Genomic DNA, 57,671 nt, shown 5'->3' on the forward strand with positions numbered 1-57,671 from the left:
CGTTCCACAATACTTCTGCGATGTCAGCCATCCCCATCGGGGCTCCAGGATGTCCTGAGTTGGCTTTTTGTACGGCGTCCATGCTGAGTGCGCGGATGGCGTTCGCTAAGTCTCGGCGCGAAGGCATAAGGTGTCTCCTTGTATTTTTTTATTGCTGAGTGCGCGGCGATAATTGCCGCTTTTTATTCAGGTATTTAAAACGAACAAAGGACGAGTGGCTGACGCCACTCGTCCTTTAGCGTGCCTAGTATAAGCTAGGTAAAACCAAAGCTAACTTATGCAGCTGCAGCGTCAACCAATTCGCGAATTTCGCGAGCTGATTCCGCTGGAGATGGCGCACCGTAGATTGCCGCACCCACTACGATAATGCTTGCACCGGCTTCAACTACTTGTTGCACAGTGGCTTGTTTGATACCGCCGGCAACAGAGATACGTACACCCAGACCCAAACCAGCAATTTCATTTAAATCACTGAAAGGGGTGTGACCTGCCGCTTGCGCGTCCAGACCGGTGTGAATACCCATGATTTGCGCGCCCAGAGCAACGGATTCTCTAGCGCAAGCAGCTTTGTCAGCTACATTGATCAAGTCGATTTGAGTTTCAGCAGCGTGTTTTTTCGCTGCTTTGATAACGCCGGCAATAGTTGCCATACCAGATACACCCAGTACGGTACAGATGTCAGCGCCTGCGGCATAGAAAGCGCCTGCTTCGTACTCGCCGGCATCCATGGTTTTCAGATCAACCAACAACAATTTGTCTGGAAAACGTTGTCTCAGTTCTTTAACCAGGTTAATACCGTTGTATTTGATGCAAGGGGTACCGATTTCAAAAATATCAACATAAGGCGCTACTTGATCTGCCAATGCTACGGTTTGGTCGAAATCCAGTGAGTCTAACGCCATTTGAATTAATGGTCTTGCCATGGGATGTGCTCCGATTGTTACAGTTATAGTTATAAGAACCGCTCATCAGCGTGTTAGCAACCTGCCAAAAGGGCAAATAGTGCACTGTCGTTGATGAGCAATAAAAAAGCTGGCAGCAACTCTAAATCAGAATTGGGCACCCTGTCAATTGAAAGCCTGCCATTTACTTACTAATTTTCGTATTTTATCGATTTTTTATCCTTCATTACCCAAACCTGCCCAGGGTTTGAATAAGCCATCGATAGACACGCCATACATATCTAAAATTCGTCCCACGCCTTCATCCACCATTGCTTTGACGGAGTCTGATTTATTGTAAAACGCCGGCATGGGCGGGAAAATAATACCACCCATCTCGGTCACTGCAGCCATATTTCGAATATGCGCCAAATTCAACGGCGTTTCCCGTGGCACCAACACTGTCTTACGCCGTTCCTTTAATGCCACATCCGCCGAGCGAGAAATCAAGTTATCGCCGAAACCATGAGCAATTGCCGCTAAAGTTTTCATCGAGCATGGCGCCACAACCACGCCTTCCGTTTTAAAGGAACCACTGGCTATACAGGAGGCAATATCGTTGATACCGTGAGTGACGTCCGCTAATTGATACAGCGCTGCACGATCCATATCCAGTTCGTATTTCAAATTCACCAGACCGGCAGCGGAAATCACCAGATGCGTTTCCCATTCCGGCAAATCCTTTAAGATTTGCAGCATACGCACACCATAAATGGCGCCTGTCGCACCGGTCATAGCAATGACCAGCCGCTTTTTGTTTGTCATAAGTCCCTATTTGCTAGACCAAAAGAGCAGCCATTTTATCGGCGGCATCAACCAATGCAGCTATCATTTCCTCGCCTTTGGCAACATGCCCGGCACTCGGCAATACCCGATATTCAGCCAGCGGCAACGCTTGATGCAAGCGCCAACCGGCTTCCAGCGGACAGGTTAAATCGTTTTGACCGTGGATAATGATAGTAGGAATATCTTGCAGCAGCAGGCAATTTTGCAGAATTTGGTTCTCGGTAATGAAATAATGATTTCGGGCATAGTGTAGCTCCATTTGCACCTGCTTGACCGCCTGCGTATCCGGAGACGCGTCGACAAGCGCAAACTCCGCGCCTAACGCCACCTGACCACCCCACAATTGCCAGTGCATAGCCGCCTGCCCAGCAATAGTTTGATCCTCACCAAAAACAGCATCGCATAACTTATCCAACACATCTTCGGCAGCTGAAGCCCCCACAGCATCCAGCATATCTTGCCAGCGTTGCGGATAAATACGATTGACGCCATCCTGCAAAAACCAACGCATATCCGCCTGGCGAGCCAGAAATACGCCGCGCAAAATCATACCCGACACTCGCTCCGGGAATCGCTGCGCATACAGCAATGCCAAGGTCCCGCCCCAGGAACCGCCGAATAATAACCAGCGCTCGATGCGTAACCGGATTCTGACCCGCTCCATATCCTCTAATAAATTTTGGGTGGTATTTCCTTCCAGCGCGCCAAAAGGCAGCGATTGCCCGCAACCGCGCTGGTCCAGCAAAATGATGTGGTAAAGCTCGGGATTAAAAAATCGCCGGTGGTCCGGCTTAGTTCCAGAACACGGCCCGCCATGCAGAAAAATCACCGGCAGACCAGCCGGATTACCGGATTGCTCGACATAGACCTGATGCACACCACCTGTATCGAGCCAAAAAACATGAAATGGGGAAGTTTCGGGATAAAGAGGCTTCATAGTCAGTTAAAACATTAATATCCAGACATAATTGATTAGCCCTAATTATGCCTGCATTGGATCTATCGCCGCCATTTCAGCATAAAAAAAGGGAAGGCTTTCGCCTTCCCTTTTTGCTAGCTAAATAAGGGACAAATTAGAATTTGAAACCTAAGTAACCACCGGCGGTGAAACCATTATTAGGTGTGCCGTCGATTTTGCTGGTCATGTAGTGATAGCGAGTATCCGCGCCGATTACGATACCTCTGAACAAATCGTATTCAGCACCGGCGCCGAAGTTCATACCGGCGTTCAACACGGATACCGCGTTGGAAGGTACGCCCAGAATGTTAACATCCAAACCCACTGGGATAATCCAAGGACGGAATTTGCTGCCGTGCATGAATTTGATTTTTGGAGAGGCATTGATTCTCAAACGGGCGTCAGTAGACGTGCCATTTTGTCCGTTGAGTGCAACCTGTGTTGCACCATCGGCTGCTGCAACAGCGTTAAGAGTGCCATTTGTCAATGTATTAGCACCAGTACCATATTGAGCATATTCGAAACCAAACTCAATCATGAAAGAGGTGTCATCCATCAAACCGAACAAGTCGTTGTTGACGTTAAAGTCGAATGCACCGCCAAAATAGTAGCCATCGGCGTTAGTATTATTGGAAAGCAAACCACCATCGGTTAACACAGAATTAGTGTTAGCACGCGCGTGATCAAGCTTGCTCCAACCGCCACGAACCGCAACCAAGTTGTCTTTAGAAGTTGAAACCGCAGGAGCGGATTTCATGGACGCCATCCAATGATCCAACTCCTGTACTTTAGCGGCTTCGGTAGACGCTTGGGCAGAAGACGACTTAACGCGGCTTAATTCAGCTTGCATGGCAGCCATTTGATCAGTCATTTGTTGCATTTGTAATTCCAGAGCCTCGGCTTTTCTGGCAGCGGCATCGGCAACGCGTTCAGCTTTATTGTCCGCCGCTTGTGTAGGGGCAACCATGGCCATGGATAATGTCGCTGCGGCGATGCCCAGCGCTAATTGGGTTTTATTTAAAGTCATTGCTGTCCCCCAAGGGTTTATTGTTGTTAACCAGTCTGCTTTTTGCTTAATTGCAACACAGGATTTTTCTACGTAGGCAATAATAGCAGCAGTTCCTCTTCCTTACAAGTTTTAGTCTAATTTTTTTTAACAAAAAAAATCATTAATTATCAATAGTATACAAGCCAACCATAAAGCTAGTTCAGTTTGTGTTAAAAAAAAACAACACTTAGTTTAAAATTTGCACAAATAAATTTGGTCTATTTTTAACGCACCTATTTGGTGCGCAAATATCAATCTGCAACCCACTCTGGCGCAACCATCCCGCTAGAAACCGGCAAGTATTCCCTTTTCGTGTTAATTTGTCGCTTACTTAAGACAGTCCGTTTTCACATGACCCAAGATATAGACATTCTGATCATAGGCGGCGGTATTAGCGGCTTATTAACCGCCCGCGAATTACAAATGGCAGGCCGCAACATCACCGTTATCGATAAATCGAACTCCGGTCAAGAAGCATCCTGGGCCGGCGGCGGCATCTTACTGCCCATTTATCCTTGGCGGCAGGCCGATGCGATTTCCGATCTGGTTATCGCCAGCATACAAAGTTATCCCAAGCTGAGCCAAGAACTGCTCGACACAACCGGCATTGACCCGGAATGGCTGCCTTGCGGGATGTTGATTTGCAAAAACCCGGACTACGACTTAGCAATACAATGGTGCAATAAACGCCACATTTCCTACCAAACGCCACCTGCTGGATTACTTGAAAATATCAATACCCGTTGCGACCGACCTTTATGGCTGCCCGACATTGCTCAGGCCCGTAATCCGCGTCTGCTAAAATCGCTAAAAGCCTATTTACTTCAAACAGGCGTGCGTTTTATCGAAAACACCGAGATTACCGGCGTTGAATTTCAGCATAGGCGCTTACAAAAAATTCTTACACTTGAACGATGCTTCAGTCCTCGTCATACCGTTGTCTGCGCGGGCGCCTGGAGCGCGGATTTCTTAAACCGCTGGCTGCCGCAAGCATCAGTAAAGTTACAGATTCAACCGGTACGCGGGCAAATGCTGCTATTCGACGCCCAACCCAACACTCTGAAGCACATGATTTTGGATGGTGATCACTATCTGATTCCACGCCGCGATGGCAAAATCTTGGCCGGCAGCACAGTCGAACAAGCCGGGTTTACCAAAATCACCACCACGGAAGCCAGGGAACATCTGTATCACTTTGCCGTCGGCCTAATGCCTGAATTGAAAAACCACCCGGTCTGCGAGCATTGGGCAGGTCTGCGGCCCGGCACTCCCGAAGGTATTCCCTATATCGGCTTTCACCCCGATGCAGATAACCTCAGCGTCAATGCCGGACATTTTCGCAACGGCCTGGTCATGGGGCCGGCATCAGCCCGATTACTGGCCGACTTGATTTTACAGAGAACGCCTGCATTAAACCCCACAGCCTACGCCCTGAACCGCCGTTAATTTGGTTTACTGCCGAGCCGCCATATCGGGTTACACTTTTCGCCAACCCGACCTATACCTTCCAAAACACCATGAATCTTTATCCTTTATTACGCCCCGTATTATTTAGCCTGGACCCTGAAACCGCCCACAACGTTACTTTAAAACTATTAAAACTGGCCGAACAAACCGGCCTGTCAAGCTTGAGCCGAGCGCAATCAACCGATAAACCCCTTACCGTCATGGGCCTGAATTTTAATAATCCGCTCGGACTGGCCGCCGGCCTGGATAAAAACGGCGATTATATCGATGCATTGGCCGCACTGGGCTTCGGTTTTATTGAAATCGGCACGGTAACCCCACGCCCACAACCCGGCAATCCCAAGCCGCGCCTGTTTCGTTTGCCGGAACATCAGGCCATTATTAACCGGATGGGATTTAATAATTTCGGCATCGATCATTTATTGCAACAGGTTGCCCAATGCCGCTATCGCGGCGTACTGGGAATCAACATCGGCAAAAATGCCGACACTCCGATGGAAAACGCCATTGAAGATTATTTGATGGGTTTACGTAAATGCTATCTGCCGGCCAGCTATATCACGATCAACATAAGCTCGCCCAACACCAAAAATTTGCGTCAATTACAGCAAGGCGATGAGATAAAATATTTGCTGGAAGCCTTAAAACAAGAACAACTCAAATTACAGGCCGAGCACGGAAAATACACGCCTCTGGCGGTAAAGATTGCCCCGGACTTAAGCAACGAGGAAATTCGCCGTATTGCGGAATTGCTGCTGGAATTTAGTATCGACGGCGTCATCGCCACCAACACCACAGTTGCCCGCGACAAAGTACAAGGCCACCCTTACGGCAATGAAACCGGCGGCCTCAGCGGCGCACCGGTCAAAGAACGCTCAACGACAGTCGTGAAGGATTTGGCTGCTGAATTAAACGGCAAACTACCGATCATTGCGGCGGGAGGCATTTTGAACGGCGACGACGCCCAGCAGAAATTCCGGGCCGGCGCCAGTTTAGTTCAGATATACAGCGGCTTGATTTACAAAGGCCCGCGGTTATTAGAAGATATCTTGCAAACCATTTAAGGCTTTGCCTGCTTCCAGCCTTTCTGCAACAACCCGCTTTGATAGTATTTAAGCAAATCGATACCGCACTCATCGGCGCGCAGCACGGTGGAAATCTTTAATGGCTGCCCGTCGAAAGTCGCACTGCTTAAAGCCAAATCGACCACGAATTCTTGGCAGGGCATTTTTTGCGTATCCCGCAACATCAGAATTTTCGGTTTAAGTTTGGCCTTTGGGTTAACTTCAATCACCATGGCTATTTCGCCGCTATTGAGCTCCACCAGACTTCCGGCCGGGTAAATCCCCAAACACTCAATAAATTTCATCGCCAATCCCGGGTCAAGATGACCGTTGGAAGAGGACTCGGTAAGAATTTTAATAGCATCGAGGTGCGATCGGCCTTTTTTATAGATCCGATCGCTACTGACCGCATCATACATATCGGCAATGGCCACCATCCGCGTATAAGGCGTGATTTGCTCCGCCTTCAATTGCCGCGGATAACCTTCACCGTCTAATCGTTCGTGATGGGTAAACGCCACATCCACCGCACCGCTATACATACCGCTAGTAGTCAATAGAATTTTCCACCCCATGACGGCATGGCTTTGCATGACCGCCAATTCCTCGGGGCTTAAGCGTCCGGGCTTGTTGAGAATTTCCAGCGGCACCCGCATTTTGCCCATATCGTGCATCATGCCGCATAAGCCGACGTGGTTGAGTTCCTCGACCGGCAAATTCACCTGCCTGCCCAATGCAATCGAAAAAATGCACACATTCATGCTGTGCTGGGCGGTATATTCGTCGCGATTTTTTAATTGCGTCATCAACATCAACGCATCCGGCGCGTTCAATACACTATCGACACAGTAAGCTACCGCTTTTTTGGCGGCCAAAGCGTTGATGGGCCGCCCAAATTTCACTTCCTCCATAAAGTTTTTAACCAAGCCGCTGGCTTTTTGATAAATAACTTCGGCTTTACCAATTTCGTGCTTAAAAGATGTTCGTTTGGCGGGAGGCTGGACTTTTTCCAGAAAATCTGGCGTGTAGCTCGTGCTTCTAGCTACATATTGCGGCACTTTGACCTGTTTTGTAGTGTCGATAAATACAAAATCGCACTGTTTTTGCACGGCATCGATATCGGCTTGATTTTTTAATTCAAAGCCTTGGAAACGGAAATTGGTCTCCAGCCAGGGCCTATCGAGTCTGGACACAAACATGCCGATTTTCAGATCCTTGACGCCAATCTGAACCTCTTCGACCGAATCAATCAATAAATTGTTAATCTTGTTTTGCATGGTCGCGCGTGTCCGCCGCTAGCCTCAAATCGTTCGATTAGATTTCAATCTAACAGAGCATATTTCAATACATTGAAAATGCGCTGGATTTATTCACCTGCTATCGCCATCTGCTCCAGCAAAACGGAGCCCACCCGAATATTGCCACGCAAATCAACATCACTGCCTATTGCCACAATATTGCGCAACATGGTCTTTAGGTTGCCGGCAATGGTAATCTCCTGCACCGGATATTGGATTACGCCGTTTTCCACCCAAAAACCGGAGGCACCGCGCGAATAGTCGCCCGTCACTCTGTTTACCCCTTGCCCCATTAATTCGGTAACCAGCAAACCGGTGCCTAATAACTTCAGCATGCCGGCAAAATCGTTTTGGCCCGACTCAACGGTCAGGTTATGCACACCGCCGGCATTCCCGGTAGTTTGCATGCCCAACTTGCGGGCGGAATAGGTGCTGAGTATATAACTGTGCAAAATACCGTTGCCAACAATATCGCGGGCATTTGTCGCCACGCCTTCCGCATCGTAACTGGCACTGCCCATGCCGCCGATTAACAAGGGCTGCTCATGAATACGCACGAAATCCGGCAGAATTTGCGTATCCAGACTATCCAGCAAGAACGAAGATTTACGGTATAAACTGGTGCCACTGATGGCGCCCAATAACGAACCGATCAATCCCGCAGCCATTTCCGGCGCAAATAGAACCGGACATTGGCGAGTGCTGAGACTACGTGCATTCAACCGGGCAACGGTGCGTTTAGCGGCTTTTTCGCCGACAAATTGCGCCGACTCCAGCAAAACCGGATTACGCGCCACGCTATACCAATAATCGCGCTGCATGCTGTCGCCACTGCCGGCCAACACCGAACAACTGATGGAATGTCGACTGGACTGATAACCCTGCAGAAATCCCAGTGAGTTACCAAATACGCGGGTACCCTGATGACTATTGACTGACGCCCCCTCGGAATTGCTGATGGCCTTATCAAAATGGCGCGCGGCATTTTCACATTCAATAGCCAAGGTAATGGCTTTTTCTGCATCGATGTCCCAAGGATGATTCAAGTCCAGATCGGGAAACTCGGTCGCCAACAATGCCGGGTCGGGCAAGCCGGCGTATTCGTCCTCACTCGCGTAGCGGGCAATACTGCAAGCGGCTTTGATGGTTTCCTTCAAGGAGTCGGCCGAAACGTCGTTAGTACTGGCCGAGCCTTTTTTCTGGCCGAAATAAACAGTCACGCCGATACCTTGATCGCAGTGATACTCTATGGTTTCCACATCGCCCAGGCGCGCGGATACCGACAAGCCGTTGTCGACGCTAAATGCGGCTTCCGCCGCAGTGGCACCTTGTTGTTTTGCTTCGTCCAGCAATTGCTGAACCACGTCTTTTAAACGCCGAATTTCGTCCTGATTTTGCACGTTATGTTCTCTTAAATTCGATTACAGACTGGTACCGCCGACGGTCATACCGTCGATTTTCAAGGTTGGCTGTCCGACACCGACCGGCACGCTCTGCCCCTCTTTGCCGCAAGTGCCGACGCCGCTGTCCAACTGCATGTCGTTACCGACCATGGATACTTTCGTCAATACGTCAGGGCCATTGCCAATCAGCGTGGCACCTTTGACGGGCCGGGTGATTTTGCCGTTTTCGATCAAATACGCCTCGCTGGCGGAAAACACGAATTTTCCGGAAGTGATATCCACCTGCCCACCGCCGAAGTTGCGCGCATACAGGCCCTTTTTGACGGAACGGATGATTTCTTCAGGGTCGCTTTGCCCCGGCAGCATGTAGGTGTTGGTCATGCGCGGCATCGGCAAATGTGCGTAAGATTCGCGCCGGCCATTGCCGGTGGGTTTGACACCCATCAAACGGGCGTTTAATTTGTCCTGCATATAGCCTTTTAAAATACCATTTTCGATCAGTACGGTATTTTCAGTGGGCGTGCCTTCGTCGTCTATGCTCAAAGAGCCGCGCCGACCCGGCAAAGTCCCATCATCGACCACCGTGCATAAATCGGAAGCCACCCGTTCGCCTACTCGGCCGCTGAAGGCCGACGTGCCTTTACGATTGAAGTCGCCTTCCAAGCCATGACCAATGGCTTCATGTAACAAAATACCCGGCCAACCCGGCCCCAGCACTACAGTCATATTACCGGCCGGCGCCTCTTCGGCTTGCAGATTGATTTGCGCCTGCCTGACTGCTTCGCGGGCAAAGTCCATGGCCCGGTCGCCTTCCAGAAAGTAACTGTAGTCGCTGCGCCCGCCACCACCCATGCTGCCTTGTTCGCGGCGACCGTTTTCCACCATGATGACACTGACGTTCATGCGCACCAACGGCCGTACATCCGCCTGCAGCGACCCGTCCTGATTGGCGACCAGCACATTGTCATAGGCCGCGACCAAGCTGACCATCACTTCTTCGATACGGCTATCCAACTTGCGGGTTTCCGCATCCACCCGTTTCAGTAAATCGATTTTGTCCTGATCAGCCAAGGAACTTAGCGGATTCAACGGCCTGTATAACTGTGGCCAATTTTGAGCGGTTTGAATGCTGTGTTGGGCGTGCTGGCCCTGCCTGACAATGGCTTTGACGTTGCTGGCTGCTTCCAACAAAATCGGCAATTCGATGCGGTCGCTATAGGCAAATCCGGTTTTATCACCACTGACTACCCGCACCCCGGCACCATGCTCAATGGAATGACTGCCTTCCTTGACAATCCCTCCCTCTAAAGACCAGGATTCAAAGTGGCTGGATTGAAAGTAAATATCGGCCGCATCCACCGGTGCACTAAGCAACGTCGACATGACCCGGTCAATATCCTGCGGTAGCAGACTATTGGCAACGAGAATAGATTGTTTGACTTGTTCAGTTAAAGGCATGATGACTCTAAAAATTAATTAAACGGTAACAGCTTACATCACAAAAAACGAAGCCAGGTAAGCGACACCTAGCGCTGTGACAAGCAAAGCAACTTTGTAAGGTAAGGTCAATGTAAGCCAATAGAGTTCCCATTCAGTTTTCCGGCGCACCCAGATTTCAAGTGAACGCCGTTTAAAATAATGATAAAGACGCGGCAAGGCTTTCCATAATGTATAGGAAATATAACCGCCAATCAGCAGCAAAATATAAAAAGTGACAATTTGACTGGTGTGATGTTCGGTATGAAAAAAATGCTCTATCAGGTGCTCGATTCCGAGCTCAAACCATTCGAATGACTCATATAACAACTCGAAGAATAGGTGCGAGATTTCAGTTAACAGTTCCATTGTCAGATCATAAAAAACCAATAACAACGTCACAAACGCAACAATAATCAAGCCAAAATGTTTTTTAATCATGCCCTTTCCCGCGACATCCCGATTTAAACCCCTTCGGGTACCAACCATTCCACTTTCCAAGTCCCTCGCCCCTCCGTCAAGGCCTGATTCAACCATACCAACAAGGTCTCGGCTTGCGTTTGCAATTGCCAGGGTGGATTGATAAACAGCATACCAGAACCTGTCATGCCTCGCAGCGCGCCGTCTTCGCTTACACTATGCTCTATGCGCAACTGCTTGGGAATCTCCGTGGCCCGCATGCGCTGCAACATTCTATCCGTAACGGCACGATCGATAATCGGATACCACAATGCGTAAACACCGGTCGCAAAATGTCGATGTGCGTTTTGCAATGCTTCCACTACTTTGTTGTAATCGGATTTCACTTCGTAACTGGGATCGATCAGGATCAAACCGCGTTTTTGAATCGGCGGCAGTTTTTTGCTCAGGCGTTCCAAGCCGTCTTCCTTGGCTACGCCGACTTGTTTATCGCCGGCAAATAATTGCTGCAAGCTTTCATAATCGCTGCTGTGCAATTCCGACAACTGCAGGCGGTCGTGCGCTCGAATCAAGCGCCGCACCAATTGCGGCGAGCCGGGATAGCGCACCAATTGCTTACCGGTATTTTCCGCCCGCACCGCAGCCAGGTAATCTTTGATTTCTTCCGGAGGCTGAGAGGCCGACCAGATACGGCCTATGCCTTGCCGGTATTCGCCGGTTTTTTGGGCAAACTCGGATTTAAACGAATATTTGCCGGCACCGGCGTGAGTGTCGATGTAAACAAACGGCTTGTCTTTCTGTTTTAAGGCATTGATCGCCAATGTAAGCAGACTGTGCTTTAACACATCGGCAAAATTGCCTGCATGAAACCCGTGGCGATAACTCAACATAGTGGCATTCCGTTTTTTGATTGTGCACTCAGGCCCACTTGGATCTGAACATGAAATAAATGGCTCCCATCAGACACAACCCCGCCCACAAATAATCCCGGGATATAGGCTCTTTCAGATAGTAAATCGAAAAGGGTACGAATACGCTTAAAGCGATCGCTTCCTGCATGATTTTTAACTGGCCGACATTGAGGGCGGTATGACCGATGCGGTTGGCCGGTACCTGTAATAAATACTCAAAAAATGCCAACCCCCAACTGAATAAGGCCGCCAATAACCAATGTTTGTGATTGAGTTCTTTTAAATGAGCATACCAGGCAAAGGTCATGAACACATTACTGCAAATCAGCAGGCTGATGGAAATAAAAACCGGCGTCATGCGGGACTTATGAATGATGGGTTTGCTTCAAGGAACTCAGGGCCTGACTGCGCAATTGCAGAATAGCGGCGCCGATTTGCGCGCCCTGCAAGTTGTCTTGTAAAACCTGCCGCGTATCGACAGCCAATGCGGCTTGAGCGGCTTTGCTAATGTACTCGGCTTGCGGATATTCGTTATCTTCGAAGCCGGTCCGGCCGCGGGCATCCGCTTCGCAGGCCAATAAAAAATCCTGTAAGTGGTTATCGGCTTTAAAAGCACCTATGGCTTGCAGCATGTCGACCAAAGTGTCGCTGCGCAATTCGTATACCCGGTGACAATGGGTGTGATACTCCATAACCTGCGCGCATAGCGTTTTAAATACTTTTGGTACCCGCAAGCGCTGACAAAAGCGATCCAGCACCGGCAAACCTTTACGTTCGTGCCCATGGTGACTGGGCCATTTTTGCGGATCCGTCAACGCCTTACCCAAATCGTGCAGCAAAGCAGCCAGACGAACTTCCGGTTTGCTGGACAATTTGGCGGCCAGGGTAAGCGACATCAGGCTATGCACGCCGGTGTCGATTTCAGGATGATATTTAGGGGGTTGCGGCACGCCGAATAATGCGTGAATTTCAGGAAAGATTACCGCCAAAGCATCGCATTCCTTTAAAGTCTGGAAAAACCCGGCGGGAGTGGTTTCGCATAAGGCTTTATTCAGTTCAGCCCAGACCCGTTCGGCAACCAAGTGGTCTGCTTCGCCGCTTTTCACCATGGACTGCATCAGTTGCCGGGTTTCTTCCGCCACCTTAAAACCCAAATGGGCATAGCGCGCCACAAAACGCGCCACCCGTAAAATGCGTACCGGATCTTCGCTAAACGCCGGGGAAACGTGCCGCAGGATACGGTTTCGCAAATCCTGTTGTCCTTGAAAAGGATCAACCAGCACACCGTCTTCGCCTATTGCCATGGCATTAATGGTCAGATCGCGGCGCAGCAAGTCCTCTTCCAGCGTTACCCGCGGATTGGCATCAACGTCAAAACCTTTGTAACCCGGCGCGGTCTTGCGCTCGGTACGCGCCAACGCATATTCATCGTGGGTTTGCGGGTGCAAAAACACCGGAAAATCCTTTCCAACCGGTTTGTAACCTTGCCTGAGCATGGTTTCGGGCGTTGCACCCACGACCAACCAATCGCGCTCCAACACAGGATAATCCAGTAAACGATCCCGTACTGCACCGCCAACTAGATAAATTTTCATTAAACCTGACTCGCCTGTTTGATGGATTTAAACGCACAGTATAAATGAGTCGGTATCATAGTGCTTTGCTTATTCGGACACTGCGGTCATTATGATAGAAATTTTTTTAGCCAGCCTATTGCTGGGCTCGATAGCCGGCCTCAGCGCCGGTTTATTCGGCATTGGCGGCGGGGTATTAGTGGTACCCTTTTTAAGCTGGCTGTTCACGGCCCACCAGTTCGAATCGGAGCAAATCATGTTGATGGCGGTCGCTACGGCATTAGCTTCCGCGTTGTTCACATCCGCGGCATCGGTGCGCACCCATTTCAGGCTGGGTAATATCATCTGGCCCAGGGCTTTGCGGTTGGCGCCCACCCTATTCGCGGGAGCAGTCTGTGGCGCCACTCTGGCCGAATACATTAGTGCTGGCGTACTCCGCAAAGTATTCATCGTTTATCTTTTATACACCAGTTTGCACATGGTACTACCGAAAAATACCGCCCGCATGGCCGGCAAATTGCCCGCTGGTTTCGACTACCCGATAGGTTTATTCGTTGGTAGTATTTCGGCTGTTTTAGGTATAGGCGGCGGCTCCATGAATGTCCCCTACCTCGCACACGCCGGTTTGCCGATGAAAAATGCCGTTGCCACCTCGTCTGTGTGCGCCTTACCGATCGCATTTTCCGCGGCCGCCAGTTATATCTTCCTGGGCTGGCAAAACGCCGCCCTGCCGCCGGACAGTTTCGGTTACGTCTATCTGCCGGCTTTTCTGGGTATAACCGTAACAGGCGTCTTCACCGCACCGATAGGCGCCGGACTGGCCCATCGCTTACCCGCCCGACAGCTTAAACGCTATTTTGCGTTGATTTTGTTGCTGATCGCTTTAAAAATGCTGGGCTAGTCGGGGAACTTGTATCGCCAAGCATCGCTCATAAGCTTGCTGTGCCAGACCCTTGATTGCCTTGTTGCACGAAGAAAAACTTCATCGTATACTTCAGTGCAGCTTTCTTGATCAAGCTAGTTCACAACAACAAAACCTCTGGAGGGTATTACAAATGAAATGGGAAACACCTGCTTATAACGACTTGCGTTTCGGTTTTGAAGTCACCATGTACATCTACAACCGTTAATCATTACGGTTGACGCCAAAAAGGGGCATGTAAATGTCCCTTTTTTTTGCCTGCGGTTTTTTAATCCCGTATCATTGATTTCATTTACCAGCCCTATACCACTATGAAAATTAGAGTTCTCGGCGCCGGCGCCGGCGGCGGTTTTCCGCAATGGAACTGCAATTGCGACAATTGCCGACGCTTACGAAACGGCCAGCTCAATGGCAAAGCCCGCACCCAGTCATCGATAGCCATCAGCACCGATAACCGCAATTGGTTACTGTTTAATACCTCCCCCGACATTCGCGCCCAACTGGAAGCTTTTCCGGCCATCCAGCCCAAAGAAGGCATTCGCGATACCGGCATCAAGGCCATTTTGTTAATCGACAGCCAGATCGACCACACCACCGGCATGTTAATGCTGCGTGAAGGCAAGCCTCTGGATGTGTATTGCACCGAGATGGTCAAACAGGATTTGACCAGCGGTTTCCCGCTGTTCACCATGCTGAAGGACTACTGCACCGTCAATCATCATCCGATAGCCTGCGACGAAACGCCTTTTGAAATCCCTGGCATAGCCGACATCCGCCTGTATGCGCATGCCTTGAAAAGCAAGGCGCCACCCTACTCTCCGCACCGTCACGATCCGCACGAGGGCGACAACATCGGCGTGATCATCAAACAAATTTCCACCGGCAAGAAACTCTATTATTCGCCCGGCCTGGGTGAGATCGAGCCGCATGTATTCAAAGCCATGCAAAGCGTGGATTGCCTGTTGGTGGACGGTACATTCTGGACCGATGATGAAATGGTCGCCCAACATATCAGCCACAAACACGCCCGCGAAATTGGTCATTTACCGCAATCCGGCCCCGGCGGCATGATCGAAGTGCTGAACGGGGTGCCGAATGCCCGTAAAATTTTGATTCATATCAATAACACCAACCCGATTCTTGACGAAGATTCGCCCCAGCGTAAAACCCTGGATGCCGCCGGCATCGAAGTGGCTTACGATGGTTTGGAAATTGACTTATAAGGTATCTCATGACGATTGATAATCAAGCCTGGTCGCGCGAAGAATTTGAAGCCAAGCTGCGCGGCATGGAAAATCACTATCACATTCATCACCCGATGCATGTATTGATGAACGAAGGCAAGCTAAGCAAAAAACAGCTGCAAGGCTGGGTTGCCAACCGCTTCTATTATCAGGTGATGATTCCGATCAAGGACGCCAATATCATGGCCAATTGCCCGGATAGAGAAACCCGCGCCAAATGGGTGCAACGCATTCTGGATCATGATGGTCACCCAGGTGATCCCGGCGGCATCGAAGCCTGGATACAACTGGGCATGGCAGTAGGCCTGACTCGCGAAGAAATCACCTCGCTGGAACATGTATTACCCGGCGTACGCTTTGCGGTGGATGCTTACGTCAATTTTGCCCGCCGCGCCGAATGGCACGAGGCTGCCAGCTCGTCATTGACGGAACTTTTTGCCCCCAAAATCCATCAACAACGCCTGGATAATTGGCCGGATGTGTATCCTTGGGTAGAACAGGAAGGCTACACCTATTTCAAAAAACGCCTGACCGAAGCCCGCCGCGATGTCGAGCATGGTTTGGAATTGACCCTGGACTGGTACAAAACCCGCGAACAACAAGATCGCATGCTGCAAATCCTGAAATTTAAACTGGACGTACTGTGGACCATGGCCGATGCGATATATCTGGCTTATGTCGCCGACATGCCGCCGTATTTCAATATTCAAGCGTAAACCATGCAAACGGCCGAGCAATTTCACTTTACCGCCGAGGACTTTCTGACTTGGGAAGAAAACCAAGCAGAGAAACACGAATTCGTGGCTGGCGAAGTGTTTGCGATGACAGGCGCGAGACAGGATCACGTATTGGTTTCCGGCAACATCTATGCCGCGTTAAAGCAACACTTACGCGGCACTCCCAGTCGGGCCTATATCTCAGATATGAAATTACGCGTAAACGCGGCCGACGCATTTTTCTATCCGGATGTCATGCTGTCTTGTCACTCGGATGATCGTCAAGCTGAACAATTTTTATCGCATCCCAGCCTGATTGTCGAAGTCTTGTCCGATTCGACCGCCGACTATGACAGGGGCGGCAAGTTTGTCGCCTATCGCAAACTACAATCACTGCAGGAATACCTGATCGTCGACATCGACAACCGCCGGGTGGAATGCTTCCGTCGCACCGCCGATAACGACTGGTTATTGCACGATTACCTGGGTGAAGTCGATTGCAACTTGACCAGCCTCGGCTTCAGCCTGCCACTTGTTGACATTTTTGAAGATATTGAAACCGCTTAGTTCTCTTTTCGCCTGTTTAAATAACGGAATCCAATGACCATCAATCCCGATCAACCGATAAGTTTTTCTCCCATGCACAGACTACAGTGGGAAGAAGCCCAGCAAAAATTCGTGATACTCTACCCGGAAGGCATGGTGGAATTGAATCAAAGCTCTGCGGAAATCCTGCAGCTCTGCGATGGTAGCCGCTTACTGGGGCAAATCGTTGCTGACTTGGAAGCAAAATTCGCCACCGCCGGCCTGACTAACGACATCACCAACTTCCTGAACGTGGCTTTGCAAAATGGCTGGATCCGACAAGCTTAATATCACCCCTCCCCGCTGGCTGCTGGCCGAGCTGAGCTACAAATGCCCGCTGCAATGCCCGTATTGCTCCAATCCTCTGGACTATGCCAAATATCCGCATGAGTTGAGCACCGACGACTGGAAACGCGTACTTAGCCAAGCCCGTAAAATGGGTGCTGTGCAACTGGGTTTTTCCGGCGGTGAACCGCTCACTCGACAGGACTTGTCGGAACTAGTGCGGTACGCCCGCGAACTGGGTTATTACTCCAATCTAATCACCTCCGGCTACGGTTTAACCGAAGACAGGATTATTGAGCTGAAACAAGCCGGTCTGGATCATATCCAGGTCAGCATACAAGCCAGTACCCAGGAACTGAATGACCATCTGGCCGGCACCGAATCCTACCAACACAAACAGGACGTGGCCCGGCTGGTGAAAAAGCACGGCTATCCGATGGTACTGTGCGTGGTGATCCATAGAGAAAACATTCATCAGATGCCGCAGATCCTAGAGATGGCGGAAAACCTGGGCGCCGATTACCTGGAGCTGGCCAATACCCAGTATTACGGCTGGGCACATTTAAATCGAGACGCCTTGCTGCCGACCCGGGAACAATTTGCCGAAGCTGAACAAATCGCCCAGGCCTTCAAGGAAAAAGTCGCCGGCAAAATGAAGATTTATTACGTGGTGCCCGATTTTTACGAAGACCGGCCCAAAGCCTGCATGAACGGCTGGGGCACTACGTTTTTGACCATCGCACCGGACGGCACGGCTCTGCCCTGCCATTCCGCCCGGGAACTGCCCGGCCTAGACTGCCCAAACGTCAACGATTTCAGCATCGATCAAATCTGGAACGAATCCAAAGCTTTCAACTTTTTCCGCGGCACCGACTGGATGCAGGAACCTTGTCGCAGTTGCGACGAAAAACACCAGGACTTCGGCGGCTGCCGCTGCCAGGCCTATCTGTTTAATAACGATATGTACAGCACCGATCCGGTCTGCAGCAAATCACCGCAACGCCATCGTATTGACGAAGCAATCGCCGCCGCTCGTGAGCTGGCCACATCCGGCACAGAAAAACCGCTGGTTTTTCGTAACAGCAAAAACTCCAAACAGTTATTTTAGCCTGCGCGTTACCGAACGCAGCCGGTAAGATTTAACAAACCCCATGTTGTTGCGCTTTGCGGCCGATGCGGTGTTAATCAGTCATCTGGCCTTTATCCTGTTTGTAATATTTGGAGGGATGCTGGCATTCCATTGTCGCCGGATAATGTTCATGCATCTTCCGGCGGCGGCATGGGGCATATTCGTCGAACTCACCGGTCGCATTTGCCCCCTCACCTACCTCGAAAATCGCCTGCGACAAGCCGCGGGACAAAACGGCTATAGCGAAAGTTTTATAGAACACTACCTGCTACCGCTCATTTACCCGGCAAACCTGACGCCTTGTATCCAATATTTATTAGCCGGCATTGTTCTGAGCGTAAACGGCATAATTTACATGCGGTTAATAGCCAGACAACCCTAGGAGCATGTCGTACAGAATATTTTCAGACCGCTTTAAAACTGAAAAATGTGTTTTTAAACCGGTATCTCCGATTTTTATCGTCTGGCAAAATATTCCACCGAATAATCCTCCCGCCACCTATCCTATCGCCGACCGGTGCCGCCGCAATAGCGACTGGTCGATTTCGACTAATCCAATTGATCGATCACTTCAACCAGATAACGCGCAAAATGATCTTCGGGCAACCATTCGTCTGCCGGAGTTGGCAACAACTAGGCTTGATTAGGCTTGAATTGTTTAAAGCGACTCCTGCTGTCGATGGGGTGGTGAATCAGCCGCTATTCATCTGTTGCGCCGTTTAGCCCGGCAGGCTCCCAGGCACCAAATCCACACGGAGTTCAAGGCTCAACCGATCAGGCAGATACCGCCTCATTCATGATTTTAACGATGCTGTCTTCCACTTCCTGCGCCACTTCTGTCAATTGCGGCGTGTTGAACATCGCCAATAGCGTGCTTGGCTTCAATGTCGCCAACATGGTTTTACCGTCCTCCTGATAAACGGAAATTCGGCATGGTAGTGCTGTGCAGACGCTCATGTTTTCATCAAGCACCTTCTTTGCTTGTTGCGGTTGGCATACCTCAAAGATCAGACATTCGTTGGCGAACGCCACCCCTTTCTTATTCATGATCTCTTTGAGGTTGTGAACCTGCATGACACCGAAGTGATTCGCCTGGACGGCGGCCTGCAAGGCAGTCGCAGCGTCACTGACAGTTTTTTGTGTAGCTATTTTGATCAGCATAGCTGTTCTCCTTAAATAGTTTACAGTTCAGTTGTGTAGTTCATCGCATTTCAAATTACGGTGTATTGACAACCTCCGGAGGGCTTGGGAAATGCGGCGCCGGACTCAATTTTCAATTCCACATGACCTCAACTTCGGCTTTTGCTGCGGCGGCAAGAAGATCGATCAGCGGCATCGCTCGATGAGCGAGGCTCACGCCAGACCAATCCACACCCTTGGCCGGCAAGGCTTTTTTGACATCGATAGCGGTTTTTAACCGACGCAGGGCTTCGGGCACATCGGCCGCCAGGATTGCGCCCGGTACGGTTGCGCTGTGTCCCATCATTTTCAGCATGGCAAGCGCAACGTCCCCAAACATGATGGTGTCGGCATAGGCATCGGTCGAAAAAGTCACCAGCACAATAGCCATCCTCAAAGCATTAAACGAATTTCTATCGACCAACGGCAGCAATAATGCAGAATGCCAAATTTATGCCACTCTAATCAGCGTTGCCAGCGGAAGTGTCTGCCGCCTTGCAGGGCGGAATCATGCGCCCGGTATAGTCATCGGCCGGACGGGTGTTGTGAGCTCGTCGGTATGGTTTTTTACGAGCGGGAAAGTGAATTTAAATCGCACATTTCGAAGCTAACAATCCGCCGTTTATGCTGTCGCTATAGGATCCGCTCGGGCTCCAAGGCACCAACATCTGACATAGGCGAAGCTATAAACGCTTTCAAACCGGGCCGCATGATTGAGCTTGTAGTTTGATTTGCAGGATACGCAATGCGCGTACCCTGCGCTTCCTTCGCAAACTTTACTGCTCGCCTCTCATTTGTTTGAACCAATACTCCATCTGCTTGCCTGCGGCTTCTCTGCCGCCCAAGCCGAAGGAAAGCGCTACCGAGACGGCAATAGCACCGAGCGTCAACCCGAAAGCCATGTTGACGATATCGTCTGCCAAGCCCATCGCGTGCAATCCCATGGCGGTGACCAGGCCCAAAATCGCAAACCTTGCGATGCCGGCGACGAGCTTGCTTTGCCCGCTTCCGCTCATGATGACCCGGTAAATGATATTGGCCAGCCAAAAACCGACCGCCAAAATGACCGAGCCAAGCAGGATTTTACCGCCAAATTCCACGAACGTTGTGATCAGCCCGCTGATTTGATTGAGCCCCAGTTGATTGGAAGCCTCGATCGAAGCAAACAACATGGTAAAGAAAACCAGTAACTTACCCACGATAGCCGAGGCCGTGACACCTTCTGAAAACATGTCCTGCAAGCCCAGCGCCGATGGAATTCTATCGAAATTCATTCCATGCAACAGCGTAGTCACCAGGTTTGCGACAAATCGCGCGACAAAGAAGGCGATGACCAGAATGACCACTGCCGCGAAAATGTCCGGTATGGTCTGCATAATGATATTGAGCATATTGGTGGCCGGCGCGGAAATGGCCTCCATCTGCAGGGCGTCCAGGGCCGCTACCAATGCGGGAATAAACACGAAGAAAAACACGATCGTTCCTAGAAGGTGGGATATTCCCATACCATCTTCAAGCCCCATACGGGCGCCAAACCGGTCCACGCCGGCGGCGGAAAGCAAATTAGATACGATATCTCGGAGTATTTTAGCGATAAACCAGCCGATTAAACCGATGACGCCGGCGGCAATGATATTCGGCAACATGGCTAATATGGAATCGACCATGTTCTGCACCGGGCGCAATAAGCCTTCGAGCTGAAAAGCGCCGAGAATCGCCGGCAAAAATAATAAAAAAATGAACCAATAAAGTACGTTACCGATATTTTTACTGGTGGAGACACTCCCGTCGGCGACACCCAGTTTTTCATCCAGGTCAGTCGCGTCCAAAGCCTTGACGACTAACAGTCGAACTATTGTTCCCAACAACCAGGCCACCAGCAACAATACGCCGCCTCCGACCAGCCGCGGAACATACTCGAATACCTGGCTTACCAACGCATCCAGCGGCTTCGATACCAATTCAAGATCTAGAACATTGAACACGGCAATCAATACGATCAGCAGGATGACCCAATACACGCCTTTGGCGATGCCGGATTCCAGGTTTATCGCAACCTCGCCGCCCTTGGATACCCGTTGATTCAGCTTGAGCATGGAAAGCGCCTTGCGGACGCCGGCCCGGACCACAACAGCCACAAGCCAACCGATAATGAGAATAGCCAGTGCGCCAATCACCTTGGGAAGATGCTGGCCCAGCGTATCTTGGAGGGAATTCATCAAATTTGTTATATCCATTATTATTCTCCTTCGCAGATGATATTGTTAAATAAAGCAATTATTTAAAATCACTATTAACTATCAAATTAATTGGCTTCAATATGTATCAAATAACAATAAATCACTATAGGTTTAACTACTTAAAATGCGTAAATAAACCCAATATTATTAACACATCCTATAGATTGGGCGCCTGAAAAACATCCTGGCTATCAGACCCGACTTAATAAAAAGCGAATAACTTTCCAAATTATATCTGTGGATAAAATATTTAGGACATAACCCGCCGACTTAAAGGTAATGGTCAACAAAAACCGGACACCTGTTCAGGCGGCGTTGCCATAATATTCCCGCGCATGCGATGGTGGATTGCTAGCTCAACGTTGAGCGAGAACGGCGACCATTATAAAAGCCAAATATTAGACCAATTCAAACTTGAAAATTAGTCACAATCATATGCCTAAAGTTACAGCGGGCGAGGCCATCTGTAGCTTTAGGCTAATTTACTTCCTGCTGTCTATTGTGCAGCTTTCAGGTGTTTTTCAGCCTCTTCAGCCGCTTTTTTGGCTAAATCAGTGTGTCCCTGTTTACCATGCTCAACGGCCTGATCCAGACTGGCGGAGCCGGCAGTTAGATGCTCGACAGATTTTTTGACATGGGTATTAGCGGCCTCGGCATGCTCGGCTATGGCTTTGCCGTCGACGGCTTTAGTGGCTGCTTCTGCGTGTTTCAAACCTTGAGCCATATGGCTTTCAGTTTCCGCCGCACCGACAGCAAGCGAACCCAGCATCAAAACGATGCCTGCGCATAAACCGGTAAATTGAGTCGTGTTAATAGTCATGATTAATTCCTGTGAAAGTGTTTTAAATAGCCGATATTGGCGCCCTGGCTCGATTAAACGGCTATTTCAGCCGACATTTTTATATCTTCTTTATGGTCGGCAAATCGCACCCGTACCTTACCGACGTTCTTCCGGACCTTGCCTTCCATTTCCATATTGTCATCGTCCAAAATTTTACCGACAGTTCCCTTGGCGTTATCCGCAACCTGCTCCAATCTGCCTTTCAGTTGATTTTTGTTCATATAACTCTCCGGGTACTGCATGGATCACGACTAAATTAGTCTTGACCAGAGTCAGCAGAAGTATTATTTCCTGTAGCTCTAAAGTCAGCATAGACTTAAACCTAGCCTTAGTCTGTGCGGCAACGTACATATAGTCATCGCATTTCAAATTCCGGATTACGGCCTCCCTCCCGCGAGGAGCGAGGCTGTTACCGCAGCCTGTCAAGGGGGCTGTGAACACTTACCCGCCCAGCAGCAGTTTTACCGTATGCCATTGACCGTCGTCGCTCAGGCTAATGCTGTGGGTGTTTAACTGTGCTACGCCATCCAGTTCCAGCGCAATGATGCCTTGCGTGACAGCGTCAGGATTTTCGATGCTAATGTCGTACTGTGAATGGCCGTGCCGATAGACCATGTTGTAGCTGCGCCAGTCCCTGGGAATGCAAGGATTGAACAGCAATTGGTCGCCGCGCACCTGCAGCCCCAACACCCATTCCAGTCCGGCCCGGTAAAACCAGCCGGCCGCGCCAGTGTACCAGGTCCAGCCGCCGCGCCGCACATGCGGCGGTTCGGCATAAATATCCGCCGCCAATACATAGGGCTCGACTTTATAAGCGTAAACCCCGGTGCGGGTCGCGGTCCGATTGATTGGATTCAGCATACTCAGCAATTCCGCCGCCTGATCGCCGTCGCCCAGCATGGCATAAGCAATCACCGACCAGATCGCCGCGTGGGTGTATTGACCGCCATTCTCCCGCACCCCAGGCGGATAGCTTTTGATATAGCCGGGATCGTGCTCGGTTTTGTCGAAAGGCGGCGTAAACAGCAACACCAGATCGTCGCCGTAACGCAGCAGATATTCTCGTACCGAATGCATGGCCCGCTGTGCGCGTTCGGGATCGGCTGCGCCGGAAATCACCCCCCAGCTTTGGGCGATGGCGTCGATGCGACATTCGGCGTTAGTAGCGGAGCCTAACGGTGAGCCGTCGTCGAAATAAGCCCGCCGATACCAGGCCCCGTCCCAACCGTCCGCTTCCAAGGCCCGTTTTAACTGTGTGGCGTGTTTTCGCCAATGTTCGGCTGTTTCAGTTTCGCCTCTGGCCAGCGCCAACGGGATAAATTCATCCAGAGTAGCAATCAGGAACCAGCCCAACCAGACGCTCTCGCCTTTACCCTGATTTCCGACCCGATTCATGCCGTCGTTCCAGTCGCCGCTGCCCATCAACGGTAGACCGTGTGTGCCGGTTGCCAAACTGATATCCAGAGTACGGGCACAATGCTCGAACAAACTAGCTTGTTGCTGACTGGTCGTCGGTTCGAAATAACGATCATCCTGTTCCGGCGACAGCACAGTCCCATCCAGGAAGGGTAGAGATTCATCCAACACCCCGACTTCGCCGCTGACCTTAAGATAATGGGCGACCGCATAAGGCAGCCAAATCCTATCGTCGGAAAAGCGGGTACGCACACCGCGTCCGGTTGGCGGGTGCCACCAATGTTGCACGTCACCTTCGTTAAATTGCCGCGCCGCAGCCCGCAGCAAATGTGCGCGGGTCAGGTCGGGCCGTGTCACTGCCAGTGCCATGCTGTCCTGCAACTGGTCGCGAAAACCAAATGCGCCGCCCACCTGATAGAACGCGGCTCTGGCCCACATCCGGCAACTCAAGGTTTGGTACAGCAGCCAGCGATTCAACAGCAGATCCAGCTCGCGATCCGGCGTCTTGACCTGTACCTTGCCGAGTATCTGCTCCCACGCCTGTTTCACCTGGCTAAATACGCTTTCAACCGCAACACTCCGATAGCGCTGTATCAGTTCCCGAGCCTGAACCCGGTCAGCGCCTTGCCCCAACAGAAACACGATCTCGATGCGCTGATCGGCAGCAAGCTCGATGACCGTCTCCAGCGCCGCGCACGGGTCCAGCCCAGCGCCGACCCGATTTTTCAAGGGATTGCCGGTCAATAAACCGGCCGGCGCATTCAGGTCGCCATTACGACCCAGGAACTCGCTCCGGTTGCCGGTCCAGCCACTCTGCCGACCGCAAAAATCGACAAAGGCCACTCGCTGACCGAATTCAACGCTCCAGCTGTTGGAAGCAAACAGCGCGCCGGTTTCGGCATCCAATTCGGTGAGGATATGCGGCGCGGTCACGCTGCGTGAGCTACCCAGCACCCATTCCAGATAAGCCGCAACGGTCAAGCGGCGGCTACGGCCGGACAGATTGACCAAGCTCAATACCGATATTTTCACCGGATCGTCCGGCGCGACAAATTGCAGCAATTCACTATGAATGCCATGCGAAACATGCTCGAAACGGCTATAGCCCTGGCCATGCCGAATCAGATAGCTGGCATTTTCAACTCGAATCGGTGCGACGGTCGGGCTCCATAAGTCGTTACTCTCATCGTCACGCAGATAAAACATCTCGCCCGATGGGTCGCAGACCGGATCATTGGACCAAGGCGTCAGCAGGTTTTCGCGGCTGTTGCCGCACCAAGTACAACCGCTACCGGTCTCCGAGACCATAAAACCGAATTCGGGGTTGGCGATGACGTTGACCCAGGGAGCCGGCGTCCATTGCCCCTTGTCGAGCACGATTACATATTCGCGGCCATCGTCGGCAAAACCGCCAAGGCCGTTGAAAAATTCCAGCGCCGGTATCGACAGGGCCGGTGCAGCATCCGTGCTAACCGGCAACGGTTTCGGTGCCACAAAGGCGGCGGCGGTGCGGGCATGCCTTAGCAGTTGTTCGGCCAAGGTACCGCGATTGCTGACCAGCACGGCCCGGGCGGCGATTTGCAACAAGCGCCGCTCGTCGTGTGAAAGCTCATCGCCCCGCAGTACAAATATGCCGCCGGCATTATCGAATTCCTGATGCGCCGAGCGGGCCTGGTTTTCCCGTAACAGACTCTGCAGCAGATTTTGCAAGTCCTCCACATAAGACAACAGCTTTTCGTTCACAATCACCAGATCGACGGCCAGACCTTTGATACGCCAGTATTCGTGAGCGCGCAATAATTGCTCGACGATAGGTCTATCCTCCGGCTCGGCCACCCTCAACAACACCATGGGTTTATCGCCGGAAATCCCGTGCCGCCACAAGCTCGTCACATTTAGGCTATTCATCTGCATTAATCTGCCCGAAGCCCGTAGCGAGGGGTCGGCATACAGCAGACGGTTAGCCAGATACTGAAATAACTGCGCCTCGTCCGGCTTGGTACGCAAATGATGTAATTGCACGTGAGCATGGGTCCAGGCCAAAGCGGACACCCGATCCCAGGTAACCGGGTTGCGATATTTGTCGGCCAGTTCCAACACCGCTTGCTGCGAATCGGCGACCAGGGTGGTAAAGATCAAATGCGCGCTGGTCCCGCCGGCAATTCGCACCCGTTTACGCAAACTAAATATAGGGTCCAGCACGCTGCCTACCGTGTTGCTCAGCGGTCGACCGTCCATGACTGCAATGGGCGTGCGTAGCGATTGTCCGCGCCCGATGAACCGCGCCCGGTCGGTTTCGTGTTGTAAGCCGCCGCCGCTTTGCTGATCGGCCAATACGTGCGCTGCCCAGATCACCGGATCGGTGTCCGCCCGCGGCCTACGGTGAGCGATAAGCGCACTGGCCTGCGGCAAATACTCGGTGTGAATGAATAAATTGGAAAAGGCCGGATGGGCGATGTCGGCCGCCATGGTCGCCAGGACGATTTCGGCATAGGAGGTGATTTCGATTTCCAGCTCGCCAGAGCCGTTATTGGTCAAACTTAAGCGGCGGACTTCCGCATCGTCTTCGGGTGACACCACGATTTCCAGGGTACTGACCAAGCTGCCGTCGCCACGAGTGATGCGGGCCCGGTCTTCCAAAAACACCACTTCGTATTGATCGGGAATCGCCGCGGTCGGCTGGTAACCAGCAGACCAAACCTGGCCGCTGGCGACATCGCGCAGATAGATATAACTGCCCCAGGCATCGCGGGTGACATCTTCACGCCAGCGGGTTACCGCCAGATTTCGCCACTGACTATAACCCGATCCGGCAGCGGTAATCATCACCCCATAGCGGCCATTGGATAACAGATGCGAAGACGGCACGGCCGACATCGGCGATAGTACGCGCCGCACAGGCGGTTGCAGCGTATCGCTGACATCTGAAAGTGCTTGCAGAAACGGCAAGCTGCTGGTATCCGCGCCGCGAGGAATACGCTCCTGCAGCAGCAAACCGGCCGATTGAATCATCGGCACATTATGAAAACGATGCCGAATCGCCCCGTCATGCACTACGTTGGAGAACGCCACCAACGACATGCCCTGATGATGCGCCATATAGCATCGCACCATCGCCACCTTTTGACCTTCCGCCAGGCGGATCGGGGTAAAATCCAAGGCTTCATAAAAACCGAAACGGCCCAAAGCGCCTGCCTGTTCCAACTGTGCGAAGTTTTCCACCGCCGCATGCGGCAAATACATGGCCGCCAAGGCCGTAGCATAAGGCGCGATCACCAAATCTTCGCCCAGGCCGCGTTTCATGCCCAAACCCGGTACCCCAAATGCGGAATATTGATAGGTCAAGGCCAGGTCGCGGGCATTGAAGGCCGACTCCGACACGCCCCAAGGTACGCCACGCTGCTTGCCGTATTCGATCTGGCGTTTCACCACCAAGCGGCAGGTCTGATCGAGCAAACTGTAACGCGGGGTAAAAGTCACCAGGGAAGGCATCAGATATTCGAACATCGAGCCAGACCACGACAACAATACAGTACCGTGTGCCGCCCGTGTCACCCGCCGGCCAAGATGAAACCAATGTTTACTGGGCACATCGCGCTTGGCAATCGCCACGAAACTGGACAGCCGCGCCTCCGATGCCAGCATATCGTAATAACTGGGATCGAGGATGCCTTCCGCCACGGCATAACCCAGCGAGAACAGTTGCCGCTCGCTATCGTATAAAAAGCTAAAATCCATCTCCTGGAACAGCGTCTCCAGGCGGGCAATCATGCGTTCCAAGCGGTCTGTTAGCCATTCAGCTTGGGATTGCGCGTGCTTGAGCTGCATGGTCAGCGCAGTCCGGTCGACAGACGACAACCCATCCGTGGCGCTGACAGCCTGCATCGCGACCACGGCTTGCGCATAGCAGCGGGCCAGCTCACAGAGCGGCGTGTCCAGACTGAGATGTTTCAATAAACTGGAAGTGGCGTCATGTTGGTCGCTACCTGAAACACCATGAATCCAGGGAATCAAACTTTCCACATCCCGTGCCTGGGAGCGAATATCCGCGCTGAGCAAGTTGGCCCAGGCCAGCATCTCGCTATCATCCGCGTCGCCGCGTTCGGCGGCATAAGCATGCGCCAGATCCTGCAAGGTATCGGCGCAAACCACCAGCTGACGCCAATGCGTTCCCCATTGCGCTGTATTTTCAGCTGGGCTGGTCAGTAATTCGCCCAGAACGGACAATTTTAGTTGCAGCTCTTGTCGGCTGACGGTTAGGGTACGGCGGTCGGTGCCGATGTTTGCCAGCGCTGTTATCAGCAGGGCATGCGTATCCGACAGGCCGCTCAAGGCATTGGAAAAATTCAACGGCCGGTTCAGCATTTCCCGGCAAGCCTGCGACACGGCAAGCAAATGCCCGGCCAGATTACCGCTGTCCACGGTCGACACATAGCGGGGTTCCAGGGCGTGCAGATCGCGGGTGTCGTACCAGTTATAAAAGTGGCCGTGCAAACGCGGCAAATCCTCTAACGTGCTCAGCGTGGCATCCAGCCTATCGACGCTGTCCATCAGACCGATCCAGCCGAAATCCCGCGCGGCGACCACCGATAGCAAATACAGGCCGAAATTGGTGGGCGAACTGCGATGAGCAATCACCGGCTGAGGATCTTCTTGAAAATTATCGGGCGGCAGATAGTGCTCCCGCGCCGTCACAAAGGTGGTAAAAAACCGCCAGATACGCCTGCCGATCAAACGCAGTTGCAGACTATCTTCGGGTAGCAACGATTCGGCCAGATCGAGTCTGGGCGGCATACTTAAGGCCCGGGCGACAAAGGGGGCCAGCCACCATAACAGTAAAAACGGTGCGGCACCGGCGATGCCGCCGGGATTGACCAATAGCACCAAGGCACCGGCGACTATCACGACGCTGGAGGAATGACTCAAGGGCCGAATCAGACCTTTCAGCGCATGCCCGGTGCTGGTCTTGGTCTGCAAAGCGGTTACCCACTTTAACAATTGCCGGCGGGTAATAAACAGCCTGACCAAAGTGTGGCCGATCGCATCGGTCATTAGCCAGGCCTGTTGCGAAAGCAGCGTCAGCGCCACCAAACAGTTGCCGGCTGCCCAGAGTACATTTTCGGCGGCTGTGCGCAAATGGGTAGACCAGGAAACGCCCCGGCGCAACGAGCTAAAGCCGCCGGCAAAGGCCAGAATCACCGGAAAGGCCAAAGCCGTCAGCACGAATCCGATCAGAACGGCCGGCGCATGCGGAATCACCCAGCTGGCCACCAGCAGGGTAAAAGCCGCTGGGGCGGATAGCGAACGGCGTAAATTGTCCAGCATTTTCCAACGGCCTATCATCGGCATATCCTTGCCACCGGCGCCGAAGATCCAGGGCAATAACTGCCAATCGCCTCTCACCCAGCGATGCTCGCGCAAAGCTGCCACTTCGGTATGCGAAGGAAACTCCTCGAAAAACTCGATATCGCTGACCAGCGCGCAACGTACATAGACGCTTTCGAACAAATCGTGACTGAGTTGGGTGTTTTCCGGCACCCGCCCGGCCAGTGCGGCTTCGAAGCTGTCTACGTGATACAAGCCTTTGCCGCTGTAGGTACCCATGGCGAACAAGTCTTGATACAGCTCGGATACCGAACTGGAGTAGGCGTCGGTGCCGGACGCACCGGAAAAAATCTGGTGAAACATGGAGCGTTCTTGCTGTTGCGGCAAGGTCGGCGTCACCCGTGGCTGCAGCAGGCCGTAGCCACCCACCACCCGCTGTTGAATCGGATCGAATTCCGGACGATTCAACGGATGAGCCGCCACACCCACCAATTGCGATACCGTGCCCATCGGCAGTTTGGTGTCGTCATCCAGGGTGATGACATAACACACATCAGCCGGCGCAACCGCCGGCCGGCCATCAATCGGCAGAAATGACGTGTCGGTCGCGCCGCGCAACAAGCGATTGAATTCGTGCAACTTACCGCGCTTGCGTTCCCAGCCCATCCATTTGCTTTCGCCGGGATTCCATAAGCGCTTACGCTGAAACACAAAGAAGCGTTGCTGACCGTACTTGGTATTCAACGCCGTGACCGCTGCCATGGCAATGCCCAGTAGCTGGTTATCGTTCGGCATGCTTTCCCGATCGGCATCCGCCCAATCGGACAACAGGGCAAAACGTACCTCACCGCCCGGGTTGGCTAAATAGCGAATCTCCATCTGCTCGACTTGCTGCTTGACTTTGCTCTGGTCGACAAACAGGGTCGGCACCACCACAAAAGTACTTAGCTTCCGCGGCACATCGCCTTTTAGATCCAGCCGCGGCAGGTGGGTCGGCGGCAGACCGATAATGATGAAATGGTTAATCAAGCCGACGGCGATATCCGACGCCGGGAATATGCCCAGCACGGCCAATCCGAACAAGGTAAACCCACCGAGCCCCGCCGCAACGCAGGCACTCAACGGCAACGCCAGCAATAACAGGCTCAATAGACCGACACTGCTTACATAAGCCAGACCGGCATGGGCAATATAAGCGCGCAGCAGCCATTGTTTGGGCGTAGGCCGATAATCCACTTCCGGTTCAAACCCGTAGCGACCCGGACCGATCAGATAGTAGCCGGGATCCCGCAGTTGGCTGTCGGTGCTTGCGCATTCAGCGGCTGAGCGGACTTTATCGATAGCTTTGCAGGCAATTTCTAATTCCGTATACGGCGAGCGTTTGGCGAGTTCCTCAATGGCATGCCGGTATCGATCCCGAGTCAGAAAATCCATGCCGGCGTACCCGTGGTGGTTGCGTAAACAGCGGTCCACCAGACTGACATCTTCCACAAAACACGGCCAGTCGAACGCGGAAATAGCCCGCATGCTGGTGATGATATTGCGCATGGTCAAATTGTCGGCAATCTGGTCGGCATGTTCCCGATGCACGATGTCTTCCAGACTGGCGCCTTGCTGATCCAGCCAGTCATCTAGAAAATCCAGAGAAAGCACGACCCCCGGATGCGGATCGTGCCAGCGTTGCAGAATTTGCACCACATAGGCCTGACGCAAGGCTACCGACGGCAATACGCCGGTCGGCAATGCTGATTCCGGTTTATCGCCACGAGTAGCCATTTGTTCAAATTGGTCGACAAACTGGTCAGCCAGTCGTCGGCCGCTTTGAGAACGCATGACTCTAACCGCCAATCGACGCAGGTTTTCCACCAGCAAAACCCGTATGGTAATCGGAATCGCCCAAAGCTCGCCCAGCGTGAGTGGCTCGACATCTTGATAGGCGCGTACGAACAGGGTCAATAACTCGGGCACGAAACGACTGTCGGTATGCGCCACCAAGGCCCAGGCAATCCCGTAAACGCGCGGAAAACCGGCTAATGCGCCTCCGGTTAATTTAGGCAATTCCCGGTAATAACTTTCCGGCAGGTCGACATGGATATCGCTGACTTGTTCTTCGATGACATGCACATTATCCAATAACCATTCCGCAGCCGGGGTAATGGCATGTTGCTGGCGTACCGCCAGTGCCACGGCTTTATGCGCCTCCAGCAATACCAGCGCATTCTCGCGCACACGAGGAATCAGGGTGCGAAATTTTTTTAAACGACCGACTTTTTGAGCTTTTGCCAAGCTCTGCGCATGCTGCACCAGTCGTTCGTTGCTGAACAATTCAAAACGGATAGGCGCTTCCTCGCCGCCTGGATGATCGACTCTGACATGACGTCTTTGATCGCGCCGCTTGAACATGGATGGTTTCTCGGATTTCGAATAATAAACAGGAGCCGACCAATACCGATTCATTTGGCGGATATTGCCGCCGAATCGAATAGTCGACCCGCCACACCGGGCGCTCCCGGTTTTGGCCCGGACTTGGACGTCAAGGCTTGTAACCACACTCAGTGTTAAAAATCCGGCTAGGAAACGCCGAACCCGCCGGTTAAGTGGCTTTGCGAATCGGCTTATGAGGAAGTGGGTTGGGTTCTAGAACCGACGATAGACAGGGATATTTGAAAAATTCAGTGGCATAAATGACGGCTTATATTTTGCCCAATAGCAACAAAACCAGCAGGATGATCACCACCAACCCCAGCCCATTGGTGGGCCCATATCCCCAAGCCCGGCTATGCGGCCAGACGGGAATCACACCAAGCAGCATCAGGATTAGAATGACGAGTAAAACGCTACTAATCGACATGGCAGAACTCCTGGAAAACAAAAGTACAAGTTAACCGCTTACAGAGCGATATGCGCTTGATTGGCGCAGGCGTGTTTTTAAACATGCACGAGGCCTAAAACACCCACAACGATCAAATACACGGCCACGAAATAATTTAAAAATCTTGGCACCGCCAGAATTAAAATCCCCATTACCAGTGCCAGTATCGGTTCGATAGCAATATTCATTTCAACTCCTGAAAATATTATTCGATTACAGTTTAACCGTGACATCGGCCGCGGTCTGTACGCTATCGCACGTAGTTTCTCCCACTAGACAAAGCCGCCATGCACCTCCCGCGCTTTAGGACGGCCTAACACCATCGCGGCGTGCCGATATGTCATTTGAATTTGTCGGCAACGGCGCTCAAGCCGGTTCTCAAATCATCCCAAACGGTATCCGCTGTCTTTTTCAGTTCTTCCCAGGCTTCGCCACGGGACTCTTCCAGCTCTTTCATTTTTTCGCTTGCAGCAGCTTGTTTAGCCCGCAACATTTCAATATCTGCTGCACAATTTTGCTTCACAAGACTAGCGGCTTTGTCTGCTTTCTCTGTCAGCGCGTCGATGTCGGCACTCAACTCTCTGAGTTCCGTGGCAAGAATTTCTATGTATTCGTTTTTGGTTTTCATGGTGTGCTCTTTGCAATTGAATAGGTGCGTGGCGTTGATAGGTATCGGTGTAACCGCTTAACAGCGCGCCTAAAAGGGGCGCGTTGGGCGAGTCTGTATGAGTGGCCTAATCAGTAAAAATACAGCTTAGCGGCTATTTTGCGTGGTGTCTGTACGCTAGCGTACTTACGCCAACGACAGTAGCTTGCCAGCCTCCTCTAACGCGTGGCAATGTTGCCCGTTTCATCGGAGAGCACGATTTCAACGCGTCGATTCAAACGGCGATTGGCAGACGTGTCATTGCCGGCTACCGGATACGCCTCGCCGTAACCGCGCGTGGTGACTTGCGCGCTACCAACGCCTGCATCGACCAAGGCCGTGCGCACGGCATAAGCACGACGATCCGACAATTCCTGATTCAGGTCATCGCTGCCCCTGCTATCGGTGTAGCCCTCCACCAACACCTTATAGGTAGGATATTGTTTAAGAAAATCGGCCAGCTTATCGATATCGCGCAAACCGCCCGACTCCAACTGCGCCCTGTTGGTACGAAATAAAACATCGCCCAGCGTGATCACCAAGCCTCGCGCGGTCTGCTTGGCGTTCAACTGATTGATCAGTACTTCCTGCTTGGCAATCAGCGCCTGATCATTTGCCGTTTGCCGATGCGCGGCATCGACTTCTGCAGTTCTGGCTTCCAGGCGCACTTCGTTGCGCTGAGCACTGGCCTGGCTAATATCTATTTCCGCCGATTTTTGCGTGGCGGCTGCCAGGGCAATAGCTACTTGTTGTCTGGCCATGTAGGCTAAGTGGTCAACCATTTCGGTGTCTTCGTCATCATTCAAAGCCTGGTCGGCCTTGTCCAGCGTATCCGCGGCCTGTTTCATTTCCAATGCCGCCAATGTCGCGGCTTTGGAATTGATTCTGGCGTTGTTATAACTATTATGAGCATCGGTAAGTGCGGCATTTTGCGGCATGGAACTACAGCCGGAAACAATGGCCGCAGCGAACATACTATAAAGACTGAATTGAAAAGAGGAATGGGTTTTCATGTTGAACTCCGTTAATGATTATTGGGCGACACGATCAATTTCTTGGCGCAACACGCGATTGCCTTCCTGCAGTTGGCGCGCAGCCTGTTGTGCCTTGGTCGCACCGGCCGTCGCCGAGGCGAGTTGCGCATCAACCTGAGCCTCTTCCGCCAGTCGCCGGGCCAGCAGATAATCCTCCCGCGTCATGGCCCGCTGAGCCGCATCCATTTTGTCCATGGCGGATTTGAGCGCAATTGGCGCATACTCGTTACCGCCGGCGCCGCCGGCATTTGCGACAGCCGCCTTGGAAACGGCAAGCTGTTCGGTTGGGGCCGGAATGCTTGCGCAACCAAACAATAAGGTTGCAGCGAACAGGCTGACGCCAATGCGTTGCATGTTTGATGCTGATTTGAGCGGATAAAAGTTTTTCATGATTTTGCATCCTTTGAGTTAAATGTCGAACACATCTGCGTTGCGGCCCGTGGAAATCGGCGGGGAATTTTCAGGCTATTTCTTAATCCGGGTGATAGGATGAGTCGCTAAGTCACTCTAAAAACCTCGAGAAAGATTAGACACCGATGCGCTGGCAAACACAGTGCGTTAGCGTACACAAGCACCGATTGGGATAGAATCGGCAAAAAATCAGGCCGATAATTAAACAAACACTCTGCCGTTGCGATAACAACAGTGAATACAGTCGACAGTTCGAATGAGGAAGTGCAGGTATGAACCAAAAATGGGACGGTATTGAACGGCGAAAATCGCTGAGGGCAAAGGCGGAAGCCATGGTTGCCAGCTTATCCCCGCAAGGGCCGTCAAACAAGCATACCGAAGTGTTGCTGCATGAACTCCTGGTACACAAAGTCGAGCTGGAAATGCAGAATGAGGAGTTGCGCAACACCCATATCGCCTTGGCACAAGCGCTGGAACGCTATGCGGACCTGTATGAGTTTGCGCCGGTGGGCTACATCAGTATCGATCAGGACGATACGATCAGCGAAATCAACCTGGCCGGGACGAGCATACTGGGTATCGAGCGCAGCAAGCTGACCCATAGCCGCTTCTCTAAACTTATCGCGCCTCAAGATAGCGACGACTGGTATCGCTGGTTCCATAAAATGATGGCATCGGCGACCACCGAGACGCATTCCTTCGGCATACATATGCTGCGTGCCGATGGATCGGTGTTTAATGCTCATCTCGATTGCCTGCGCCGGGAATCGACGGATTCGCAGTCTGCGCTACGAATAGCGTTCACGGATATCAGCCAAACCAAGCGGGCCGAGCCGGGGTAATTCTCTCGGTTATCTATTATCGCCATGGTGCGCTATCGCACCGACGCCGAGTCACTCTTCCTGAAACGTAACTACTCGCGCCCTATAGTCTGAGCGTTCCCAGCAAGAGCCATTTGAATAGCGATGAGTGGATTATATCCCCTGTCAGCCATGGTCTGCAGATAGCTGGATATTCGGCAGTAGGCATGGGCATAGTCTTCTGCTCGAAAGTAGCCGGAGACCTTTTGTTTGACCTTGGCCATGCGTAAATCCCGCTCAGCGCGGTTATTGGTAAATGCGACATGTGGGACTTTGGTGAATAGTAGCACGGAGGCTTCATGCGCTTTGAATCGCTCCCACAGATTGTGGGCATCGGCTTTGGCCAATTTGCCACGCTTTCCACTGGGTTTAGGCGAAATGATGGGTTACTCTTTTTCGCCGCGCGTCAGGATAGCCCGGTAACGTTTTTGCAAGTTACTCTGTTCACGCTCAGTCAACTTCTTGTCGGCACTTTTAGATACAGTGATGCAGGTTTTCTGCAATAAGAGTTTCATATTTTTTGCCCAACGATAGCCATGCGCATCCACAATAAAGGTCAGTTCGCGCAGCAAGTGTGAACCGCACAGACCATGCCCGCAATGTTGATAGGCGAAGTACGATGACTAACAGTCATGGATAATGGCACCGCCATAGCGCGGAATAATATTAATCGACGCGATGGCTTCTTTGCCCCGTTTTCGATGTAAAAATTTCAGCGTGATATCGCCGGCTGAATAGACGTGTATCCAGTGGCTAAGCTGATCCACTCGCAGCGAGGTTTCATCCACATGGATAGCGGGCGCTTGCAGGATTTGATTGACGGCTTGCGTTTCCCAGGTTTCCAACGCCTGATGAAGACGTAGAACAAATTTCAGCAAAGTCGCTTCGGCAATCACCACCTCCAGCATCGAGGTCAGCAGCTTTTGCACTCGATTCAAGGCCACCATCTGGCATACCAGAAAATTGATCACAAACGCTTTCAAACCATCGCCATATTGCAAAGGTCCGTGCAAGGCCGTAAGGTGCAATCGTAGGGCGTCAATAGGCGTAGCCGTATTGCGCCGCATGTTGGCTTTAAATCATTCGGCGTATTATGCTAACGTTAATACACCCCACGCGCGCAGGGGGAATAACATTATTCATCCGCCGCCAAGCGCATGCTACCGGCATGTCGTTGGTTGCGATAGCGCGCCAATGCCCAGAGTGGGAAGAATTTGTCGTAGCCGTGGTATTTCAGATAAAAAAACTTCGGAAAGCCGGGCGCGTTAAAGCTATCGTCGTGCCAGAAACCATCGGCTTGTTGGGTTTTCAGCAAATGCTGCACGCCGGCCTCGACAGCCGGACTATCCGTTTCGCCGGCCGACAGCAAGGCCAGAATTGCCAGTGCGGTGTGGAAGGCGGTGCTGTTATCGGCTTCACCGCGCACGCTGGCATCGTGATAGCTGAGATTTTCCTCGCCCCAGCCGCCATCGGTGCGTTGTTTGGCTTTCAACCAAAGCACGGCTTTTCGTATGCTTGGGTCCTTCCGGGGTATGCCGGCTGCTTCATAACCGTATAGCACCGACCAGGTGCCATAAATGTAATTGGTGCCCCAACGGCCGAACCAGCAACCATCATTTTCCTGCTGAACGCGCAAATAGGCGATGCACTTGTCAATGACTGCTTGATATTGTGGGTTTTGCTTGACCAATGGGCTTAACAACATGATGCAACGGCCGCTAACATCCGCTGTTGGCGGGTCTAATAGCGCACCGTGATCGGCAAACGGTATCTGGTTCAAATAATAATAAGTATTGTCGGCGTCGAAAGCGCCATAGCCGCCATTTCTGGATTGCATGCCGGCAATCCAGACGCCGGCTCGCTGGATATTTTCGGTAAAGGTCTGATCATGGGCTTGCAACATAGCCACTGCAACCACCGCCGTATCATCGACATCCGGATAATAGCTGTTACCGAACTGAAAAGCCCAGCCGCCGCCCGGTAAATTGGGTCGCTGGATTTGCCAGTCGCCCGGTTCGTCACGCAACTGCTTGCCCGCCAACCAATGTAAGGCGGCGGCCAGCGCTTGCTGGGTTTGTGGATCGCTGGCCTGGCGATCGACTTCCTGCAGGGCTAGTGCTGCCAAGCCGGTATCCCATATCGGCGACACGCAGGGTTGGCAATAGGCTGAGTCAGGTTTGACGACCAGTAATTTATCGATGGCGGCTCTGGCGATGCGCCGTTGCGGATCATCTGCCGAAACCCCCAGGTAATCCATCACTTCGTAAGCACTCACCATGGCAGTAAAAATCGCTCCCAGACCGTCGATGCCATTCAAGCGGGCCATGAACCAGTCGTGTGCCTTGGCGGTGGCTTTGCGGCGGATGCCGCCGGGGATGAACCCTTCCAAACACTGGCCGAGCCGATCCAGAATCAGAATGGTCTTGCCCAGCGGCGTTTTGACGTGGGAAAAGTAATTTGTTTCTTGATCAGGCGGAATCAGGAACAGTTCGGAAACACCGATTTTACCCGGATTCCGCGCCTTGACCTTGTAACTGCACAGAATGGACAGCGGCACCATCACGGTACGCGACCAATAGGATACTTTGTCGAGATGGAAGGGAAACCATTTGGGCAACAGCATGATTTCCACCGGAATGAACGGCGTCGCCCGCCAGGGGACCTGCTCGAACATGGCCAGCATAATGCGGGTGAACACATTGGCTTTGGCGGCACCGCCTTGCGCCCTTATCCACTCGCCAGCCATGGTTAGCAAGGGGGATTGGATGTCATCACCGGCTAATTTCAGTGCGTAATAGGCTTTAATCGTGCAACTGATGTCGCCGGCACCGCCTTTGTATAATGAATAGCTGCCGTCCGGGTTTTGTTGTCCGCGCAGAAAGTTGGCGATTTTAGCTTGCAATTGCGGATCGATTTCGTCCAGGTAATGCATCATCAGGATGTATTCCGCTGGAATGGTGCAATCGGCCTCCAATTCGAACACCCAATACCCTGGTTGGTTTTGCAGGCCCAGCAATTGCGTTTTAGCGAGCTCAATCGCCCCATCCAGGCCAGTTGCCGCATGGGGTACCATAGCGTCAATGGCATCTTGGTCGGCGCATAAAAGGTTTTTGATTAACATGGCGGGGTGTACTCCGAGTATATTTTTTGCTCGGCCTGTCCGACGACTTCCGCAACTCCGTAACAGTCAAAAAAAACCGCGGCAACTAACAGATTTGCTACGGTGAGTGGCCTTTAAGGCCGTGAAGACTGTCTGACAACTGAGTCATTGCAAAGATGTATTGGCAAACCAAGCCGAAGGCATTTACGCGCAGCATAAACAGCCCTAGTAAAGCTGTCTGTTCGTTATCGCACATAAGGCTGTTTTCCGCGACTTTACTATAGAGGCGCTGCGCATAGTCCGTCTCCAGCCAATGCTTTGCTCGTCAAATTGAATACTTATCCGCGATTTGTTATATCCTAGAACCCGATTATTTTATTTCACATAATATTGCTGGTAACTCGTATTATTCATTTGTGTCATTCCGTTATTTTACCGATTAATACCCTTTTTATGACCGATCTGAACAATCCCTGCCAGAATCGATTGCTAAGCGCATTGCCCGCCGAGGCTTCCGAACCCTTGGAGTCGCATCTTGAATTGGTTGATATGAGACTCGGCGAAGTCATTTACGAATCGGGCAGCGAATTGAGCTACGTCTTTTTTCCGACTAATTGCATTGTCTCGCTGTTATATGTGATGGAAAACGGTTCGTCGGCGGAAATCGCCGTGGTCGGCAACGATGGCATTATCGGTGTGGCGCTGTTCATGGGCGGCGGCACCATGCCCAATCGGGCCGTGGTGCAAAGTGCCGGGCAAGCGTACCGATTGCGCGGTCAACTTCTCATGCAGGCATTCAATCAGCACGGGGCGACACATCATCTGCTGCTGCGTTATACCCAGGCCTTGATTACCCAAATGGCGCAGACCGCTGTCTGCAATCGACATCATTCAATCGATCAGCAACTGTGTCGCTGGCTACTGCTTAGCTTGGATCGATTGCCTACTCATGAGCTGACCATGACTCAGGAATTGATCGCCAATATGCTGGGCGTGCGCCGGGAAGGCGTCACGGAGGCCGCCGGCAAACTGCAACAAGCCGGTTTGATTCATTACAGTCGGGGTCGTATCGTGGTGTTGGATAGACCGGGATTGGAAGCCCGTGTCTGCGAATGCTATCAAGTGGTCAAAACCGAGTCGGATCGACTTCTCCCGCCTTGGCAAGAGCCCTATGGCGTCTTTCAAGACAGCTAAGTCTGGGTGGCGGCGGATGATTTACCCAGCCGGTTAGCCGCATCTGTTTTAATTAGGACGTAAAAACCACTAAATGCCTCTCAGCGGACATCGACTAATCCGCAAATGAAACTGTCTGGAATAAACAAACGGCTTAGCGGCCTTGTACATGTTAGGTGGCCGGGTGGTTTTCGCCAAGCCGTGGATAGATTGCCGCAGCCACTTTCTCCAGCTAATTTATTCGGCCTAATTCGATTTCTCAACCCGCCGGGCCGCACACATCGATTTCTATCGTGGCAAATTAGGTGCGCTAGCAGACAGACAGTGAAGTCTTTCTTCGCTAGCCTGTCGAAATATCAGATGGCTTTTCTTATCTGGTCACCGTGAGCACAGATTTTATAGGGTTGCCTCTTGTTTAACCCGTTTGTTGCTAACTATCAAAATCACCGGAGCGTGTCCGTGTTAACCAACCAAGCTGTTTCCAGCGCTAATTGTCTGTTGAGATCCCTGCCACAGCTTGATCGCGACCGGCTGGTGGCACGTAGTGAATCCGTTGAGCTGATTTTTGCCGAGGTACTCTACCGGACTGGAGACGCTATTCCACATGTGTATTTCCCGACCGGTGGATTTATTTCCTTGGTAACCCCCGTCAGTGCCGATACCGGCGTGGAAGTGGGTTTGATCGGTAGCGAAGGCGTGCTTGGCATCACGCTAATGCTGGGCATTGAGATTGCACCGTTTCAGGCGCGTGTGCAAGGAGCAGGCACTGCGTTGCGGATAAACACGGCCTTGTTTCTGCGCGAGCTGCAACAGAGCTTAGCTTTACAGCAGATATTAAAACGCTATTTATACGTGTCGATGCGGCAACTCGCACAAACCGTTGCTTGTAATCGCTACCACTTAGTAGAGGCGCGTTTGGCGCGTTGGTTATTGATGACGCATGACCGAGCCGAGGCGGATACTTTTCATGTAACGCATGTATTTCTGGCCTATATTTTGGGCGTGCGCCGCGTCGGCATCACTAAAGCCGCTCATTCACTACAACAGCAAAAGTTGATCAGTTATCGACGCGGGGATATTACCATTTTGGACCGCATCGGCCTGGAAGCGGTGGCCTGCGTGTGCTATCAAATCGATAAGGAAACCTACCGAAGCACCTTGGCCTAGCCGAGGATCAGTTTGAAATGCCGACTTAACCTTTGATCTCGGAGACATGAACTGTCACCTCCATTAATGGCGACTGTGGATTGACGGCTATAAACGAGCCGGATACCGGCGGTATCGATTCCGGATGACTACTTACCGCGACGGCTATATGATGATGGCCGACCACCTCGCCCGAGGTGGAATCGAATCCTTTCCAGCCGGCGCCGGGTAGATACACTTCCGACCAGGCATGGGTACTGCCCTGCCCATACAACAGCGTCGAAGAGTATTGATAGCCGCTGACAAAGCGCGCCGCCAAGCCCAAGTAACGACAAGCCTCGGCGAACAAGGTGGCAAAATCTCGGCAGGAACCTGCCCGCTTCGACAGCGTCATTGCCGGCGACTGAACCCCCGGCTCTTCACGCTGTTGGTAACTAAATCCGGTTGCTATGGCTTTATTGATCCACTCTAATAACAGATAGGTTTCCACTATTTGGCCGGCCCGCCAAAACTGCTGCAGCCAAGCGTGCATCACAGATTGATCCTGTTTATACAGCACTGTTAAATAAGGCTCCAGGTCAAGCCGCTCGACGGCGTCATACTGAAACGGAAAAGATACGGCATATGACTCGACCAGAAAGTTAAGCGGCTGGTTATCGTAGTGTTGAAGCGAGACATGACTGGCAATTGAAAGCCGATTACTCGATTCGGTGAAAATCGCAATGGCCACGGTGTTATCACTGACATCCCGATGCCATCGGAGTTGATGCTGAGGCTGGATGATGATATCGGACGACTCGATGTGAATTTCCGGACCTTCGCGGGGACGTAACAGCAGCTTATGCGGTAACAATGTTACCGTTTCCGCGAATTGATATTGGGTAATATGGGTTATTTGCAGATGGCGCATGTTATTTACCTGTGAGGTTGATAGTTTTATCTATAGCATGCCTGGCTTCTTGCAGTTCATGGTTAGCAGTATCAACCGATTAAGCGATGTGGGCGGCACATTTTCAGTCTATCGTACTAACGACGCGTAAGCTGAATCGGCCGCTTCAAAGACTTGTTTAGTAATTTGCCGCACTTTGTCGACAACTTTATCAATTTTTTGCCCGACGTGTTTGGTCTAGTGGTCTGGTTGACAAACTACCAGCCCTGTTGCCGCTTATAAATAACTTGAGATCAAAATTCGGTTTGGACGATACTGATTCGAGTATTTCATGCTTTGCCTCTAGGTAATGATTTTATAGCGAGCTAGCGGCATGGTGGTACAAGGCTTGGCGGAAAATCGCAGCGAAAAGTCAATGGCCGTATGCTGCAAGCTCGCCGGAATAGTAGCGACAATTTCAAATGAGGTCTGTACGCTGCCATACATAAGCCAAAGTAAGGTGCGGGGTTTACTAAGATTGTGCCCGCGCAAGATTTTAGCCCATGGTCAGATGCAACAAAGCGATGTGCTTGGCAGAGGGGGTGTGGCAATTCCTCGTCAACGTTTTAGAGGCAAGGCTTCATCCGCATGGGCGCAACAACCGGCCCTGCCTAATCCTAATGATAAGCCGCTATCGGCAGTACGCACCTGGAAAACCCAACTGCTTCCAGGCTTCGTAAAGCACGATGGACACCGTATTGGAAAGATTCAAACTGCGGCTTTCCTGACGCATCGGCAAATAAACTTTTAACGCTTCAGATTGTTGGGCAAGGAAATCGGCCGGCAGACCACGTGATTCGGGACCGAATAACAACGCGTCGCCGTTCTGGAATTTGATTTTGCTGTAACTTTGGCTGCCTTTAGTGGTCAAGGCCAAAACACGCTTGGGCTTGCTGTGTTCGATATAGTCGTTTAAGGAAGCATACTGCTTGACGCTGACCCATTCGTGGTAATCCAAACCCGCCCGGCGCAACCGTTTATCGTCCAGTTCAAAGCCGAGCGGTTGAATCAAATGCAGCTGTGCGCCGGTATTGGCGCACAAGCGGATAATATTGCCCGTATTAGCCGGTATCTCCGGCTCGAATAAGACAATATCCAGCATAATTTACTTGCTATTCACATCGATGGGCGATAGCTTCCATATCTCACTATTGTATTCGCTAATGGTCCGATCGGTGGAAAACTTGCCGCTGGCCGCGGTATTGATGATGCTCATTTTGGTCCAGTATTCCTGATCGCGCCATGCCTGATCAACCCGTCTTTGCGCATCCAAATAACTGCGAAAATCGGCAATGGTCATCCAGGGATCGTGCGGACTCTTCATTGAACCGATCACGTCATCGAAAATACCGGGTTCGAACTGATTGAAGTGGCCGCATTCCAGCAAACGCATCACGCCTTGCAAATCGGCATCCTGATCGATATAGGTTTGAGGGTTGTACTGTGGCCGTAAGGCTTCCACCTCGGCTTCGGTTAAGCCAAACAGGAAGAAGTTTTCTTCGCCCACCTCTTCGCGAATCTCGATATTGGCGCCATCCAGCGTGCCGATGGTCAACGAGCCGTTCATCATGAATTTCATGTTACCGGTACCCGAAGCTTCTTTACCGGCCGTGGAAATCTGCTCGGACAAGTCGGCGCCCGGGCAGATTTTTTCCATGGCCGACACCCGGTAATTGGGTAAAAATACCAATTTCAACTTATCCCCGACTTCAGGATCGTTATTGATCACACTGGCGACATTGTTGATCAGTTTGATGATCTTTTTGGCCATGACATAACCCGGCGCCGCTTTACCGCCGATCAATACGCAACGATCCACCCAGTTATGGGTATCGCCGCGTTTGATTCGATCATACAAATGGATCACATGCAGCACATTCAGCATTTGCCGTTTGTACTCGTGTATGCGTTTTACCTGCACATCGAACAGCGCATCTACATTGATTTCGATATCCAATTCGGCTTTTTTGAAATCCACTAGCCGTTGTTTACTGGCCTGATTCAAATCGCGCCATGTTTTCCGAAACGCGGCATCTTCCGCGTAAGGCTTCAGTTTGGCCAATTGGGACAGATCGGTAATCCAGCCATCGCCGATGGTTGCCGTGATGAATTCCGCCAACTCCGGATTACAAGCCGCCAGCCAACGCCGCGGGGTAACACCGTTGGTTTTGTTGTTGAATTTATCCGGCCACAACTCGTAAAAATCCTTGAACAGCCCTTCTTTCAATAACTTGGAGTGTAATTCAGCCACTCCATTCACCGAGAAACTGCCCACTATCGCCAGATACGCCATGCGCACTTGCTTTTCGTGGCCTTCCTCTATCAACGACATACGCGTTAATCGTTCGCTTTCGCCCGGCCAGCGCGCCGACACTTCCGCCATGAAATGGGCGTTGATCTCGAAAATTATCTCCATCAAGCGCGGCAACAAGTTCTGCATCAGGTTCACAGACCATTTTTCCAACGCTTCCGGTAACAGGGTATGGTTGGTGTAGGCCATGGTCTTACGGGCAATGCTCCAGGCTTCATTCCAGGACAAACCATGAATATCCATCAGCAAACGCATCAATTCCGCCACAGCGATGCTGGGGTGGGTGTCGTTTAACTGAAAGCAGTTTTTTTCAGCGAATTTTGAGAAATTTCTACCGTGCCGACCCACCCAGTTCGCAATCACGTCTTGCAAACTGGCGGACGCCAACAGGTATTGTTGCTGTAAACGCAGCGCTTTACCGTTTTCATTGGCATCGTTGGGATACAACACCATGGTAATGTTTTCGGCGGTATTCTTTTGCGCCACGGCTTCCGCATAGTCGCCGGCGTTAAATTCCTGTAGATTGAATTCTTCGGTGGCGATCGCCTTCCAAAGACGCAAGGTATTCACCGTGCCGTTTTTGTAACCAGGAACCGGCGTGTCATAGGGCATAGCCAATACGTCGTGCGTATCGACCCAACTGGTGCGTTTATTGCCGTGTTCATCGATATGCGACTGGGTACGGCCGCCGAATTTGACTCGGGTCATGTATTCCGGACGCTCAATCTCCCAAACGTTGCCGTTACGCAGCCAATGATCGGGTTTTTCCACCTGTTCCCCATTTACGATTTCCTGGGTGAACATACCGTACTCATAGCGTAAACCGTAACCGGTGACCGGTAACCGCAAGGTGGCGCAACTATCGATAAAACACGCTGCCAGCCTGCCTAAACCGCCGTTGCCCAAACCGGCGTCGGGTTCGCTTTCCATTAGCTCTTCGGCTTCCAAACCCATACTGTACAAAGCCTTGTTGACTTCGTCATCGATACCCAAATTCAGCATGGCATTGCTCAGCGAGCGCCCCATCAAAAATTCCATCGAAAGGTAAAAGGCTTTCTTACAATCTTCGTCGCGATAAACGTTGTAGGTTTTTTTCCAACGCTCGACTAAGCGATCGCTAATGGTGAGCGACAACGCCTCATACGCATAATGCGGGGAGCGGCAGTTTTCATCCCGTCCCAACCGATGGCTGTAATAATGTTTAAAGTCGGCGGTGATATGCTTTTTTTCCATTCCCAACTTGGGAAGCTTGGTGATATCGGCTTTCGGGGTACTTTTACTGAAGACTTTATGTGGCATCGCTTTACCCTATTTGAATGGTGAAAATTTACTTGGCAAAAAGTTAACACTACAAAGCAAAATGCGCCAGCTTTACAGCATTGGCGCATGATCGCTTATCGGAAATTGAATCGCCGTTCTAGCTCAATTTACCGTGACAATGTTTAAACTTTTTGCCTGAACCACAAGGGCAGGGATCGTTACGACCAACCTTTTGCGATTCCCTGACAAACGGTTGTTCGGTGGTTTCCGGTTCTGCTGCCGGTGGCGATTGCTCCGGTTCAGGCTCGAAAGCGGAATGCGCTTCGGCATGTTCATAATGCATTTCCATCGGCGCCTGGCGCTGTTCGTCAATGGCCTGCACATCTTCTTCCTTGGTGACCTGGACTTTAGCCAAAATCGTCACCACTTCCACTTTGATCTGACTCAACAAGTTGTTGAACATTTCAAACGCTTCGCGCTTGTATTCCTGCTTGGGATCTTTTTGGCCGTAGCCACGCAAATGGATGCCCTGACGCAATTGATCCATGGCCGCCAGATGCTCTTTCCAACTGTTGTCCAGCACTTGCAGCATCACGGATTTTTCGAAATGTCTGATGACATCCTGTCCGATAGAGGCCGCCTTCGCTTCACTTTCCTGCTCGGCTTTTTCGACGATTAATTGCCGCAACTTAGGCTCGTTTAAATTGCGGTCGGCGTCCAGCATCTGCCCAATAGGCAAAGGCATGTTCAAGTCTTGCCGCACATACGCTTCCAGACCGTCAATATCCCACTGCTCCTCCATGGTTTTCGGCGGAATGAACTGGGTAATGGCGTCATTAATCACATCGGAACGGATGGCGGAAATGATGTCTGAAATATCTTCGGCAGCCATCAGTTCGTTACGCTGCGCATATACCACTTTTCGTTGATCGTTGGCGACATCGTCATAAGCCAGGATTTCCTTACGGATATCGAAGTTACGGCCCTCGACCTTACGTTGGGCGCTTTCGATGGAACGGGTTACCCAGGGATGTTCGATAGCCTCGCCTTCCTGCATGCCCAGTTTTTGCATCAAACCGGCCACGCGTTCCGATGCAAAAATCCGCATCAGATCGTCTTCCAATGATAAGTAAAACCGCGAGGAACCGGGATCACCTTGACGGCCGGAACGGCCACGCAACTGGTTATCGATACGGCGCGATTCATGCCGTTCGGAGCCGATCACATGCAAACCGCCAGCTGCGATAACTTTTTCATGTCTGTCCAGCCAGGCACCGCGTACTTTTTCCCTTTCGGCTTCGCCGGCTTCTTCACCCAATGCGGCCAGTTCGGCGCTCAAGTTCCCGCCCAACACGATGTCGGTACCCCGCCCGGCCATATTGGTTGCAATAGTTACCGCGCCCGGCATACCGGCATTCTCAACGATATGCGCTTCGCGCTCGTGTTGTTTGGCATTTAATACTTCGTGCGGAATGTTTTGCTGCGCCAATAATCCGGCAATCAATTCCGATTTTTCGATTGAGGTGGTGCCCACCAATACCGGTTGCCCACGCTTGTGACAATCTTTGATGTCTTCGATGACGGCATTGTATTTTTCGCGTGCCGACAGATAGACCAAATCGCCCATGTCTTTACGGATCATCGGTCTATGGGTGGGAATCACCACCACTTCCAGGCCATAGATCTTGTTCAACTCGAAAGCTTCGGTATCGGCGGTACCCGTCATGCCCGACAGCTTTTGATATAAACGGAAATAATTCTGGAAGGTGATGGAAGCCAGCGTCTGGTTCTCGTTTTGAATGGTCACACCTTCTTTGGCTTCAATCGCCTGGTGCAAACCGTCCGACCAACGCCGCCCGGTCATCATCCGACCGGTAAATTCGTCAACGATGATAATTTGATCGTTTCTGACCACATAATCGACATCTTTCTGGAACAACACATGGCCGCGTAACGAGGCATTCAGATAATGCATCAGGCGAATGTTGGCCAGGTCGTAAAGCGTGGAACCTTCCTCGATCAAGCCATGCTCGACCAATAACTGCTCAACCTTTTCGTAACCGGCTTCGGTTAAATGCACTTGGCGGGATTTTTCGTCAACGAAATAATCGCCGGGCATTTGATCCTGTTTCTCAGGGTCATCGGCTTTTTCTTGGCGGGAAAGGTGCGGAATGATCTGATTGGTTCTCAGATACACATCGGTACTGCCATCGGCCTGACCGGAAATGATCAGCGGCGTTCTGGCTTCGTCGATCAAAATCGAGTCCACCTCGTCGACGATACCGAAAAACAGCTCGCGCTGCACCTTCTGCTCCAGGCTGAAGGCCATGTTGTCGCGCAGATAATCGAAGCCGAATTCGTTATTGGTACCGTAGGTGATGTCGGCCGCATAGGCGGCCTTGCGCTGATCATGATCCAGATCGCTGACGATGACGCCCGTGCTCAAACCCAGAAAACCGTACAGTTTCCCCATGGTTTCCGCATCGCGGCGGGCCAGATAATCGTTGACGGTAACCACATGCACGCCCTTGCCCGGCAAGGCATTCAGGTAAGCCGCCAACGTCGCCATCAGGGTTTTACCCTCACCGGTTTTCATTTCGGCGATTTTGCCGTTATGCAGCACCATGCCGCCGATCAGCTGCACATCAAAGTGACGCAGGCCGAACACACGGGTAGACGCCTCGCGCACCAGCGCAAATGCTTCAGGTATCAGGCTGTCGAGTTTTTCGTCTTGTGCCAAACGGTCGCGAAACACTTGCGTTTTAGCTTGTAAGGCCTCATCGGACAATTTTTCATATTCAGCTGCCAAGGCATTGACTTTTTTGACCAGCTTGCGTTTTTTCTTGATCAGCCTATCGTTACGACTACCAATTACCAATTTAACCAGCTTACCCAGCATGATACTTCCAGTGTGTGATTGAATTCAAAGCCGACGATTATAAACCCTATACTGCCCCTGTCGCCAGAAAACAACCTATTCAATCAGGGCAATAGCCGTTAAAGGTTACAAAACGCCGGTAAAAAAATTGTACGCTCCCTAAATAACAAACCACTAACTCGGCTTATTTCAACGACATTAAACCGCAGGGTATGCTCCAGAGTAATTGCGCAACGGACCCATTGGCAAAATTGACCTGAATACGGGTCAAGGACGCCTTCTTGATCAGGATACTGTCGTCAGGGGCATTGATCAAACCGGCAACCAATTCAGACATCGTCGGCTCATGCCCCACCAGCCAAACATCATTCACGCCGGCATCCTCCAGCATATTCAACTCGGCAATAATCGCTTGCGGATCCGTTCCCAAACTCAGCCAGTCGACAATCTCGACAACAGCACAATCGGGTAAATGCGTGTGCAGCAACTTGGCCGTCTGTTGTGCCCGCCTTAGCGGACTACTGTATAGCTTAGCCGGAAGCAAGGCGTGTTTTCGGCAAAATTCGGCCACCCTTACCACTTGATCCTTGCCTTTTTTTACCAAGACCCGTTCGGCATCGGAGATCGGATCGGTATGGGATTCGGCGGTCGCGTGGCGTAAACAGGTGATGAGCATGAAACCTCCTTCTTTAACAGCTATGAGGATAGCGCGAAAAAACGCCGGTTTATCAGTTGTTCTCTAACTTGGGTAATGGCTTTGCCAAACCCATGGCATGCCGGGCCAACAGTTTTTTGGCAAACGGCAAATGGTCTAAAAAAGCCAGGCCTGTATTGCGCAACGCGGCAACCGGCAGCCAATCGTTGGAAAAGATCCGCACTACGTTATTGGTAAATCCTATGGTTCTATTATGATCGGCTATGCGTTGCTTGGCGTAAGCACTCAATAAATCGGCGCCGCCGATATCACCCTGCCGTTGTTGCTGCCCGAGCACTCTTTCAGCCAGCTCGGCCACATCGCGTATACCCAGATTAAAACCTTGCCCAGCCACGGGATGCAGCTGATGCACGGCATTGCCGATGATCACAGCCCTGCCGGACACCATGCTTTCGGCCCGAATCAAACTGAGCGGAAAAGCCCGCCGCGGCGCCGCCAACTTTAATTCACCCAACCGGTAGCCGAAACAGGCCTGCAATTCCGCCATAAATTCGGCTTCGCCGCTTGCCATCAAGGCTTCCGCCTGCTCATGCTCCCGCGTCCAAACCACCGACATTTGCCTGCCGGCAACCGGTAACAGAGCCAACGGGCCTTGGGCGGTAAACCGCTCGTACGCGGTATTTAAATGCGGCAAACCGGCCTGAACTGTCGTGACCAGCGCGGTTTGGCCGTATTCGGTGATTTGTTGCGGGATATCCAGCAATTTGCGCACCGTCGACTGTCCGCCATCGGCGCCGACCAGTAATTGCGCCGTCAAATTCAACGATTGATTATGCTGCTTGAGACTAACGTTGACGGCGTCGTTGCCGGACATTAAACCCGCCACCCGGGTTTCATACAAGCAGGTCACCGCCGTTTGCTCGACTAGCTGGGCCAGGTGCTCTTCTATGTCGCGGGCGGCGATTACATAACCCAGCGCATCCACGCCTTGTTCCAATGCGGACAAGCGGGTTTTGCCGAAGTGGCCGCGATCGGAAATATGAATGTTTTTAATGGCGGTCGCTTTACCAGCCACGCCTTGCCAGGCTCCCAAAGCGTCCAACAACCGCACGGTGCCGGCCGCCAAAGCCAAGGCCCGGTCGCCCGCGGGCGAGTCCCTTAATTGCTGCCGGCCGGCGGCTTCCACGATAGCCATGCGGAGACCGCTGTTTTTTAACGCCAGTGCCAGACAATTTCCGGCCAACCCGGCTCCAACGATAATCAGGTCGTAGTGCTGTTGCATTTAAACACCCTGCATCAAGGCTTCAATATCCGCAATGCTTTTTGGCACACCATGGGTAAGGACTTCATGGCCGTCCTTGGTCACCAGCACATCGTCTTCGATACGAATCCCAATACCGCGCCATTGCTGGTCCACGCTATCGCAATCCGCCGGCACATAAAGTCCCGGCTCCACGGTCAACACCATGCCCGGCTCCAACAAACGCCAGTCGTCCTTGATTTTATAATCGCCCACATCATGCACATCCATACCCAGCCAATGGCCGATACGATGCATATAAAACTGTTTGTATTTTTCGTCTTTGATGAGCTTTTTAACCCGCCCTTTCAACAAACCCAATTCCACCAACCCTTTGGTGAGCACTTCAACCGATGCTTCATGAGCTATATTCCAGGCAATACCCGGCCGAATCTGCTCCAGCGCCGCGGCTTGAGCATCCAATACCAGCTGGTACAGCAATCGTTGCGGCTCGCTGAATTTACCGGATACCGGAAAGGTACGGGTGATGTCGGCCGCGTAGTGATCGCATTCCACGCCGGCATCGATCAAAAGCAAATCGTTTTTGTGCAGTTTGTCATTATTTTCGATGTAATGCAGCACACAGGCATTCTTGCCGCCCGCCACGATGGACGGATACGCCACCGCCCGTAACCCGTCCTTAATAAATTCGTGTATCAGTTCCGCTTCGATTTGATATTCGTACATGCCCGGCTGACAGGCCTGCATGGCCCGCACATGCGCACGCGCGGAGACTTCCGCCGCCCGCCGCATTAACTTGAGTTCTTCCGAACTTTTAAACAAGCGCATTTCATGCAGCACATGTTCCAGCGACACCAGTTCGCCAGGCGCGGTCACGCCGCTGCGGGATTGTTTGCGGATGTTATTAATCCAGTCCAATAGCTTATGATCCAACTCACTATCCTTGCCCATCGGGTAAAACACTTTGCCTTTGTTTTCCAGCATGCCCGGCAAGATATCATCCAGATCGTCGATCGGAAATGAATCATCCGCTTCGTAATGCTTGGTGGCGCCTTCAAGGCCGGCGTGCGCGCCTTCCCAGAGCGCTTTTGTTTCGTCGAACTCGCGACAAAACAACACGTACTCGCCCTGTTCGCGACCCGGAATAAACACCGCCAGCGATTCGGCTTCATTAAACCCGGTCAGATAATAAAAATCGCTGTCCTGCCGGTAAGGGTAATGTACGTCGCGATTGCGGGTTTGATGGGAAGCGCCGGCTATGATGGCAATATTACCTTTACCGATTTGTTTCATCAGCATGGTGCGGCGTTTTTTAAATTCGGCTTGTTTCATCGGGATATCCCTATCAATGCAGTTTGGTGTTTTTGAACTCGACGAATTGGTCCCGCACGATCAATACCGCGGCACGCACATATTCGTGAACTTCGATCAGCGCGGCCTCGTCTTCTTCGCCGTCGACATTGCTATCGATTTTGGTCAGCTCGATCAAATCGCGCATCACTTCGGCACTTTCGCCGGGCCAATCCGCATCGGTATGCGCATAGCCGACACCGAATAAAAACCCTTGGCACCATACCCGCAGGGCTTCAACTTGATCGCTTAGAGTATCATCATCATCAGGCAACAATATGTCGAAGCCAAATTCTTCGGTTTCCGGCTCGAGCAATTCTCTACTACGCTCGAATAAATCCACCAACAAGGTTTTATCCTCATCGAACACATCGTTTTGATCGGCAAACAACTCATGCAGCCAATTTGCCGCATCAGCCTTTAGCTCGACACATAACATTCCTACCGCCATGCCATGGGCTTCGGCAGCACCCATGTCGGCATCGTATTTTTCCAAAACTGAGTTAACGGCCTGATACATGATTTTCCTAACTTTCCTACTGTGTTTAAGCTGTTTAAAACTGGCACTTATGCTACCATTGTTCGCCATTTTTAATGATTTTAATGTCGTATCAGCCAACACTTTGCTATGTCTCAATCAGAAAAAGACCCTTATACAGAATTAGCATCACTGGAAGCGAAATTGGATACGCTGATTGCGCAATACAATCTAATCAAAAGCGAGAACAAATCGCTGAAAGTTAAACAAGACGCCTTGGTTAAAGAAAAAGCCAAACTGCTGGAAAAAACCACTCTGGCCAAAGCTCGTGTCGAGGCCATGATTGCCCGCCTGAAAGCAATGGAACACGATTCATGAGCAAAACCATTCAAGCGGTATCGCTGAATATTCTCGGTAAAGAATACAAAATCGCCTGCGCCAAGGAAGAACAAGCCGGTTTAATCCAGACAGCTCAAGAGCTAGACAGGCAAATGCGCAAAATCCGCGATACGGGTAAAGTCGCCGGTGCCGACAGAATTGCAGTATTGGCTGCCTTGAATTTAGCCCACGATGCCGGCCCCGGTAAAAACACCGCCAACGATATCGATTTTTGTGACCGCTTAATCGATTTACGCCAAAAAATAGAAAACGTTTTAGAAATTCCTTAAACCTGTTTAGAATAGCAAGCCTATCTCCTGCAGCGTTCGAGCAATGCTGGGTGTTTCCTGAACCTGTTTTTACCCCGGAAACTTTTTGCCATTCATGGTGCGCATGCCTGTTTATTCAGGAAGCCTGATTGACTGGATTTGGTTTCCACTTGAACCTTCGGTTCAAGGACGAAAGCATGAGACGGCGCAGGCGGGAGACCTTGTTTATCCATTCCGGCAATATATCCCGATCCCGGTGTATTTTAGGCTGACGCCCTAAAACTACTAGCCGGCGACCGCTCCACTTCCGCAAATCGGCACAATCAAACGCAACTCCGGTATTTCTTTTCGTCACGACGGTTATAATGCGCGGCTAATTTTTCAATTACCTACAACCTTCGCACCGTGCAACCATAACATCATGAATTTATTGCTGAAGTATCTTTCCAGCTGTTGGTTCCTAAATAACCCGGCCGATTTAGTCCCGCCTAAATCCTTTATGTGGAAAAACGTCACGTTTTATTTGATTTCAGGTTTTATCGTCGAAGGCCTGATTTCAGACCCGGCCGACGGTACGCTGGAAGTACTTGGCCGCTTTATCATGGCCTTCAGTTCGATAGGCGCCCTGCTGTTATTCGAAAAAAAATGGCATTACTTCAACCAGTTATACACATCCATCTTCGTTTGCGAAAACTTCATCATGACCCTGGCGGTAGGCGCCGAAATGCTGGATTTATGGATGACGATGCACCACATCGAACCGCGCGAGGAAATCAATATTGCCGCCGCGACATTCCTAGTGACGTGGTACATCGCCATCGTCAGCTATATTTTCAGACAATTTTTTAACTACCGCACCAGCATCAGCGTGATTTTCGCCTTCAGTTATTTTGTACTGACCTACGGCATCCCCATGCTGTTGATGGATATCTAAGCGCCTTCGGCCCAAATTCTGCCAAGCCCGAATAATGCCGGGATTTTATATTTTTATACGCTATGGAATTCACACTCAAAACCACCGATGGACAGGCCCGCCGCGGCCAGCTGACATTTAATCGCGGGACGGTGGAAACCCCTATTTTCATGCCGGTCGGCACTTATGGAACAGTTAAGTCTCTGACGCCGGAAGACCTGCTGGGATTGGGCGCGCAAATCATCCTCGGCAACACCTTTCATTTAATGTTGCGCCCCGGCATGGACGTCATGAAAGCCCATGGCGACCTGCATGATTTCATGCGCTGGCAAAAACCGATTCTGACCGATTCCGGCGGCTTTCAAGTTTTCAGTTTGGGCGCCCTACGCAAGATCAGCGAACAAGGCGTAACCTTTAAGTCGCCAATCAACGGCAGCAAGATTTTCATGGGTCCGGAAGAATCCATGCAGGTACAGCGCGATTTGGGCTCCGACATCGTGATGATTTTTGACGAATGCACGCCCTACCCGGCCACCTACCAGCAAGCCGCGGACTCGATGCGTCTGTCGCTGCGTTGGGCGGAACGCAGTAAACGCGCTCATGAAGGTAACTCCTCCGCGTTATTCGGCATCGTGCAAGGCGGTATGTTTCCGGAATTGCGCCGGGAGTCTATCAACGGCTTGACCAATATCGGCTTCGACGGCTACGCCATCGGCGGCCTGTCGGTCGGCGAACCCAAGCATGAAATGCTCTCCACATTGGATGCCATCATGCCGGACATGCCGCAAGACAAGCCGCGTTATCTAATGGGCGTCGGCACCCCGGAAGATTTGGTGGAAGCCGTGCGCCGCGGCGTGGATATGTTCGATTGCGTAATGCCGACCCGTAACGCCCGCAACGGCCATTTATTCACCCGTTTCGGCGTGATCAAAATTCGCAACAACCAATACCAATTCGATACCCGACCGCTGGATGAAGACTGCGGTTGTTACACCTGCCGCAACTACTCGCGCGCGTATTTGAAGCATCTGGATAAATGCAAGGAGATGCTGGGTTCCCGTCTCAACACCATACACAACCTGCATTATTATCTGGAACTGATGCAAAGCATTCGCGTGGCCATAGAGGAGCGACGTTTCGACGAATTCGTGCGGGAATTTTATGAACTGCGCGGCGTGACGCTGCCGAGTTAACACCGGTTCAGGAGACTTACCGATGTCCGCTACCGATAGCCTGGATTTGTTGCTCGCCGAAATCGATCTGCTTAAAGCGGAACTGCAATTGCAGTCACCTGAGCTCGACCCGGCTTTACAACAAAGCCTGGACATCGCCTACACCCACGACAGCAATTCCCTGGAAGGCAGCAGCCTGAATTTAGCCGAAACCGACATGGTGATCAGAAACGGCCTGATGCTGCCCGGCAAATCAATGGCGGAAAATCTGACGGCATTAAACCATTACCAAGCCATTCAGTTCATTCGCGAACAGGCCGCCGAACAAAACTTGCTATCGGCCAGCGCACTGCAAAAACTGCAGATCATGCTCTGCCGCGGACTGCAACATCAAACCGGCGGCGCTTACCGCAACCAAGCCGCCCATCTACTTAACGATCAAGCCGCGCCGCAAGCCGACCAGATTCCGCAATTATTAGCGGAACACCTGCATTGGCTCAACCTGGAAGGCCCATTTCTGCACCCGTTGCTTTTCGCCGCCGAAGCTCATCTCAGGGTGTTATCGCTGCAACCTTTTCAAAACAATAACGGATTATGCGCACGCCTGCTGATGAATCTGATTTTATTGACTGAGGGCTTCCCCCTGCTGAATATCGCCGCCCATCAAACCATTCGAAACGGCTACATCGCGGCATTCAATGATGCGCAAGCCGGCGACCGTTTGAAATGGCAACTATTTATCGCCGAACAAGCCCTGCTTAACGGCCAATATTTAATGCGTCGACTGCAATAACAAACCGCCCATTGATGCTGGATCGCCAGCATCATTCTTGGCGATTTTCCAGCACACCCAAAACATCCAATACTCGACTGCAGTATGCGTGCTCGTTATCATGCATCAACGCCACGCCGAGCTGGCGGCGGTTACTGAGCGTCAGATGCTCCATCAACACGATAGCCGAATAGGGTGTGCCCTGATAATCGACACTGGCCTTCTGATGCCCCCAGGCTCCATATTCGCAATGAATAATGCCCTTAAGCGTACCGGCGGCATATGAGTTGAACAATTCGAATATTTCCTCGCGGGAGGTATCCCGCGACAGATTGGCGGTAAAGTCGATCACCGAAACAATGGCAGTCGGCACTCGGTAGGACAGCGAATCCAATTTGCCGTCCAACTCCGGCAATACCAGTGCGGTAGATTTACCGACATTGGTGGGCGTCGGCACAATAGACACCGCGCAAGCCCTGCCCAATTGAGACGATGGGTGATAACCATCCAACACTTTTTGGTCCGAAAGTGCCGGATGTATGGTGATGATGCGGGCGTAATCGATGCCGAAATGCTTGTCCAGGATGTAGCACAGCGGCACCATCGCATTGCCGGTGCAGGTACTGGCGGAAATCACATCGTGCAAGGCCGAGTCATAGTTCCGATGATTGACGCCAAATACCACACTGATGTCGCAACCGGCAACGTTCCAGGTACAGAGAATTTTTTTGGCAATTTTTTGCTGAATCAGCGCCCGAAAATCATTAATCGACGCAGTACCGGTGGCATCGAACAACACATCCAGCTCGAACTCTCTGAGCGGGGCAAAACTATCCTTTTCCGGCGGACTGCGGCGGCGGTCGACGCGTTGGTAATGCACTTTTTTGCCGCCCAAAATCAGATCGCTGCCCTCATAATCCACCGTAAACGGCGGCCGGCCGTAAGTACTGTCGTGAGCAATCAGATAGGCGACATGATCGATAGGCATCACGTCGCAAACGACCCGAATATCATATTTTCCGCCCGCAGCCTGAACGAAATTATTCCGCAAAACCCCGCCGCCTATTCTGCCCAGCCCGACTATCCCTACCCGTAAACTCATGACTGCCTGGCCTCCGCGGTGAACTGCAAGCACTGCATGTAGCGCGGAGAAAAGAAATAGAACGGTGTCGATGCTAGTTGCTTTAAGGTCATGGCGAGTTTGTTATTGTTATTGGCAGCGGATTTATATAAAAGCAAAATCAAACTAGGGCAATAACAACGTCAAGTCAAGCGCAAAACGCTCAGACCGCCCGACCGCTAAAGTCTCGATGGCTTAAACATCGAATACACCCGCCCTTAGCAAACCGGGCCGACCTGCTTCGATTAAAACACCGGCACTTCAAAAACAGCCTTATTCCTGATCCAAGCCAAAGGCTTCATGTAACGAACGCACGGCCAGTTCTAGATATTTTTCGTCGATAACCACGGAAATTTTGATCTCGGAGGTGGAAATCATTTGAATGTTGATGCCTTCATCGGCCAGGGTTTTGAACATGGTACTGGCGATACCGGCATGCGAGCGCATGCCCACACCGACGATAGAGACCTTAACGACACCCGTATCACCGATAATTTGGGTATTGCCGCCCAACTCATTGCGCAAGCCTTCCAATACATTTTTGGCGCGGGCAAAATCATTATGATTGACGGTAAAGGTGAAGTCGGTGGTGCCGTTAGCGGAGATATTCTGCACAATCATATCGACTTCGATATTCTCTGCGGCGATCGGTCCCAAAATTTTCGATGCTACGCCCGGCAAATCAGGCACACCGGTCAAAGTCAGCTTGGCTTCGTCCCGGTTAAACGCGATGCCTGAAATTAACGCTCTTTCCATTTCTGATTCCTCAAAGGTAATTAGGGTGCCATTGCCTTCCATAAACGAAGACAACACTCGCAATTTGACATTATATTTGCCGGCGAATTCGACCGAACGGATTTGCAATACTTTGGAACCCAGGCTGGCCATTTCCAGCATTTCTTCAAAAGTAATTTGCTCCAGACGGCGGGCCTTGGGCACCACGCGCGGGTCGGTAGTGTAAACACCATCCACATCGGTATAGATATGGCATTCATCAGCCTTCAATGCCGCAGCCAGCGCCACGCCGGTGGTATCCGAGCCACCTCGGCCCAGCGTAGTGATGTTGCCGTGCTCATCCACGCCCTGAAAACCGGCTACCACTACCACCCGACCGGCATCCAAATCCGCACGCATGTTAGCTTCGTCAATCTCGCGGATACGGGCCTTGGTATGCGCGCTATCGGTTAAAATTTTGACCTGTGTTCCGGTGTAAGAACGGGCATCCACACCAACGTTATGCAGCGCCATGGATAACAAAGCAATGGTGACCTGCTCGCCGGTAGATAACAGCACATCGAGCTCACGATCGGTTGGCTGCACCTGCATTTCTTTCGCCAGCGCCACGAGGCGATTGGTTTCCCCGCTCATCGCGGACACCACCACCACAATCTGATCGCCCGCATCTCGGGCTTTCTTGACTTTCTCGGCCACTGCCTTGATACGTTCGACCGTACCA

The 57,671-nt window shown here is 51.7% G+C and carries 55 protein-coding genes, 1 other RNA gene and 1 pseudogene (1 of these 57 running past the window's edge); 20 read left to right on the forward strand and 37 right to left on the reverse strand.

Annotated elements, in window-relative coordinates; translation table 11 throughout:
* The 5 genes and pseudogenes from M0R33_RS01315 to M0R33_RS01335 form a co-directional block, all read right to left on the reverse strand.
* Positions 1 to 127, reverse strand: a pseudogene (locus M0R33_RS01315) (ribulose phosphate epimerase); the annotation flags it as partial.
* A 148-nt stretch (positions 128 to 275) separates the two neighbouring features.
* The gene (gene hxlA, locus M0R33_RS01320; RefSeq protein ID WP_292563905.1) at positions 276 to 923 is read right to left on the reverse strand and encodes a 3-hexulose-6-phosphate synthase; all 648 of its coding nucleotides are present in this window, start codon (positions 921 to 923) and stop codon (positions 276 to 278) included.
* 195 nt (positions 924 to 1,118) lie between these two features.
* Positions 1,119 to 1,706, reverse strand: a complete 588-nt coding sequence (locus tag M0R33_RS01325) for a UbiX family flavin prenyltransferase (protein WP_292563908.1) — start codon at positions 1,704 to 1,706, stop codon at positions 1,119 to 1,121.
* 13 nt (positions 1,707 to 1,719) lie between these two features.
* Entirely contained in the window at positions 1,720 to 2,664 is a 945-nt protein-coding gene (pip, locus tag M0R33_RS01330; protein ID WP_292563911.1) for a prolyl aminopeptidase, read from the reverse strand.
* A gap of 136 nt (positions 2,665 to 2,800) precedes the next feature.
* Entirely contained in the window at positions 2,801 to 3,712 is a 912-nt protein-coding gene (locus M0R33_RS01335) for a hypothetical protein (protein WP_292563913.1), read from the reverse strand.
* A 372-nt stretch (positions 3,713 to 4,084) separates the two neighbouring features.
* On the opposite strand from M0R33_RS01335, the gene M0R33_RS01340 reads away from it, so the two are divergent.
* Together M0R33_RS01340 and M0R33_RS01345 are read left to right on the forward strand one after the other, a co-directional pair.
* The gene (locus M0R33_RS01340; RefSeq protein ID WP_292563918.1) at positions 4,085 to 5,179 is read left to right on the forward strand and encodes an FAD-dependent oxidoreductase; all 1,095 of its coding nucleotides are present in this window, start codon (positions 4,085 to 4,087) and stop codon (positions 5,177 to 5,179) included.
* 71 nt (positions 5,180 to 5,250) lie between these two features.
* On the forward strand, positions 5,251 to 6,264 hold the full coding sequence (locus M0R33_RS01345) for a quinone-dependent dihydroorotate dehydrogenase (RefSeq protein ID WP_292563921.1): 1,014 nt from the start codon (positions 5,251 to 5,253) through the stop codon (positions 6,262 to 6,264).
* On the opposite strand, the gene M0R33_RS01350 is transcribed toward M0R33_RS01345, so the two are convergent.
* The 7 genes from M0R33_RS01350 to M0R33_RS01380 form a co-directional block, all read right to left on the reverse strand.
* Positions 6,261 to 7,541: an HD-GYP domain-containing protein gene (locus M0R33_RS01350; protein WP_292563923.1), complete on the reverse strand. Its 1,281-nt coding sequence runs from the start codon at positions 7,539 to 7,541 to the stop codon at positions 6,261 to 6,263. The genes M0R33_RS01345 and M0R33_RS01350 overlap by 4 nt on opposite strands.
* A gap of 89 nt (positions 7,542 to 7,630) precedes the next feature.
* Complete coding sequence (gene pmbA / locus M0R33_RS01355; RefSeq protein ID WP_292563925.1) at positions 7,631 to 8,962, reverse strand: metalloprotease PmbA; 1,332 nt, start codon at positions 8,960 to 8,962, stop codon at positions 7,631 to 7,633.
* A 21-nt stretch (positions 8,963 to 8,983) separates the two neighbouring features.
* Positions 8,984 to 10,423, reverse strand: a complete 1,440-nt coding sequence (tldD, locus tag M0R33_RS01360; RefSeq protein ID WP_292563927.1) for a metalloprotease TldD — start codon at positions 10,421 to 10,423, stop codon at positions 8,984 to 8,986.
* A 33-nt stretch (positions 10,424 to 10,456) separates the two neighbouring features.
* Positions 10,457 to 10,978 (reverse strand): hypothetical protein, encoded by a 522-nt coding sequence (locus tag M0R33_RS01365; protein ID WP_292563931.1) that lies wholly within the window; start codon positions 10,976 to 10,978, stop codon positions 10,457 to 10,459.
* Positions 10,906 to 11,751 carry a 23S rRNA (adenine(2030)-N(6))-methyltransferase RlmJ gene (rlmJ, locus tag M0R33_RS01370; protein ID WP_292563934.1) on the reverse strand — a complete coding sequence of 282 codons (846 nt, stop codon included), beginning with the start codon at positions 11,749 to 11,751 and terminating at the stop codon, positions 10,906 to 10,908. The genes M0R33_RS01365 and rlmJ overlap by 73 nt, the downstream gene beginning before the upstream one ends.
* Positions 11,752 to 11,779: 28 nt before the next feature.
* The gene (locus tag M0R33_RS01375; protein ID WP_292563937.1) at positions 11,780 to 12,130 is read right to left on the reverse strand and encodes a DMT family protein; all 351 of its coding nucleotides are present in this window, start codon (positions 12,128 to 12,130) and stop codon (positions 11,780 to 11,782) included.
* A gap of 7 nt (positions 12,131 to 12,137) precedes the next feature.
* Complete coding sequence (locus M0R33_RS01380) at positions 12,138 to 13,367, reverse strand: multifunctional CCA addition/repair protein (RefSeq protein WP_292563940.1); 1,230 nt, start codon at positions 13,365 to 13,367, stop codon at positions 12,138 to 12,140.
* A gap of 91 nt (positions 13,368 to 13,458) precedes the next feature.
* Here M0R33_RS01380 and M0R33_RS01385 point away from each other — a divergent pair, with 91 nt between their 5' ends.
* From M0R33_RS01385 to M0R33_RS01425, 9 genes are all read left to right on the forward strand, one after another.
* The gene (locus tag M0R33_RS01385) at positions 13,459 to 14,247 is read left to right on the forward strand and encodes a sulfite exporter TauE/SafE family protein (RefSeq protein WP_292563943.1); all 789 of its coding nucleotides are present in this window, start codon (positions 13,459 to 13,461) and stop codon (positions 14,245 to 14,247) included.
* A 154-nt stretch (positions 14,248 to 14,401) separates the two neighbouring features.
* Positions 14,402 to 14,476 carry a pyrroloquinoline quinone precursor peptide PqqA gene (pqqA, locus tag M0R33_RS01390; protein WP_292564663.1) on the forward strand — a complete coding sequence of 25 codons (75 nt, stop codon included), beginning with the start codon at positions 14,402 to 14,404 and terminating at the stop codon, positions 14,474 to 14,476.
* A gap of 103 nt (positions 14,477 to 14,579) precedes the next feature.
* Positions 14,580 to 15,491, forward strand: coding sequence for a pyrroloquinoline quinone biosynthesis protein PqqB (pqqB, locus tag M0R33_RS01395; protein ID WP_292563946.1), 912 nt, complete (start codon positions 14,580 to 14,582; stop codon positions 15,489 to 15,491).
* An 8-nt stretch (positions 15,492 to 15,499) separates the two neighbouring features.
* Positions 15,500 to 16,228 (forward strand): pyrroloquinoline-quinone synthase PqqC, encoded by a 729-nt coding sequence (pqqC, locus tag M0R33_RS01400; protein ID WP_292563948.1) that lies wholly within the window; start codon positions 15,500 to 15,502, stop codon positions 16,226 to 16,228.
* Positions 16,229 to 16,231: 3 nt separating this feature from the next.
* Positions 16,232 to 16,795 (forward strand): Uma2 family endonuclease, encoded by a 564-nt coding sequence (locus M0R33_RS01405; protein ID WP_292563951.1) that lies wholly within the window; start codon positions 16,232 to 16,234, stop codon positions 16,793 to 16,795.
* 33 nt (positions 16,796 to 16,828) lie between these two features.
* Complete coding sequence (gene pqqD, locus M0R33_RS01410) at positions 16,829 to 17,101, forward strand: pyrroloquinoline quinone biosynthesis peptide chaperone PqqD (protein WP_066977379.1); 273 nt, start codon at positions 16,829 to 16,831, stop codon at positions 17,099 to 17,101.
* Complete coding sequence (pqqE, locus tag M0R33_RS01415) at positions 17,079 to 18,206, forward strand: pyrroloquinoline quinone biosynthesis protein PqqE (protein WP_292563959.1); 1,128 nt, start codon at positions 17,079 to 17,081, stop codon at positions 18,204 to 18,206. Before pqqD ends, pqqE begins: the two co-directional genes overlap by 23 nt.
* Positions 18,207 to 18,249: 43 nt before the next feature.
* The gene (locus M0R33_RS01420; protein WP_292563962.1) at positions 18,250 to 18,609 is read left to right on the forward strand and encodes a DUF2784 domain-containing protein; all 360 of its coding nucleotides are present in this window, start codon (positions 18,250 to 18,252) and stop codon (positions 18,607 to 18,609) included.
* A 4-nt stretch (positions 18,610 to 18,613) separates the two neighbouring features.
* Positions 18,614 to 18,874, forward strand: coding sequence for a hypothetical protein (locus M0R33_RS01425; protein WP_292563965.1), 261 nt, complete (start codon positions 18,614 to 18,616; stop codon positions 18,872 to 18,874).
* A 127-nt stretch (positions 18,875 to 19,001) separates the two neighbouring features.
* On the opposite strand, the gene M0R33_RS01430 is transcribed toward M0R33_RS01425, so the two are convergent.
* The 11 genes from M0R33_RS01430 to M0R33_RS01480 form a co-directional block, all read right to left on the reverse strand.
* Positions 19,002 to 19,388 (reverse strand): DUF302 domain-containing protein, encoded by a 387-nt coding sequence (locus M0R33_RS01430; protein WP_292563967.1) that lies wholly within the window; start codon positions 19,386 to 19,388, stop codon positions 19,002 to 19,004.
* Between the two features lie 112 nt (positions 19,389 to 19,500).
* Positions 19,501 to 19,797 carry a DUF1840 domain-containing protein gene (locus tag M0R33_RS01435; protein ID WP_292563970.1) on the reverse strand — a complete coding sequence of 99 codons (297 nt, stop codon included), beginning with the start codon at positions 19,795 to 19,797 and terminating at the stop codon, positions 19,501 to 19,503.
* 385 nt (positions 19,798 to 20,182) lie between these two features.
* A complete protein-coding gene (locus M0R33_RS01440; protein WP_292563973.1) occupies positions 20,183 to 21,643 on the reverse strand; it encodes a mechanosensitive ion channel in 1,461 nt (486 codons plus the stop codon).
* Positions 21,644 to 22,142: 499 nt separating this feature from the next.
* Positions 22,143 to 22,466: a small metal-binding protein SmbP gene (gene smbP, locus M0R33_RS01445; RefSeq protein WP_292563975.1), complete on the reverse strand. Its 324-nt coding sequence runs from the start codon at positions 22,464 to 22,466 to the stop codon at positions 22,143 to 22,145.
* Positions 22,467 to 22,519: 53 nt separating this feature from the next.
* Positions 22,520 to 22,708, reverse strand: a complete 189-nt coding sequence (locus tag M0R33_RS01450) for a CsbD family protein (protein WP_292563978.1) — start codon at positions 22,706 to 22,708, stop codon at positions 22,520 to 22,522.
* Positions 22,709 to 22,928: 220 nt separating this feature from the next.
* A complete protein-coding gene (locus M0R33_RS01455) occupies positions 22,929 to 31,631 on the reverse strand; it encodes a glucoamylase family protein (protein WP_292563980.1) in 8,703 nt (2,900 codons plus the stop codon).
* Positions 31,632 to 31,920: 289 nt separating this feature from the next.
* Positions 31,921 to 32,073: a DUF3309 family protein gene (locus M0R33_RS01460; RefSeq protein WP_366042959.1), complete on the reverse strand. Its 153-nt coding sequence runs from the start codon at positions 32,071 to 32,073 to the stop codon at positions 31,921 to 31,923.
* 83 nt (positions 32,074 to 32,156) lie between these two features.
* Positions 32,157 to 32,288 (reverse strand): DUF3096 domain-containing protein, encoded by a 132-nt coding sequence (locus tag M0R33_RS01465; protein ID WP_292563986.1) that lies wholly within the window; start codon positions 32,286 to 32,288, stop codon positions 32,157 to 32,159.
* 152 nt (positions 32,289 to 32,440) lie between these two features.
* Positions 32,441 to 32,728: a coiled coil domain-containing protein gene (locus M0R33_RS01470; RefSeq protein WP_292563989.1), complete on the reverse strand. Its 288-nt coding sequence runs from the start codon at positions 32,726 to 32,728 to the stop codon at positions 32,441 to 32,443.
* Positions 32,729 to 32,925: 197 nt separating this feature from the next.
* Positions 32,926 to 33,759 (reverse strand): OmpA family protein, encoded by an 834-nt coding sequence (locus tag M0R33_RS01475; protein ID WP_292563991.1) that lies wholly within the window; start codon positions 33,757 to 33,759, stop codon positions 32,926 to 32,928.
* A gap of 18 nt (positions 33,760 to 33,777) precedes the next feature.
* Positions 33,778 to 34,170, reverse strand: a complete 393-nt coding sequence (locus M0R33_RS01480; RefSeq protein ID WP_292563994.1) for a DUF4398 domain-containing protein — start codon at positions 34,168 to 34,170, stop codon at positions 33,778 to 33,780.
* A 293-nt stretch (positions 34,171 to 34,463) separates the two neighbouring features.
* Here M0R33_RS01480 and M0R33_RS01485 point away from each other — a divergent pair, with 293 nt between their 5' ends.
* Positions 34,464 to 35,033 (forward strand): PAS domain-containing protein, encoded by a 570-nt coding sequence (locus M0R33_RS01485; RefSeq protein WP_292563996.1) that lies wholly within the window; start codon positions 34,464 to 34,466, stop codon positions 35,031 to 35,033.
* 71 nt (positions 35,034 to 35,104) lie between these two features.
* Here the strand turns inward: M0R33_RS01485 and M0R33_RS24350 are convergent, their stop codons facing one another.
* From M0R33_RS24350 to shc, 4 genes are all read right to left on the reverse strand, one after another.
* Positions 35,105 to 35,398: a transposase gene (locus tag M0R33_RS24350; protein ID WP_366042954.1), complete on the reverse strand. Its 294-nt coding sequence runs from the start codon at positions 35,396 to 35,398 to the stop codon at positions 35,105 to 35,107.
* A 39-nt stretch (positions 35,399 to 35,437) separates the two neighbouring features.
* The gene (locus M0R33_RS24355) at positions 35,438 to 35,623 is read right to left on the reverse strand and encodes a hypothetical protein (protein ID WP_366042955.1); all 186 of its coding nucleotides are present in this window, start codon (positions 35,621 to 35,623) and stop codon (positions 35,438 to 35,440) included.
* Between the two features lie 51 nt (positions 35,624 to 35,674).
* Positions 35,675 to 36,118 carry a transposase gene (locus M0R33_RS24360; RefSeq protein ID WP_366042956.1) on the reverse strand — a complete coding sequence of 148 codons (444 nt, stop codon included), beginning with the start codon at positions 36,116 to 36,118 and terminating at the stop codon, positions 35,675 to 35,677.
* A gap of 68 nt (positions 36,119 to 36,186) precedes the next feature.
* Positions 36,187 to 38,124 carry a squalene--hopene cyclase gene (shc, locus tag M0R33_RS01495; RefSeq protein ID WP_292564665.1) on the reverse strand — a complete coding sequence of 646 codons (1,938 nt, stop codon included), beginning with the start codon at positions 38,122 to 38,124 and terminating at the stop codon, positions 36,187 to 36,189.
* Positions 38,125 to 38,604: 480 nt separating this feature from the next.
* On the opposite strand from shc, the gene M0R33_RS01500 reads away from it, so the two are divergent.
* Positions 38,605 to 39,345, forward strand: a complete 741-nt coding sequence (locus M0R33_RS01500; RefSeq protein ID WP_292563998.1) for a Crp/Fnr family transcriptional regulator — start codon at positions 38,605 to 38,607, stop codon at positions 39,343 to 39,345.
* A gap of 438 nt (positions 39,346 to 39,783) precedes the next feature.
* Complete coding sequence (locus M0R33_RS01505; protein ID WP_292564002.1) at positions 39,784 to 40,491, forward strand: Crp/Fnr family transcriptional regulator; 708 nt, start codon at positions 39,784 to 39,786, stop codon at positions 40,489 to 40,491.
* 25 nt (positions 40,492 to 40,516) lie between these two features.
* Here M0R33_RS01505 and M0R33_RS01510 read toward each other — a convergent pair whose 3' ends face one another.
* From M0R33_RS01510 to M0R33_RS01545, 8 genes are all read right to left on the reverse strand, one after another.
* A complete protein-coding gene (locus M0R33_RS01510) occupies positions 40,517 to 41,380 on the reverse strand; it encodes a transglutaminase family protein (protein WP_292564005.1) in 864 nt (287 codons plus the stop codon).
* Between the two features lie 649 nt (positions 41,381 to 42,029).
* The gene (gene trmL / locus M0R33_RS01515) at positions 42,030 to 42,500 is read right to left on the reverse strand and encodes a tRNA (uridine(34)/cytosine(34)/5-carboxymethylaminomethyluridine(34)-2'-O)-methyltransferase TrmL (RefSeq protein ID WP_292564008.1); all 471 of its coding nucleotides are present in this window, start codon (positions 42,498 to 42,500) and stop codon (positions 42,030 to 42,032) included.
* A gap of 3 nt (positions 42,501 to 42,503) precedes the next feature.
* Positions 42,504 to 45,008, reverse strand: a complete 2,505-nt coding sequence (locus M0R33_RS01520; RefSeq protein WP_292564011.1) for a glycogen/starch/alpha-glucan phosphorylase — start codon at positions 45,006 to 45,008, stop codon at positions 42,504 to 42,506.
* Between the two features lie 118 nt (positions 45,009 to 45,126).
* Positions 45,127 to 47,868, reverse strand: a complete 2,742-nt coding sequence (gene secA, locus M0R33_RS01525; protein WP_292564013.1) for a preprotein translocase subunit SecA — start codon at positions 47,866 to 47,868, stop codon at positions 45,127 to 45,129.
* A gap of 163 nt (positions 47,869 to 48,031) precedes the next feature.
* Positions 48,032 to 48,523 carry a phosphohistidine phosphatase SixA gene (gene sixA / locus M0R33_RS01530; RefSeq protein ID WP_292564016.1) on the reverse strand — a complete coding sequence of 164 codons (492 nt, stop codon included), beginning with the start codon at positions 48,521 to 48,523 and terminating at the stop codon, positions 48,032 to 48,034.
* A 52-nt stretch (positions 48,524 to 48,575) separates the two neighbouring features.
* The gene (gene ubiH / locus M0R33_RS01535; protein WP_292564019.1) at positions 48,576 to 49,784 is read right to left on the reverse strand and encodes a 2-octaprenyl-6-methoxyphenyl hydroxylase; all 1,209 of its coding nucleotides are present in this window, start codon (positions 49,782 to 49,784) and stop codon (positions 48,576 to 48,578) included.
* Positions 49,785 to 51,095, reverse strand: a complete 1,311-nt coding sequence (gene pepP, locus M0R33_RS01540; protein ID WP_292564022.1) for a Xaa-Pro aminopeptidase — start codon at positions 51,093 to 51,095, stop codon at positions 49,785 to 49,787.
* A gap of 13 nt (positions 51,096 to 51,108) precedes the next feature.
* Positions 51,109 to 51,633 (reverse strand): UPF0149 family protein, encoded by a 525-nt coding sequence (locus tag M0R33_RS01545; protein ID WP_292564024.1) that lies wholly within the window; start codon positions 51,631 to 51,633, stop codon positions 51,109 to 51,111.
* A gap of 108 nt (positions 51,634 to 51,741) precedes the next feature.
* Between M0R33_RS01545 and M0R33_RS01550 the strand changes: the two genes are divergently transcribed.
* From M0R33_RS01550 to M0R33_RS01575, 6 genes are all read left to right on the forward strand, one after another.
* Positions 51,742 to 51,969 carry a TIGR02449 family protein gene (locus M0R33_RS01550; protein WP_292564027.1) on the forward strand — a complete coding sequence of 76 codons (228 nt, stop codon included), beginning with the start codon at positions 51,742 to 51,744 and terminating at the stop codon, positions 51,967 to 51,969.
* Entirely contained in the window at positions 51,966 to 52,259 is a 294-nt protein-coding gene (locus M0R33_RS01555) for a cell division protein ZapA (protein WP_292564029.1), read from the forward strand. The genes M0R33_RS01550 and M0R33_RS01555 overlap by 4 nt, the downstream gene beginning before the upstream one ends.
* 21 nt (positions 52,260 to 52,280) lie before the next feature.
* A non-coding RNA gene (ssrS, locus tag M0R33_RS01560) (6S RNA) lies at positions 52,281 to 52,460 on the forward strand.
* Between the two features lie 199 nt (positions 52,461 to 52,659).
* Positions 52,660 to 53,172, forward strand: coding sequence for a hypothetical protein (locus M0R33_RS01565; protein WP_292564032.1), 513 nt, complete (start codon positions 52,660 to 52,662; stop codon positions 53,170 to 53,172).
* A 62-nt stretch (positions 53,173 to 53,234) separates the two neighbouring features.
* Positions 53,235 to 54,344: a tRNA guanosine(34) transglycosylase Tgt gene (tgt, locus tag M0R33_RS01570; RefSeq protein WP_292564035.1), complete on the forward strand. Its 1,110-nt coding sequence runs from the start codon at positions 53,235 to 53,237 to the stop codon at positions 54,342 to 54,344.
* A gap of 22 nt (positions 54,345 to 54,366) precedes the next feature.
* Entirely contained in the window at positions 54,367 to 55,116 is a 750-nt protein-coding gene (locus M0R33_RS01575; protein ID WP_292564037.1) for a Fic family protein, read from the forward strand.
* A 31-nt stretch (positions 55,117 to 55,147) separates the two neighbouring features.
* On the opposite strand, the gene M0R33_RS01580 is transcribed toward M0R33_RS01575, so the two are convergent.
* Positions 55,148 to 56,197: a glyceraldehyde 3-phosphate dehydrogenase NAD-binding domain-containing protein gene (locus M0R33_RS01580; RefSeq protein WP_292564040.1), complete on the reverse strand. Its 1,050-nt coding sequence runs from the start codon at positions 56,195 to 56,197 to the stop codon at positions 55,148 to 55,150.
* Between the two features lie 291 nt (positions 56,198 to 56,488).
* A protein-coding gene (locus M0R33_RS01585; protein WP_292564043.1) for an aspartate kinase crosses the window boundary here: on the reverse strand, positions 56,489 to 57,671 show its 3' portion. Its footprint extends 38 nt past the window's final position; 1,183 of the gene's 1,221 nt are visible here — the last part of the coding sequence; its start codon lies off the right edge, out of view; the stop codon is at positions 56,489 to 56,491.

The sequence above is a fragment of the Methylomonas sp. genome, assembly GCF_023228165.1.
Taxonomy (GTDB): Bacteria; Pseudomonadota; Gammaproteobacteria; order Methylococcales; family Methylomonadaceae; genus Methylomonas.

Excerpts from the sequence above, each read along its gene's own strand:
- hxlA (WP_292563905.1), bottom strand. The coding sequence starts at position 923 with ATGGCAAGACCATTAATTCAAATGGCGTTAGACTCACTGGATTTCGAC.
- M0R33_RS01325 (WP_292563908.1), bottom strand. The coding sequence starts at position 1,706 with ATGACAAACAAAAAGCGGCTGGTCATTGCTATGACCGGTGCGACAGGC.
- pip (WP_292563911.1), bottom strand. The coding sequence starts at position 2,664 with ATGAAGCCTCTTTATCCCGAAACTTCCCCATTTCATGTTTTTTGGCTC.
- M0R33_RS01335 (WP_292563913.1), bottom strand. The coding sequence starts at position 3,712 with ATGACTTTAAATAAAACCCAATTAGCGCTGGGCATCGCCGCAGCGACA.
- M0R33_RS01340 (WP_292563918.1), top strand. The coding sequence starts at position 4,085 with ATGACCCAAGATATAGACATTCTGATCATAGGCGGCGGTATTAGCGGC.
- M0R33_RS01345 (WP_292563921.1), top strand. The coding sequence starts at position 5,251 with ATGAATCTTTATCCTTTATTACGCCCCGTATTATTTAGCCTGGACCCT.
- M0R33_RS01350 (WP_292563923.1), bottom strand. The coding sequence starts at position 7,541 with ATGCAAAACAAGATTAACAATTTATTGATTGATTCGGTCGAAGAGGTT.
- tldD (WP_292563927.1), bottom strand. The coding sequence starts at position 10,423 with ATGCCTTTAACTGAACAAGTCAAACAATCTATTCTCGTTGCCAATAGT.
- M0R33_RS01365 (WP_292563931.1), bottom strand. The coding sequence starts at position 10,978 with ATGGTTGAATCAGGCCTTGACGGAGGGGCGAGGGACTTGGAAAGTGGA.
- rlmJ (WP_292563934.1), bottom strand. The coding sequence starts at position 11,751 with ATGTTGAGTTATCGCCACGGGTTTCATGCAGGCAATTTTGCCGATGTG.
- M0R33_RS01375 (WP_292563937.1), bottom strand. The coding sequence starts at position 12,130 with ATGACGCCGGTTTTTATTTCCATCAGCCTGCTGATTTGCAGTAATGTG.
- M0R33_RS01380 (WP_292563940.1), bottom strand. The coding sequence starts at position 13,367 with ATGAAAATTTATCTAGTTGGCGGTGCAGTACGGGATCGTTTACTGGAT.
- M0R33_RS01385 (WP_292563943.1), top strand. The coding sequence starts at position 13,459 with ATGATAGAAATTTTTTTAGCCAGCCTATTGCTGGGCTCGATAGCCGGC.
- pqqB (WP_292563946.1), top strand. The coding sequence starts at position 14,580 with ATGAAAATTAGAGTTCTCGGCGCCGGCGCCGGCGGCGGTTTTCCGCAA.
- pqqC (WP_292563948.1), top strand. The coding sequence starts at position 15,500 with ATGACGATTGATAATCAAGCCTGGTCGCGCGAAGAATTTGAAGCCAAG.
- M0R33_RS01405 (WP_292563951.1), top strand. The coding sequence starts at position 16,232 with ATGCAAACGGCCGAGCAATTTCACTTTACCGCCGAGGACTTTCTGACT.
- pqqD (WP_066977379.1), top strand. The coding sequence starts at position 16,829 with ATGACCATCAATCCCGATCAACCGATAAGTTTTTCTCCCATGCACAGA.
- pqqE (WP_292563959.1), top strand. The coding sequence starts at position 17,079 with ATGGCTGGATCCGACAAGCTTAATATCACCCCTCCCCGCTGGCTGCTG.
- M0R33_RS01420 (WP_292563962.1), top strand. The coding sequence starts at position 18,250 with ATGTTGTTGCGCTTTGCGGCCGATGCGGTGTTAATCAGTCATCTGGCC.
- M0R33_RS01425 (WP_292563965.1), top strand. The coding sequence starts at position 18,614 with ATGTCGTACAGAATATTTTCAGACCGCTTTAAAACTGAAAAATGTGTT.
- M0R33_RS01430 (WP_292563967.1), bottom strand. The coding sequence starts at position 19,388 with ATGCTGATCAAAATAGCTACACAAAAAACTGTCAGTGACGCTGCGACT.
- M0R33_RS01435 (WP_292563970.1), bottom strand. The coding sequence starts at position 19,797 with ATGGCTATTGTGCTGGTGACTTTTTCGACCGATGCCTATGCCGACACC.
- M0R33_RS01440 (WP_292563973.1), bottom strand. The coding sequence starts at position 21,643 with ATGGATATAACAAATTTGATGAATTCCCTCCAAGATACGCTGGGCCAG.
- smbP (WP_292563975.1), bottom strand. The coding sequence starts at position 22,466 with ATGACTATTAACACGACTCAATTTACCGGTTTATGCGCAGGCATCGTT.
- M0R33_RS01450 (WP_292563978.1), bottom strand. The coding sequence starts at position 22,708 with ATGAACAAAAATCAACTGAAAGGCAGATTGGAGCAGGTTGCGGATAAC.
- M0R33_RS01455 (WP_292563980.1), bottom strand. The coding sequence starts at position 31,631 with ATGTTCAAGCGGCGCGATCAAAGACGTCATGTCAGAGTCGATCATCCA.
- M0R33_RS01465 (WP_292563986.1), bottom strand. The coding sequence starts at position 32,288 with ATGAATATTGCTATCGAACCGATACTGGCACTGGTAATGGGGATTTTA.
- M0R33_RS01470 (WP_292563989.1), bottom strand. The coding sequence starts at position 32,728 with ATGAAAACCAAAAACGAATACATAGAAATTCTTGCCACGGAACTCAGA.
- M0R33_RS01475 (WP_292563991.1), bottom strand. The coding sequence starts at position 33,759 with ATGAAAACCCATTCCTCTTTTCAATTCAGTCTTTATAGTATGTTCGCT.
- M0R33_RS01480 (WP_292563994.1), bottom strand. The coding sequence starts at position 34,170 with ATGAAAAACTTTTATCCGCTCAAATCAGCATCAAACATGCAACGCATT.
- M0R33_RS01485 (WP_292563996.1), top strand. The coding sequence starts at position 34,464 with ATGAACCAAAAATGGGACGGTATTGAACGGCGAAAATCGCTGAGGGCA.
- M0R33_RS24360 (WP_366042956.1), bottom strand. The coding sequence starts at position 36,118 with ATGCGGCGCAATACGGCTACGCCTATTGACGCCCTACGATTGCACCTT.
- shc (WP_292564665.1), bottom strand. The coding sequence starts at position 38,124 with ATGGTACCCCATGCGGCAACTGGCCTGGATGGGGCGATTGAGCTCGCT.
- M0R33_RS01500 (WP_292563998.1), top strand. The coding sequence starts at position 38,605 with ATGACCGATCTGAACAATCCCTGCCAGAATCGATTGCTAAGCGCATTG.
- M0R33_RS01510 (WP_292564005.1), bottom strand. The coding sequence starts at position 41,380 with ATGCGCCATCTGCAAATAACCCATATTACCCAATATCAATTCGCGGAA.
- trmL (WP_292564008.1), bottom strand. The coding sequence starts at position 42,500 with ATGCTGGATATTGTCTTATTCGAGCCGGAGATACCGGCTAATACGGGC.
- M0R33_RS01520 (WP_292564011.1), bottom strand. The coding sequence starts at position 45,008 with ATGCCACATAAAGTCTTCAGTAAAAGTACCCCGAAAGCCGATATCACC.
- secA (WP_292564013.1), bottom strand. The coding sequence starts at position 47,868 with ATGCTGGGTAAGCTGGTTAAATTGGTAATTGGTAGTCGTAACGATAGG.
- sixA (WP_292564016.1), bottom strand. The coding sequence starts at position 48,523 with ATGCTCATCACCTGTTTACGCCACGCGACCGCCGAATCCCATACCGAT.
- ubiH (WP_292564019.1), bottom strand. The coding sequence starts at position 49,784 with ATGCAACAGCACTACGACCTGATTATCGTTGGAGCCGGGTTGGCCGGA.
- pepP (WP_292564022.1), bottom strand. The coding sequence starts at position 51,095 with ATGAAACAAGCCGAATTTAAAAAACGCCGCACCATGCTGATGAAACAA.
- M0R33_RS01545 (WP_292564024.1), bottom strand. The coding sequence starts at position 51,633 with ATGTATCAGGCCGTTAACTCAGTTTTGGAAAAATACGATGCCGACATG.
- M0R33_RS01550 (WP_292564027.1), top strand. The coding sequence starts at position 51,742 with ATGTCTCAATCAGAAAAAGACCCTTATACAGAATTAGCATCACTGGAA.
- M0R33_RS01555 (WP_292564029.1), top strand. The coding sequence starts at position 51,966 with ATGAGCAAAACCATTCAAGCGGTATCGCTGAATATTCTCGGTAAAGAA.
- M0R33_RS01565 (WP_292564032.1), top strand. The coding sequence starts at position 52,660 with ATGAATTTATTGCTGAAGTATCTTTCCAGCTGTTGGTTCCTAAATAAC.
- tgt (WP_292564035.1), top strand. The coding sequence starts at position 53,235 with ATGGAATTCACACTCAAAACCACCGATGGACAGGCCCGCCGCGGCCAG.
- M0R33_RS01575 (WP_292564037.1), top strand. The coding sequence starts at position 54,367 with ATGTCCGCTACCGATAGCCTGGATTTGTTGCTCGCCGAAATCGATCTG.
- M0R33_RS01580 (WP_292564040.1), bottom strand. The coding sequence starts at position 56,197 with ATGAGTTTACGGGTAGGGATAGTCGGGCTGGGCAGAATAGGCGGCGGG.